This window comes from Streptomyces sp. NPDC048415 (assembly GCF_040651675.1).
Lineage (GTDB): Bacteria > Actinomycetota > Actinomycetes > Streptomycetales > Streptomycetaceae > Streptomyces.
The window spans coordinates 57,672-115,342 of sequence record NZ_JBEZKJ010000013.1; the positions used below are offsets into that span (position 1 = coordinate 57,672).

Consider the following 57,671-nt stretch of genomic DNA (forward strand, 5'->3'; position numbering starts at 1 on the left):
GGCTGCTCGCGCATCTGCAGTCGACGCTCAACGCCGGTCTGGCGGTGGGCGCGGGCCTCGGCGGGCTGGCCCTGCACGCCGGGACGCGGGCCGCGTACCTCTCGGTGTTCGCGGTGGACTCGGTGAGCTTCCTGCTGTGCGCGGCGCTGCTGCTGCGGCTGCCGTCGGTGGCGCCCGTCGCCGTGCGGCGCGGTCATGGGCTCGGCGTCCTGCGCGACCGCCCGTATGTGCTCGTCACGTTCCTCAACACCGTGCTGTTGCTGCGGATGCCGCTGCTCAGTCTCGGCATCCCGCTGTGGATCACCGAGCGCACCGAGGCGCCCGCCTGGCTGGTGTCCGCGCTGTTCGTGCTCAACACGGGAGCGGTGATGGTCTTCCAGGTTCGGATGGCCCGAGGCATCACGGGCCGGATGACCGCCACCCGCGCGATACGCCGCTCCGGGCTCGTCATGCTGGCGGCCTGCGCGGTCTTCGCCCTGTCGTCCGGTGCCTCGCCGTGGGTCGCGGCCGGAATCCTCTCGGCGGGCGCGGTGCTCCAGGTGGTCGCCGAGATGCAGCAGTCCGCGGGTTCCTGGCAACTGGCCTTCGACCTCGCTCCGGCCGACCGCATGGGCGAGTACCAGGGCTTCTTCGGCACCGGGGTCACGGTGGCCCGCACCATGGGCCCCCTGGTCCTGACGGCCCTGCTGGTGGGCTGGGGGACACCGGGATGGCTGCTGTTGGGGGGCCTGATGGTGGCGGCTTCGTACGGGATGGGGCCCGCGTCGAAGTGGGCTGCCGCACGCACCGTGACAGCCCGGAGTGAGGACCTGCTCAGCCCCGTACCGGTGAACTGACGACCACGGGCAGCGAGTCCACGAAGAGCGCCCCCGCCAGAAGCGCCCCGCTGCCGCGCGGGCTCCATGCGCGCGCGTGGAGGTCGTCGTCGAGGGCGGACAGGGCCTCGCGGCCCGCGTGTGTGAAGGTGCCGCCCGCTTCCAGCACCCCGCGGGCGCCCGCCTGGACATGGCGGAGACCGAGAGGACCGGCGGTGTACAGCAACTCGGTGTCCTGGAGGGTGGACATGACGGTGAGGAGGGCGTCGAGCCGGGCGTACGGTTCGGGCGTGCCGGCCGAGCGGACGGTGGCGAGCGCGTCCAACGCCCGGCGTACATGCGGGAAACCGGCGCGCGCCTCTCCGCGCGCCCCGGCCGCGCCGTACTTCGCCGAGACGGAGGACCCGCGGGAGGGCCGCCGCGGCGCCCGCCGGTCGGTGTGCGCCGCGATCCGCTTGGCGGTGGCGGTGACGTCGTCGCCGGTGGCGCGGGGGTTCAGGGCGGCGGCCGCGACCAGGAGCCCGAGGGCCCACAGGGCGCCGCGGTGGCCGCCGCCCGCCAGGGCGACCGAGTGCTCGGTGCACCGGCCGATCGCGCCCAGCTCGGCACGGAGTTCGGGTGTGGCCCGACCGGTGCGGCGGGCGGCCGCCGCCATGGCCGCGAGGCCGGGTGCCAGCGCCTTGGCCGACCAGCGCAGGGAGCAGTTGTCCCGGCGGGTCGTCCGGGCGTCGAGATCGCGCGGGTCGGGCAGTCCGGGTTTGGGGGCCAGCTCCAACTGCCCGGTCAGCGCGGCCACGGCGGCCCGCGCCAGCGTTTCGTCCTCGCGGCTGCTCATGGACGTACCTACGAAGACGCCGACGCGGACGGGGAGGCGCTGTCGCTGGGGGCGCCGCTCGGCGGCGTACCCGTCGGAGCGTCGCTCGGCGCGCCGCTCGGGGGCGTGCCACCGCCGCCGCTGCCCGCGCCGGTGTTCTCGGCGTCGGGGTCGATGCCGAGGGTGATGAAGCCCTTGTAGCCCTTGGACGGGTCCTTCTTGTGGACCGGTTCGAGGGTCAGCAGGCCGCTGGAGGCGCCGCCGCCGTCGTAGACCATGTCGTTGTCCAGGGTGGTGTAGCTGCCGGTGTGCTTCGAGTACGGCTCCAGCGTGAAGATCTCCTCGGCGATGTCGTCGGCGAAGAACAGCTGACCGGTGTAGTTGACCGTGCCGCCCTCGTAGGTGCCGTCCTCCTTCTCGCCGCCGGTGTGCACCTTGACGTGGATGTGGCAGGTGCGGGGCGTGTACCAGCCGGGGAAGATCGTCTCGAACTTGACGACCCCGTTGGCGTTGGCGACCTGGTATCCGCGCAGGTAGGTCTGGTCGTTGGCGGTGGAGCCGTCCTCGCTCTCGGCGGGCGCGGAGCCGCCGGGGTTGGCTGTGGTGTAGCCGGAGTAGTAGCCCCAGGCGTCGCAGTGCCAGATCTCCACCGCGGCACCGGAGACCGGGGCGCAGGAGTCGGTGGTGTCCTGAACGGTGATGCGCAGCGTCAGTGGAACGCCGCTCTTGCCCTCGGTGATGTCCTTGCGCACCAGGGCGCCGTCCAGGTAGTACGGCCCCTCGGTGACGCTGGACATCAGCACGCAGGTGCCGCTGCTCGCGCTCGCGGAGGCGGTGGCCTGCGTGTCGGTGGTCGTCGTTTCGTCGGCGAACGCCGCCTGGTACCCCGCGACCGCGAGGCCTCCGGCGGCGACCGTGCCTCCGGTCACCGCGATCGCGCGGCGCCGGGTGATCGACTTGTCTTTGTGGCTTCCCGTCATGCTGGGAAAATTAGGAACGTCAGCCCTCAAAGACGTGGGCGAGCACTGTCATTCACCTGTGGACTGTGGGAAGGCTGAAGTCGGCGTGCGGTGACGCGGATGCCGGGTAGAACCGCAAGCCGTGCGAGAGCCGAGGCAGATGGCGTTCGTACAGCTCCGCCAGGTCCTCCGTGCCGCCGCCCTCGACCCAGTGCCGTACCGGTGGGGAGTCCCTGGCCGCGTCCGCCGCCCGCGCCGGGAGTCCGTCCGTGCGCAGCCCGGCCCGATAGCCGAAGCCGAGGAGGCTGCCGAGGCCGGCCACGCCGAGGACGCCGCCGAGTTGCTGGACGGTGTCGAGCAGGCTGGTGCCCCTCCCGGTGGTGCCTTCGAGCAGGGAGCCCGTCACCAGGCTGGTCGCGGGTACGACGGCCAGGCCGACACCGCGTCCGGTGAGGGAGAGCCATAGCGCGGTGAATCCGTAGCCGCTGGAGAGCTCCGTGGTGGCTCCGAGGCAGACCCCTCCCGCGAGGAGGGCCATGCCGAGCGGGACGACGGTGCGGGCGCCGAGTCGCGGGACGAGGGCCTCGCCGCCTCCAGGCCGTCAGCAAATGCGCCAGGCCGTCAGCAGGGAAGGGTCCTTCCTCCACTTGAGGATCTTGTCGAAGCTGACCACCGCGCCGCCCCGCCCCGGCTGGTTGCCGATCTGGACGTGGTCGGCGAGTTCCTGGATCAGGCACAGGCCCCGGCCGTGCTCGGCGTCGCCGCGCGCCGGTCGCAGCGGGGTGCGGGCGCGCCCCGCCGGGAAACCGGGGCCGGAGTCGGTGACTTCGATGCGGCACTTCTCGCCATCGAGGTAGGCCGTCACCCGGTACGCCTCCGAGGAGGCGCCATGGGCGGCGTCCCCACCGTGCTCGACAGCGTTGGCGCAGGCCTCGCTGAGGGCGACGGAGAGGTCGTAGGAGATGTCCGGGTCGACGCCCGCGCTCTCCATCGTGCCGAGCAGCAGACGTCTGGCGAGCGGAACGCTCGCAGCCTCGCGCCGCAAGTGGAGTGACCACCAGATGCTCATGCTCCAGCCTCCTGGCCGCGGCTCGACATACCGTTACGTATTGCCGCAAGCACCCGTGCGCAATCGCCCACTTGCCGTGATGCCGCCCATACGGCGGACGCGCGTGCCACGGGCATCGGTGTATGCGCGGGTCGAGTTCGCCCGGAATGGTGATCTTCCGGTCATACGCCATCTGACGGACCTGCCGTAGGGGCCGGGTAAGCCCAGTGCGATGATGAGGCCGCCATGACTGCCGCCCACCAGCGTTCGGCGCGCTCCGGATGGGACCTCCGGATCCTCAGGGCCGCGGTGTTCGCCGCGGTCTGCGTCGTGCTGGCCGCGGCCGGTCATGGGCTCGCCTCCTGCGCCACGGTCCCCCTGTGGACCCTGGCCGCCGGCTTCCTCGCGGTCTTCGCCGTCGCCGTCGCGCCGGCGGGACGTGAGCGTTCGCTGCCGGGCATCGCCGCGGTCCTCGCAGTCGGCCAGACCACGCTGCACACTCTCTTCGGACTCGGCCAGTACGGCGGTCCGACGACCATGGGGTCCATGGGCTCGATGACGTCGGGCATGTCGATGTCCGACGCCTCGCTCGTCGAACGGGCCGCACGCCTGGTGTGCGGCACCACCGCGGCGGCGATCACTCCCGCACACGCGCAGCGGATCCTCGCCGACGCGCGGATCGACACGGGCATGACGTCGTCCTCCATGCACCACGCGGCGGATGCCGTATCCCCGAGCGCGGGCACCTCGATGTCGGTGCTGCCCTCCCTGCCGATGCTGCTCGCCCACGTCCTCGCGGCCGTGGCCGCCGGATGGGTGCTGCGCCGCGGCGACATGGCGCTGCTGCGTCTGATGCGACTGTCCGCGCAAGGGGTCGCCGAAGGGGCGCTCGTACGGTCCCTGCGCGCCGCGCTCGCACTTGTACGCGCCCTGCGCACGGGACTCCCGGGGGCGCCCGAGGCGGCGCGTGCTCTCCCCGCCGCGCTGCTCGCGCCTCCCGAACCGCGGACGACCGCGCTCCAGCACACCGTCATCCGGCGCGGGCCGCCTGTCTCCACCGCACTCGTCCTCGCTGCCTGACACGACGCGTCACTCCCCGAAGGGGCCGCCGTCGTGCGGCACGCGCGCGTGCCGTTGTGCGCACGCGGCCCCTCATCATCGGACTGACAGTGGAGTGTTCTCTGCCATGAAGGTTTCCCGTATCGCCGCCGTCGGCGCCGTCGCCGCCTCGGCCGTCCTCGGCCTGTCCGCCCCCGCCTTCGCGCACGTCACCGTGCAGCCCGACGGCCCGGCCGCCAAGGGCGATTACGCCACCGTGAACTTCAAGGTCCCCAACGAGCGCGACAACGCCTCGACGACCAAGCTCGAGGTCAACTTCCCGGCCGACCACCCGCTCGCCTCCGTCATGCCGCAGCCGATCGACGGCTGGAGCGTGAAGGTCACCAAGTCCAAGCTGGCCAAGCCGCTCACCATGCACGGCGAGAAGATCGACGAGGCCGTCACCAAGGTCACCTGGACGGCGAGCGGCAAGGGCATCGAGCCGGGCTTCTTCCAGAAGTTCCCGCTCTCCGTCGGCGCGCTGCCCGAGGACACCGACGAACTCGTCTTCAAGGCCATCCAGACGTACTCCAACAAGGAGGTCGTGCGCTGGATCGAGCCGCAGAAGGAGGGCGCGGCGGAGCCCGAGAACCCGGCTCCCGTCCTCGCGCTCTCCGCCGCGTCCGAGGAGGGCCACCACGGCTCTTCCAGCACCGAGGACGCCTCCGCCTCCAAGACGGCCGCCAAGAACACCACCGAGGCCGCGTCCTCCTCCGACAGCAGTGACACCACCGCGCGCGTGCTCGGCGTCGTGGGCATCGTCGTCGGCGCGGCGGGCGTGGCGTACGGCGTGCTGGCCGGACGTCGGCGCCCGAACGCCTGAGATACCGAGGCACAGCCCGCTTTCGGTGCGCACCGGGAGCACGTACGACCTGGCCGTTCAGACGTCGTACGACCCCGGTGCGCATCGGAGCGCTCACATCTGGGACATTTTTCTATGCGCAAGAAGACGTACGCCGTGGCCGCACTGTTCGCCGCGGCCGCTCTGACCCTCTCCGCCTGCGGCAGTGGCGACGACAGCAACAAGCCGATCGCCGACGTGTCCGCCGAGGCCGGCTCCGGCAAGGCCGCGACGGTCCTCGACCAGCCCTTCGAGAAGCCGGACCTCGTGCTCACCGACACGAACGGCAAGGAGTACGACCTGCGCGCGCAGACCAAGGGAAAGCCGACGCTCATCTACTTCGGCTACACCCACTGCCCCGACGTCTGCCCGCTGACGATGAACAACCTCGCCGTCGCCAAGAAGCAGCTGCCCAAGGCCCAGCAGGACAAGCTCCGCGTCGTGTTCGTCACCACCGACCCCGGCCGCGACACCCCCTCCGCGCTCGGCAAGTGGCTCAAGGGCATCGACTCCGACTTCGTCGGGCTGACCGGCGACTTCGCCACCATCCAGGCCGGCGCCCGCACCATGGGCATCTCCATCGAGCCGACGTCCAAGGACAAGAACGGCAAGCTCGTCTCCGTGCACGGCACCCAGGTCATCGCCTTCTCACCGAAGACCGACGGGGGCTATGTGCTCTACGGCGAGAACGCCACCGTCGACGACTACACCAAGGACCTTCCCAAGATCATCAATGGGGAGAATCCGTGAGGCGTCCCGGCCGTCGTTCAAGGCTCCTCACCGGATCCGCCGCGCTCATAGCCGCGGCACTGACGCTCGCGGGGTGCGGTTCGGATGGTTCCTCGGACGCCTCCGCCAAGCCCGAACTGAAGGTCACCGGCGCCTACATGCCCGCCCCCAGCATGGACACCATGGCAGCCGGCTTCTTCACCGTCACCAACTCCGGGGGCGCCGACACCCTCACCTCGGTCACCAGCGACCTCTCGCACGACCTCACGCTGCACTCGACCAAGGGCGGCTCGATGGAGGAGGAGAAGTCCTTCAAGGTGCCCGCGAAGGGCACGCTGGACTTCGCGAGCGGTGGCAACCACCTCATGTTCGAAAAGCTCACCCACAAGCCGAAGCAGGGCGAGAAGGTGTCCGTGGAACTGCACTTCGCCAAGTCCGGCACGATGACAATCGCCATGCCGGTGAAGTCCGCGACGTACACCCCGAAGACCGGGCACTGAGGGAGGGATCACCGTGACACAGACCATCGCCTCCCGCTTCCGGAGCTTCCGCATCCTCCTGCTGCTGTTCCTCGCCGTCTGCGGCGCGCTCCTGGCCGGCGCGGCGCCCGCCTCCGCGCACGCCGCGCTGACCGGGAGCGACCCGAAGCAGGGGTCGGTGGTCGACAAGGCGCCCGCCCAGGTCTCGCTCACCTTCTCCGAGGAGGTCGCGATGAACGACGGCTCGCTGCGCGTGCTCGACCCCAAGGGCAAGCGGGTCGACACCGGCAAGGCGACCAACCTGAGCGGCACCACGTACGGCGTGAAGCTGCGACCTGGGCTGCCTGACGGCACGTTCACCGTCACCTACCAGGTGGTGTCGGCGGACAGCCACCCCGTCTCGGGCGCCTTCACCTTCTCCATCGGTGCCCCCTCGCAGACCTCCGTCGCGGCGTCCGGCCAGGAGGTGGGCGGCGGGGTCGTCGGCGTGCTCTACGGCGCCGCGCGCTACGTGTCGTACGCCGGATTCATCCTCCTCGTCGGCGGCGCCGCCTTCGTGCTGGCCTGCTGGCAGCGCGGCGCCGGGGTCCGGCCGGTGCAGCGGCTCGTGATCGCCGGATGGCTCGCGCTGACCGGGGCCACGCTCGCACTGCTGCTCCTGCGCGGGTCGTACGTCGGCTCCGGCAAGATCGGCGACATCTTCGACCTGACCCTGCTCGGGCAGGTGCTGCAGACCAAGTCGGGCGCGGCCCTGGTCTCACGGCTGCTGTTGCTCGCCGCGGCGGCGCTGTTCATCGCGGTGCTCTTCGGGGCGTATGTGAAGCGGGACGAGGCCGACGCGTCCGGCAGCTCCGATGAGGCCGCGGCCGAGAAGAAGGACCTCACCTTCGGGCTCGCGATCGGTGGCGCCGTCGTCGCGGCGGGTCTGGCCGCGACGTGGGCGATGGCCGAGCATGCCTCGACCGGCATCCAGACGGGTGTCGCGATGCCCGTCGACGTACTGCACCTGCTGGCCGTCGCCGTCTGGCTCGGCGGCCTTGCGACACTGCTGGTCGCCCTGTTCCGGGCGCCGGTGGAGACACAGATCGAGACGGTGGCCGTACGCCGCTTCTCGCGCCTCGCGTTCGGCGCCGTCCTCACGCTGGTCGCGACGGGGATCTACCAGTCGTGGCGCCAGGTCGGCACCTGGTCGGCGCTCACCGACACGACGTACGGGCAGCTGCTGCTCGTCAAGGTCGGACTGGTGGCGGTCCTCGTCGGCATCGCGAGTATCTCGCGGCGTTGGACCGGGCAGCTGTTGGAAGCGGCCGGAGCCGTCGCGGCGACGGTGGTGGAGCAGCGCACGGCGAAAAAGACGACTGCGACGGTCGCACAGGAACGTACGGCCAAGAAGGCGACCGCGACGGTCGCGCAGCGACGCACGGCCAAGAAGACGCCCGCCGGCGTCTCCACCGACTCGCGGCGCGCCGCCCAGCTCGCCCGGCAGCGGGCCGCCGTGGCCACCGCGCGGGACAAGCGCGCCCGCGAAGCCGACCCCCACCGCTCGGGCCTGCGCCGCTCGGCGCTCACCGAGGCGGGCGTCGCCATCGTCCTGCTCGCGGTCACGACCGTGCTGACGACCACCGAACCGGGGCGTACGGAGGAAGCGGTCAAGCAGGCCACCGCGTCCGCCTCCCAACGGTCGGGACCGCTGTCCCTCAAGATCCCGTTCGACACGGGCGGCGAGGACGGCAAGGGCACCGTCGAGCTCACCCTCGACCCGGCCCGCGTCGGTGGCAACGAGATGCATGTGTTCGTGGAGCGGCCGAACGGCAAGGCCTTCGACGTCCCCGAGGTGAAGGTCGCCTTCACGCTCGCCGCGAAGGACATCGGCCCGCTGCCCGTGACCCCCGACCGCATCGCCACCGGACACTGGTCGGCGATCGGAGTGCAGATCCCCATGGCGGGCGACTGGAAGATCGCGGTGACCGTCCGCACCTCCGACATCGACCAGACGACCGTGAACAAGAACGCGAAGATCGGCTGAACCTCACCATGGCTGACCAGTCCACTCCGGAGGTCTCCTCCCAAGAGGTCTCTCCCAAGGGGGCGATTTTCGAAAATGCCCCTCTTGGGGAGGCCGTTTCTCAAGAGCCCTCTTCTGGAGGGGTCTTTTCACGGCGCCGACTGCTCGGCACCGCCGGTGCGACCGGTCTCGCGCTGGGCGCGGCCGGAGGCGCCGCCGGGTACGCCGCGGCGCCCTCCGCCCAGAAGGCCACCCCCCTGACCTCGCTCGGCACGGACGCGGTGATGTTTCACGGGAAACATCAGCCCGGCATCACCACCGCCCTCCAGGCCCGCGGGCACCTCGTCGCCTTCGACCTGGCCGCGGGCGCGGGCCGCAAGGAGGCCGCCGCCTTGCTGCGCCGCTGGTCGGCGACGGCCCAGCGGCTGATGGCGGGCGAGGCGGCCGCACAGGACGACACGGACGTCGCACGCGACGCCGGCCCGTCGTCCCTGACGGTCACCTTCGGCTTCGGACACAGCTTCTTCGCGCGTACGGGCCTGGAGAAGCAGCGCCCGGTCGCCCTTGACCCACTGCCCGACTTCTCCTCCGACCACCTCGACAAGACGCGCAGCAACGGCGACCTGTGGGTGCAGATCGGCGCGAACGACGCCCTGGTCGCCTTCCACGCCCTGCGCGCGATCCAGAAGGACGCGGGCAGCGCGGCCCGCGTGCGCTGGCAGATGACCGGCTTCAACCGCTCGCCCGGAGCCACCGCCCAGCCGATGACGGCGCGGAACCTGATGGGCCAGATCGACGGCACCCGCAATCCGAAACCGTCCGAGTCCGACTTCGACCAGCGCATCTTCGTGCCGTCCTCGGGCGACCCGGCGTGGATGGCGAACGGCTCGTACGCCGTCGTACGCCGTATCCGCATGCTCCTCGACGACTGGGAGAAGCTCTCGGTCAAGGCACAGGAGGACGTGATCGGGCGGAAGAAGTCCACCGGGGCGCCGCTGAGCGGCGGCACCGAGACCACCGCGATGAACCTCGACAAGACCGGCGCCGACGGCAACTACGTGGTCCCCATCAACGCGCACGCCCGGATCACCCGGCCCGACCAGAACGGCGGCGCCGCGATGCTGCGCCGCCCATTCTCCTTCCACGACGGCATCGACAGCGACGGGGTGCCCGACGCGGGACTGCTCTTCGTCTGCTGGCAGGCCGATCCGCTGCGCGGGTTCGTCCCCGTCCAGCGCAAGCTCGACCGCGGCGACGCGCTCTCCACGTTCCTCCGCCACGAGGCGAGCGGGCTGTTCGCGGTGCCGGGCGGGGCGGCGGAGGGGGAGTACGTGGGGCAGCGGTTGCTGGAGGGCTGAGCCGGGCCCCGGGGCCCCCGGGGCCGTTCGTCGGCCAGGTTTGGTACGGCCCATTAGGGTGACGGTATGTCGGCGACGCGCTACACGTATCTGGGCCCCGAGGGAACCTTCACCGAGGCCGCTCTCCGCACGCTTCCGGAAGCCGCGACGCGGGAGCTGGTGCCGATGGTGTCCGTCCCGGCCGCGCTCGACGCGGTGCGCGGCAGCCAGGCCGCGGGCGCGCTCGTCCCGATCGAGAACTCGGTCGAGGGAGGCGTCACCGCCACCCTCGACGAACTCGCCAAGGGCGAGCCGCTGATGATCTACCGCGAGGTCGTGCTCCCCATCGCGTTCGCGCTGCTGGTCAGGCCCGGCACGACCCTCAAGGACGTCAAGACGGTCACCGGGCACCCGGTCGCGCAGCCCCAGGTGCGCAACTGGCTCGGCACACACCTTCCGGACGCCTTGTGGGAGTCGGCCGCGTCGAACGCGGACGGCGCCCGCCTGGTCCAGGAGGGCCGTTACGACGCTGCCTTCGCCGGCGAGTTCGCGGCGGCGACGTACGGGCTCGAACCGCTGGTGGCCGAGATCCACGACGCGGCGAACGCCGAGACCCGCTTCGTGCTGGTCGGCCGCCCGGCCAGGCCCGCGGCCCCGACCGGAGCCGACAAGACGTCCGTGGTCATCTGGCTCGGCGACGACCACCCCGGCGCGCTGCTCGAACTCCTCCAGGAATTCGCCGCACGCGGCGTCAACCTGATGCGGATCGAATCGCGGCCCACCGGCCAGGGCATCGGCAACTACTGCTTCTCGGTGGACGCCGAGGGCCACATCACCGACCGCCGCGTGGGCGAGGCGCTGATGGGCCTCAAGCGAATCTGCCCGCAGGTGCGGTTCCTCGGGTCCTATCCGCGGGCCGGCGTCGCCCTCGAAGACGTACGGCCGCTGCGGCCGGGTACGTCCGACGGCGCGTTCTCTGCGGCGTCGGACTGGCTGGCGCGCTGCCAGGACGGCCGCTTCTAACCGGTTCTGTCCGTAACCGCTGCTGCGCACCTTTCCTACCTGCTGATTTTCTTCATCCACAGGTGTTATCCACAGGTGTGCTTCTCGACCTGGGGACAAGTCGACAACGAAGCGCTACATCGTCGACAAATCGGCCTACCAGCCCCAAGTTCGTCCACAGCCCCCCACGTCACCCCTCGTCCACTCTTTTCCCTTGATCAATCCTTTGGAGCGAACCATTTCCACTCGAACGTGGGTGTAGAGAGGGTTTGACCCGGGAATTCTTCGTCCCACTTGCGGCTTTCGGAACGATCACTTCCGGAGTCCACAGATCTTCCGCACAGCCTGTGGATAACTCTTCGGGGGCGTGGATTCCTGTGGACAACGACTTCTCAAGTCCTGTGCCGCACAAGGAAGTCCAGTCAACCGGAGCGCCGCCATCTGCCCCGTTTCAGGGAGTACGACCCCTTTCATTGACGTCGCCATTGACGCCGATTGATGATCAAGAGATTCACATGGCATTTCGCTCATAACGTGACACACGTCACGCACGGGAATATCGAGTCGTAGGCCGGAACCGCTCACCGGTAGCCTTGAGGGGTGATTGACCTTCGCCTGCTCCGTGAGGACCCCGACCGTGTTCGCGCCTCCCAGCGCGCCCGTGGAGAGGACGTCGCGCTCGTCGACGCCCTCCTCTCCGCCGACGAGCGGCGCAGGTCGTCCGGCATCCGCTTCGATGAGCTGCGTTCCGAACAGAAGGCGCTCGGCAAGCTGATCCCCAAGGCCTCGGGTGACGAGAAGGCCGAGCTGCTGAAGAAGGCGGGCCGGCTCGCCGCCGACGTCAAGGCGGCCGACGCCGAGCAGCACGAGGCGGACGAGGAGACCAAGCGGATCCTGCTTCAGCTGGGCAACCTCATCCACCCCGACGTCCCCGTCGGCGGCGAGGAGGACTTCGTCGTCCTCGAGACGCACGGCACCATCCGCGACTTCGGCGCCGAGGGCTTCGAGCCCAAGGACCACCTGGAGCTCGGCGAGGCGCTCGGCGCGATCGACGTCGAACGGGGTGCCAAGGTGTCCGGCTCGCGCTTCTACTACCTGACGGGTGTCGGCGCGCTCCTCGAGCTCGCCCTCGTCAACGCGGCGATCGCGCAGGCCACCGAGGCCGGCTTCATCCCGATGCTGACCCCGGCGCTGGTCCGCCCGCGCGCCATGGAAGGCACCGGCTTCCTCGGCCAGGCCGCGGAGAACGTGTACCACCTGGAGAAGGACGACTACTACCTGGTCGGCACCTCCGAGGTCCCCCTCGCGGCGTACCACATGGACGAGATCCTCGACGCCGACAAGCTGCCGCTGCGCTACGCCGGCTTCTCGCCGTGCTTCCGCCGCGAGGCCGGCACCTACGGCAAGGACACCCGCGGGATCTTCCGCGTGCACCAGTTCGACAAGGTCGAGATGTTCTCGTACGTCGCTCCCGAGGACGCGGAGAACGAGCACAAGCGGCTCCTGGAATGGGAGAAGCAGTGGCTCACCGGCCTCGATCTGCCCTTCCAGGTCATCGACGTGGCCTCCGGCGACCTCGGTGCCTCCGCGACCCGCAAGTTCGACTGCGAGGCGTGGATCCCGACCCAGGGCAAGTACCGCGAGCTGACCTCGGCCTCGAACTGCGACAGCTTCCAGGCCCGCCGCCTGTCCGTGCGCCTGCGCGACGGCAAGAAGGTCCAACCGCTCGCGACGTTGAACGGCACGCTGTGCGCCGTACCGCGCACGATCGTCGCGCTCCTGGAGAACCACCAGCTCGCCGACGGCTCCGTGCGGGTGCCGGAGGTGCTGCGTCCGTACCTGGGCGGCCGTGAGGTCCTGGAGCCGATCTCCGAGTGACCGGCACCGCTGGGTCGAGCGGGGCAACCGCTTCGACCGGGGCGTTCCCCTACAAGCTCGTCGCGACCGACCTCGACGGGACGCTGCTGCGTTCCGACGAGACGGTTTCGGATCGTACGCGTGAGGCGCTCGCCGCGATCACCGCGGCGGGCGCGGCACACATCGTCGTCACCGGACGCGCTGTGCCCTGGACCCGGCACATCCTCGACGACCTCGGCTATGACGGCCTCGCGGTGTGCGGTCAGGGCGCGCAGGTGTACGACGCGGGGGAGCACCGGCTGCTCACCTCGGTGACGCTGGACCGGCAACTGGCCGGTCTGGCGATCGCCAAGATCGAGGCGGAGGTCGGGCCGTTGCTGCTCGCCGCGAGCCGCGACGGGCTCGACGGCGAGGTACTGGTCGGCCCCGGCTACCGGGTACACGACGGCCCGCTCCCGGTCGTGCCCATCAAGGACGCGTCCGATCTCTGGTCGGCCCCCCTGAACAAGGTGTACGTCCAGCACCCGACGCTCTCCGACGACGAGCTGGCCGCGGTGGCCACGCAGGTCGCCGGCGGACTCGTGGGCGTCACGATGGCCGGCGCGGGGATCGTGGAACTCCTCCCCCTCGGTCTCTCCAAGGCGACGGGGCTCTCCCTGGCGGCCCGCCGCCTCGGCGTGCAGGCCGCGGACACGATCGCCTTCGGCGACATGCCGAACGACATCCCCATGTTCGCCTGGGCGGCGCGCGGGGTGGCCATGTCCAACGCCCACGACGACCTCAAGGCGATCGCGGACGAGGTGACGTCCTCGAACGAGGAGGACGGGATCGCGGTGGTGCTGGAGCGGTTGCTGAACCTCTGAGAGGGCGGCAATGGCGTGGTTCGTCTTGCGGAGGATGCGCGAATCGAACGCGCGCGGGGTTTTACCCCCGACCACGACTCGCCTTTGATGAAACACAGCGCAAGCCGGTGCCTTACCTCTCGGCCAATCCTCCGGGTGGGCGGCCCGCGCGAGACGCGCGCTCGAAGTGGCCGCCCCGGGCAGCCCCCCGTGCGGAGCGGGGTTCGACGGAGGGGTAACTACTCCGTAACCCGCCGCGGGCTGCCCTGTCGGGAGCTCGACGAACTGCTCCTGATGAACATCGTCGTGCTCCTCTCCCAGAAAGCGGCGCCGGCTCGATGCGGCGGCGTGGACACAACTACTGTGCGCCGACGCCGACTTGGGCGCCACCGAATAAAACCGGTGTCAGCGGCGACGCCATCTGCGCCGGCGCCCCTTGCTGAAGAACCATCCCGCGGGCGGCTCGTCGGAGCGCCAGGGCTGCGGATCGGGTCCCTCCTCGCGCCAGCGGGCGGCGAGCATACGTGCGCGGGCGGACGGCTCGGTCGTCTCCGCGGACCGTATGAAGTTCTCGTCCAGGACGAGGTCGTCCCAGACGTCCTCGGACTGCTCCCGTCCGTCACCGTGTGGTTTCTCGGCTGCCATCCCCGTTCCTCCTGGCTGTGCGTCCCCGTTTGCCCAGTGTGCCCGGACACAGGTGAAGCCACTGTCAAGAAAAGGGGCTCCACGCGCGCGTGCATGGCGACAACAACAGGCACGCGCGCGTGGAGCCCCCGCTCACTCCTCGCCGGCCAGCGTCAGCGACCTCAGCCGCTGCCCGGCGTACCAGGTGGCGAGAACGGTGACCGCGACCAGCAGCACCGTCGCGGTCGTCAGACCCACGTCCGAGGTGACGAGGTCCCCGCCGGTGACCTTGTGGCCCACGGCGAGCGCCCACTGCTGGACGCTGAGCGTGCGCGCGCCGGACACCAGCGACCCGAAGAGGGCTTCCCAGACGAGGGCGTAGACGAGTCCGAAGACCACCGCGTGCCGGGTCACGGTTCCCAGGAGCAGGAAGAGGGCGGCGTACGCGATCGAGGCGACCAGCGCGGCCACCGTGTAGGCGACGGCGACCTGCTGGCCGTTGCCGTTCAGGATCATGCCCGCGATGAACGTCGGCACCGCCGAGAACGCCATGGTGACGGCGATCGCGACGATCAGCTTGGTGAAGATGATCGTGGGCCGCTTGAGGGGCTTGGCGAGCAGATACACCACCGAGCCGTCGTCGATCTCGGGCCCGATCGCGCCCGTGCCGGCGATGACGCCGATGATCGGCACCATCGTGGCGAGCGCGAACCCGCCGAGCAGGTCCGAGGCCACCTGGTCGTCGGCCCCGGCGAAGCCGCGTACGGCCGCGGAGATCACGATGAGCAGGACGGGCAGGACGCAGAGGATGAGAGCCCGGCGGCGGCCGAGCAGGCCCCGATAGGTGAGCCGGGCGACTGTGGGGTCGTACATCTTCGGCCTCCTACGCCGCGACGAGATACGAGAAGACGGACTCGAGGGACTCGTCGGACGGCGAGACCGTGAGCAGCCGGATGCCGTGCTCGCGCGCGACGCGCGGCAGCAGGGCGGTGAACCGGCCGAAGTCGACCGCCTGGATGCGCAACGCGCCCTCGGCGAGGTCGACCTCGATGCCGGACGTCGACGGGTCGGCGATCAGCGCGGCGGCGAGTGCCCGGTCGTCGCTGGAGCGGACGAGATAGCGGTGCGGGCGGTCGGTCATCAGACGGCGGATGCGGCGGAAATCGCCGCTCGCCGCGTGCCGTCCGGCGACGATCACCTCGATATGGGCGGCGAGTTGTTCGACCTCTTCGAGGATGTGGGACGAGAACAGCACCGTGCGGCCTTCGTCCCCCATGCGCCGCAGCAGGTCCATGAGCTGCATGCGCTGGCGCGGGTCCATGCCGTTGAACGGCTCGTCGAGCAGCAGCAGCGACGGGTCGTGGACGAGGGCGGACGCCATCTTGACGCGCTGCCGCATGCCCTTGGAGTACGTCGAGATCTTGCGGTCCTGCGCGTACTCCATCTCGACGGTGGCGAGGGCCCTTTGGGCGGCCTTCGCGCCGAGGCCGTGCAACTCGGCGTTGGCGATGACGAATTCGAGGCCGGTGAGGAAGTCGTACATCGCCTCGCGCTCGGGGACGATGCCGATCTGCCGGTAGATCTGTTCGTTGCGCCAGGTCGGCTCGCCGTCAAGGGTGACGGTGCCCGTGGAGGGGGCCAGGAAGCCGCCCATCATGTTGATGAGGGTGGACTTTCCGGCGCCGTTCGGGCCGAGCAGGCCGGTGACTCCCGGGCCGATGGTCATCGTGATGTCGTTGACCGCCACCACGTTGCCGAACCAGCGTGAGACGTGGTCGATGTTGAGCGTGGTCACAGCCCGACCTTTCGGTAGCGGCGCATCAGGAGGCCGTAGCAGCCCGCGATGAGACCCAGGACGACGATGAGGTAGACGACGCCCTGCCCGGACGAGGGGCCTTCCCCTCCGGGGAAGGCGGAGGTGGCGCCCAGGAAGGCCGTCTGCACTCCGTCGATGAGCGTGATCGGCGAGAACAGGCCGAGCCATGGGACGGCTCCCGTGCTGGACTGCTCGAAGGCGATGGCCTGGACGGTGGACACGGCCCCGTAGGAGATGGTCAGGGCGGCGATGACGGCCGCGATGCCGAAGCCGCGGCGCGGGGTGACCGCCGAGATGACCAGGCCGATCCCGGCGAAGAGCAGCGACAGCAGTGCCACGGAGACCAGTCCCTGTGCGAATCCCTTGGTCTGGTCGGCGAAGTCGAGCTTGGCCAGCAGCGCCCCTACGTAGAGCACGATCAGCGGTGCGGCCGTGAGGACGAAGAGCGCCGAGGCGAGGGCGGCGTACTTGGCGCGTACGTAGTCGACGGTCTCGATGGGCCGGGAGAAGTACAGCGGTACGGTCTTGAAGCGCAGGTCGCGGGAGACCGACTGGGGGCCCTGTGAGGCGACGTACAGGCCGATGACGGCCTGCATGATGACGGCGTAACGGGTGTAGTCGACGGGCAGGTCCTTCGCCTTGGTGGCGACCGCGACGGCCACCATGATCAGCGCGGGGACGCACATCACCACGAAGAGCAGCATCGGCAGCACCTTGGACTTGACCGAGCGGCCCAGGCCGTAGGCACCGCGCAGGGACTGCGAGTACAGCGAGCGGCGGGCGTAGGCGCGGCCCAGGCGCGGGCCGTCGTAGTTGCGGTAGCCGATGTTGTGGATACGGGTCTGCTCACCGGGCTGGGTGAGGGGCTGCTCAACCGCCATGGCCGACCGCCTCCTTCCGCTGTTCGTCGCTGTCCTTGAAGACCTCCGCGATGTGGTGCCTGCGCTGTTCCATGCGGACCAGGCCGAGGCCGAGGTCGGCGACGATGTCGCGGATGACGTCGTACGTCTCCTCGCCCTCCGCGGTGAGCAGCAGGATGTGTCCGGCGCCCGGCAGGCCGCTGCCGTCGTGGGTCTCGATCCCGCGCGCGTGGAGCACGTCGCGGACCGCGCCGGTGCCGTCCGGGTGTTCGTCGGTGTCGGTGACCTCGATGGCGAGGGTCGTGGTGGTCTGGGTGAAGTCCGTGGTGGAGCTGGAGCGCAGCAGCTTTCCGCCGTCGATGACGACGACGTGGTCGCAGGTGCGCTCCAGTTCGCCCAGGAGGTGCGAGGTGACCAGGACCGAGATGCCGAAGTCGGTGTGGATGCGGCGGATCAGCCCGAGCATGTCGTCGCGCCCGACCGGGTCGAGGCCGTTGGTCGGCTCGTCGAGGAAGACCAGCTGCGGGTCGTGGACGAGGGCCTGCGCGAGCTTGACGCGCTGCTTCATGCCCGTCGAGTAGCCGCCGATGGGGCGGTAGCGCTCCTCGTACAGGCCGACGTGGCGCAGCGTGTCCGCGGTGCGCTCGCGGGCCGCGGTCGGCGGGAGCCCGGACATGCGCGCCATGTGGACGACGAACTCGGTGGCCGAGACGTCGGGTGGCAGGCAGTCGTGCTCGGGCATGTACCCGACCCGCTCGCGGATGGCGCCGCCCTCGGTGGCGACATCGAGGCCGAGCACTCGCGCGCGGCCCTCGGTGGCGGGGGACAGACCCAGCAGGATCTTGATCAGTGTGGACTTGCCGGCTCCGTTGGCTCCGACGAGTCCCGTCACACCGGGCCCGACGTCCACGGAGAGCCGGTCAAGCGCGGTCACCCTGGGGAACCGCTTGCTCAGGCTTTCGGTCGCGATCACAGTCACGCTTCGAAGGTAGTGGCGCACACCACAGCGGTCGTCAGACCACGGAGCTGGATCCGCGTCAGACTCCAGTCGTACGGGCCCGTAGGGGTCCCCCCTGAGGTCGAACAACCGGCGCCCGGTTATCCACATCGGATCGGTTGTCCACAGGCGTCATACCCGTCTATTGACGCAGCCTCTAACAACTGTCACATTCACCAGTGTCAAGTTACGGACACGTACCGCGGTCGGTGTGGACAGGGTGGGGCGGTGGCATGACGACGGCAGTGGCAGGCGAACTCTCCGCGGAACTGCGGGGGTTCAGGGAAGTACAGCGTCTCGCGTACGAGTGCGCGGAGGCGGTGGCGGCGCAGCTGAAGCCGGGCGTCACCGAGCGCGAGGCGGCGCGCATGCAGCGCGAGTGGTTGCGCGAGCGCGGGGTGCGGGACTGGTTCCATCTGCCCTTCGCCTGGTTCGGTGACCGCACGGCGTTCGTGAACTTCCGGGTTCCGCTGCAGTTCTTCCCCACCAACCGCCGACTGGAGCCGGGGATGCCGTTCATCCTCGACATGGCCCCGGTCCACAAGGGCTTCACCGCGGACATCGGTTACTCGGGCTCCCTGGGCCTGAACCCCGTGCAGGACAAGCTGCTCGCCGACCTGGAGGCGCACCGCGAGCTGATTCTGCGCGAGGTGCGCGAGCGGCGCCCGCTGCGGGAGATCTACGAGGACGTGGACCGGCTCATGGTCCGCCAGGGCTATGCGAACCGGCATCGCGCGTATCCCTTCGGCGTGATCGCGCACAAGGTGGGACGCGTGAGGGAACGGCGCTGGTCGCCGCATCTGTTCGGGTTCGGCACGCAGTCCCTGAAGGGGCTGGCGGGCGACGCGCTCCACGGGCACCGCGACGGGTGGTCGCCGCTGTGGTCGCCGTACAGGTTCTCCGACCATCCGCCCCGGCCGGGGCTGTGGGCGGTCGAACCGCATCTCGGCTTCCGGGGCACGGGCGCGAAGTTCGAGGAGATCCTGGTCGTCACCGACTCCAAGGATCCCGAGGCGAGCGCGTTCTGGCTGGACGACGATCTGCCGCACGTGCGGCGCTGGGCGGAGGAGAAGTGAGTCTCGAGGGCGCGCGTGAGCGCTGGGTGCGGACGGGCGGAGTCGAGCTGTGCGTCGCCGAGCTGGGCGACGCGTCGCAGCCCACGGTGGTGCTGGTGCACGGCTATCCGGACTCCAAGGAGGTGTGGTCCGAGGTCGCGACGCGCCTCGCCGACCGCTTCCATGTGGTCCTGTACGACGTACGGGGGCACGGCCGTTCGACGGCGCCGCAGCCGCTGCGCGGCGGGTTCACCCTGGAGAAGCTCACGGACGACTTCCTGGCGGTCCTGGACGCGGTCAGCCCCGACAAGCCGGTGCATCTCGTGGGGCACGACTGGGGTTCGGTGCAGTCGTGGGAGTTCGTCACGGTCCAGCGCACCGAGGGCCGGATCGCGTCCTTCACGTCGATGTCCGGCCCGTCTCTCGACCACTTCGGGCACTGGATCAAGCAGCGCGTGAAGCGGCCCACCCCGCGCAAGATCGGCCAACTCCTCGGCCAGGGCGCCAAGTCCTGGTACGTGTACCTGCTGCACACACCCGCCCTGCCGGAGCTGGCCTGGCGCGGCCCGCTCGGCAAGCAGTGGCCGAAGATCCTCCGACGGCTCGAGAAAGTACCCGCGGGCGACTACCCGACCCCGTCGCTGGCCTCGGACGCGGCGCACGGCGCGTGGCTGTACCGCGACAACGTACGGGCCAGGCTGGGCAGGCCGCGGGCGGATGCGTATGCGCACGCGCCCGTGCAGCTCGTCACGCCCCTGGGGGACGCGTTCCTGTCCGAGCGGCTCTACGACGGGCTGGAGGAATGGGCTCCGCAGCTGGTGCGCCGCACGCTCCCGGCCAAGCATTGGATCCCGCGCACGCGCCCCGATCAACTGGCCTCGTGGATCACGGAGTTCGTGACGGCCACCGAAGGCGGGCGGCCCACACCGGCGGCGAGCGGCACATACACGGACCGGTTCGGCGGGCAACTGGTGCTGGTCACCGGTGCGGGCAGCGGCATCGGGCGGGCCACCGCCTTCGCGTTCGCTGAGGCCGGCGCGCGCGTGGTGGCCGTCGACCGCGACGCGGAGAGCGCGGCCCGCACGGCGGAGCTGGCCCGGCTGATCGGCTCCCCCGCCGCCTGGGCCGAGACCGTCGACGTATCGGACGAGCAGGCCATGGAGAAGCTCGCCGAGAAGGTCGCCACCGAGTACGGCGTGGTGGATGTGCTGGTGAACAACGCCGGGATCGGACTCTCCGGGTCCTTCTTCGACACGACCGCGGAGGACTGGAAGAAGGTCCTCGATGTCAATCTGTGGGGTGTGATCCACGGCTGCCGGCTGTTCGGGAAGCAGATGGCCGAGCGCGGCCAGGGCGGTCACATCGTCAACACCGCGTCGGCGGCCGCGTACCAGCCCTCGAAGGCGCTGCCCGCCTACAGCACCTCCAAGGCGGCCGTCCTGATGCTCAGCGAATGCCTGCGCGCGGAGCTCGCCGGGCAGGGCATCGGCGTCTCGGCGATCTGCCCCGGCTTCGTCAACACGAACATCACCTCGACCGCACGCTTCGCCGGAGTCGACGCGAGCGAGGAGAAGCGGCGCCAGAAGAGGACGGCGCGGCTGTACGGGCTGCGCAACTACCCGCCGGAGAAGGTCGCCGACGCGATCCTGCGCGCGGTCGTCCGCAACCAGGCCGTCGTCCCCGTCACCCCGGAGGCACGCGGCGCCCACCTCATGGCCCGCTTCACACCGAAGGCGCTGCGCGCGATCGCACGAATGGAGCCACCGCTGTGAGCGAGCACCATGTGATCAGCCCGAGGAGGGTGTCCTTCGACTGGGAGAAGACCCCGCTCCACTGGATACCGGACGAGCCCACCGCCACCCATGTCATCAATGTGCTGCACCTGCTGCTTCCGGCGGGGGAGCGGTGGTTCGTGAAGGTGTTCAAGGAGGCGCTCGCACTGGTCGGGGACCCTGAACTCCTCAAGGAGGTCAAGGGGTTCATGGGTCAGGAGGCGACGCACAGCGTGCAGCACGCGTACGTCCTCGACCATCTGGCGGCGCAGCGGCTGGACACCGCGGACTTCACTAAGTACGTCGACTTCCTCTTCGAAAAGCTGCTGGGCGAGCAGCCGCCCCTGGGCGCACCGATACCGGAGCGGGAGTGGCTGCGCTTGAGGCTGTCGGTGATCGCGGCGATCGAGCAGTTCACGGCGGTGCTGGGCGACTGGGTGCTGGAGGCCGAGGGCCTGGACCTCGCCGCCGCCGACGAAATGATGCTCGACCTGCTGCGCTGGCACGGAGCGGAGGAGGTCGAGCACCGCGCGGTCGCCTTCGACATGTACCAGCACTGCGGCGGCGAGGGCCTGGGCCGGTACGCGCGACGGGTCGCGGGCATGGCGGTCACCGCACCGGTGATGCTGTACCTGTGGGCATGGGGCACGGCCTATCTCATACGCCACGACCCTCAACTCGGGGGCCGCCTCCGCTACTCACTCGCGGCCCACAACAGGGCCGTACGCAAGGGACTGTTGCCCACCTGGAAGCAGCTCGGCGCGGCCATACCGCGCTATCTGCGGCGGTCGTACCATCCGTCCCAGGAGGGCTCGCTGCGCAGCGCCGTCGAGTATCTCGCGCAGTCACCGGCGGCACGGTCGGCGGCGGGGGCGATCGGACGGGCGGCGATCGGATAGCGATGGCCGTGAGCCTCGGTGGGCGGCTTTGCTTCGTGGGCGATGTGGGAGGGGAGGACGGGAAGCATGAGCGAGGAGTCGGCCGGTGCCGCGTACCGGATCGAGGACCTGGCGCACCACAGCGGTGCCACGGTCCGGACGATCCGCGCCTATCAGGACCGCGGGCTGCTCCCCCGCCCCGAGCGGCGCGGCCGCGCCAATGTGTACGCGGACGCACACCTGGCCCGGCTGCGGCAGATCGCCGACCTGCTCGACCGTGGCTACACGCTCGCCTCCATCAAGGAACTCCTGGAGGCCTGGGACACGGGCCGGGGCCTCGGCGGTGTCCTCGGCCTGGTCGCGGAGGTCGACGGACCGTGGAGTGACGAGGAGGCCGCCCGGATCTCGCGGGCCGAGTTGGACGAGCGGTTCGGCGGCAGCCCGGACGACGACGCCGTGGCCGATGCCGTGGAGCTCGGCGTCCTGGAGCCTGTTCCCGGCGACGAGAGCTCCTTCCTGGTTCCGAGCCCTCAAGAGCTCGCTGTGGCAGCCGAGTTGTACGCGGCGGGGGTTCCGTTGTCCGCGATCGCCGGTCATTTGCGGGAGTTGAGAGGTCAGGTGGAGCACATCGCCTCTCGTTTCCTGGAGTTCACGACCGAGCACGTCTTCGCACGCTATCTGGGTGAGCATCCGCCCACCGACGCCGACGCGGCCGAGGCGGCCTCGCTCGTACGCCGGCTTCGACCGCTCGCCCAGCAGACGGTGGACGCCGAACTCGCGCGTGCCATGCGGCTGTTCGCCAACCGGTACCTGCGGCAACACCTCGGCGCGGCGCGACTGCCCGAACGGGAGGCCGAGGCGCGCAAGGTGGAGATCTTCGCCGGGACAATGCGAGCCGTGGAGCGGCTGGTTGGCACCGATCAGGCCGCCGCGTTCGTCAGCGCCGCGGCCGAACGCGAAGTCCAGGCCCGGACCTTGGACCGCCTCGCCTCAAAGTCGGTCAATCACACTACTGTTGGCGAAATACCGTAAATGACTTGGTGGTTGTCCACAGAATCGTCAATTCCCCTGTGGATAACTGGACTTGGTTGTGGATCAAACCTCCGAGCCAAAATCAAATGCGTGACTGGCGTCTCGCCCGCCACCCTGGGGACATGGACGAAAGACGCACCGTGAAGGTGTCGAAGTACCTCTCGAAGCATCTGCGGCACCAACCCGAACGCATCGGGCTGACCCTCGGCGAGGGCGGCTGGGTCGAGATCGACACGCTGATCGCCGCGGCGGCCGCGCACGGGTTCCGGTTCACGCGCGAGGAGCTCGGCCACGTCGTGGCCACGAACGACAAGCGGCGCTTCGCGATCGAAGGGACCCGAATCCGCGCCAGCCAGGGCCACTCCGTCGAGGTAGACCTCGGCCTGCCCCCGGCGACCCCGCCCGCGTACCTCTACCACGGGACCGTGGCCCGCAACCTGGACGCGATCAGCGCCGAGGGGCTGCGCCCCATGAACCGGCACGACGTACACCTCTCGGCTGACCGGGAGACCGCCACCCGTGTCGGCGCCCGGCGCGGTCGGCCGGTCGTGCTCTCCGTGGACGCCGCCGCCATGCACCGCGACGGCCATGTCTTCCGGGTCAGCGCGAACGGGGTGTGGCTGACGGAGACCGTACCGGCGAAGTACCTGCGGTTTCCCCGACCACACTGATCCACAGTGATCGGGTCACCGCGCTGCTCGGATGCACCCGCGCTGAACGGGGTGCACCGTGCTGATCGGGGTGCACCGCGCTGATCGGGGTGCACCGCGCTGATCGGTGCTGGGCAGGAGCACCGCGTGGCTCCGCTTACGCTCGATGCATGAGTCTGCGTCTGAGCACCGTGATCCTGCCGTACGTCCGCCGGCACGAGGGCGGGCGTTCCGCATGGGAGCGTGCGGAGCAGCTCGGCTTCCACACCGCGTTCACCTACGACCATCTGTCGTGGCGCAGCTTCCGCGACGGCCCGTGGTTCGGGGCCGTGCCGACGCTGACCGCCGCAGCCTCCGTCACCGATCGGCTGCGCCTCGACACGCTCGTGACCTCAGTCAAGCCTTGTTCACCTATCGCAGCCTGACCTGTGACTTCAGTGTTATCTGCTCGTGTCGCCATGCCCCGAGACGCCGATAGCGCCCCCGTTCACGGCGCTTCCCGCAGCCACCTGCTGGCCGGGTGGCGCCAACGTCAAACCGAGGACAGCCTCAGAGATAGCCGGAGCAGGTAGGTCTAGAGGCGGCAACGCCGCCCCGGCTACGCGCCGATGTCGGTTCAGCCGAGCTGGGCGAGCGCCTCGGTGGCGATGTTCTCGAAGACGGTCTGGTCGGCGGCGAAGTCGGAGTCGTTGATCGGCCAGTGGATCACGATCTCGGTGAAGCCGAGTTCGCGGTGGCGCCCGGCGAAGTCGACGAAGGCGTCCACGGACTCCAGCGGCCCGCCCCGGTCCGGCGTGAAGCCGGTCAGCAGGACCTTCTCCAGCTCCGCCATGTCCCGGCCGCTCTCCGCGCACGCTTTGCCGAGCTTCTCGACCTGGCCGCGCAGCGCCTCCACCGACTGCTCCGGGGTCCCCGTCTCGTACAGCTTCGGGTCGCCGGTCGTCACCCACGCCTGCCCGTACCGCGCGGCCAGCTTCAGCCCGCGTGGCCCGGTCGCCGCCACCGCGAACGGCAGCCGCGGCCGCTGGATACAGCCGGGGGTGTTTCGCGCCTCGTTCGCCGAGTAATACGTGCCTCGGTGCGAGATCGCGTCCTCGGTGAGGAGCTGGTCGAGCAGCGGCACGAACTCGGCGAAGCGGTCGGCCCGCTCCTTTGTCGTCCACGCCTCCTGGCCGAGCGCGGTGGCGTCGAAACCGTTGCCGCCCGCGCCGATTCCGAGCGTGACCCGACCGTCGGAGATGTCGTCGAGCGAGATCAGCTCCTTGGCGAGCGTCACGGGGTGCCTGAAATTAGGCGACGTAACGAGGGTGCCCAGGTGCAGACGGTCCGTGGCGGTGGCGGCAGCGGTGAGGGTGGGCAGGGCGCCGAACCAAGGGCCATCTCGGAAGCTGCGCCAAGACAAGTGGTCGTAGGTGTAGGCGGCGTGGAAGCCGAGCTCCTCGGCGCGCTGCCACTTGGCGCGCCCTCCATCGTGCCATCGGTCGACGGGAAGGATCACGGTGCTCAGGCGCAGACTCATGCCACCGAGCCTACGTCGGACTCAGGGGCGTCTCCCTGTGACTCCAGAGTGTGACGTCCTCACCCTTCGATCGGAGCTTCCCAAGCTGCGCGCGATTCAGTCTGGTGCGAGGTGGGCGGCACCTGACGGTGAGTGACCAGCACAAAACCCACATCCCAAACTCCGTTTCGAGAAGCCCTCTGCCCGAGACCCGCTACCGGCCGACTCCTCCGAGCTCCGGGCTGCGGCCGAGGCTGCTGACCAGCGCGGCGACCTGGGCTCGGGAACAGACCTCGAGCTTGCCGAACATCCTGGCCAGGTGGGACTCGATCGTCTTGGGGCTGAGGCGCAGGCAGCGGGCGATCTGCTGGTTGGTGCACCCCGCGCTCACCAGCTCGGCGATCTGCCGTTCGCGGGCGGTGAGCAGGGCGAGTGCCGTGTGCTCTGCCACCGACACGACGGGCTGCTGCGCCGGCTCAGGCCGAGGTGGGGGACATCGATCCCTGTCCCCCACCTGGGGAAGCGTCCGCTCACGAGCATCCCGCGGCACAGCGGCCGGCGCCCTGCGGAAGGCAGTCGTGCTGTTCATGTCCCGCAGTGCGGCGAGCGTCCGCTGCGGAGAGGACATCTCCCCGCGCCGGCCGACCGCCAGACCCTGCTCGTTCAACTTGAGCAGGATCGTCGCCAAGGCACGCTTCCCCGGCCCGTTCACGGCCGCGCGTGACCGATAGTCCAGCAGCAATCCGGGATCCAGGTCGGGATCGTCCCAGCGTCGCCCTAGGGCGTAGGCCCACGTCAACCGGTCCGCGACGGCGACTGCCGCTTGCGGGTCGGTCAGGCATTCCGCCACTTGGAATATTGATATCAAAGCCAGCGAGCCGAGGGTCCACCGGCGTGTCACCTGCATACCGAGCAGCGCCAGTTCGTCGGTCGAAAGTACGACCTGGAGCCGGTCCCGGACTAGCACCGGAAACGGTTTTGGTTTACCTTTGTACTTAACGTGAATGCCGCGGGTCACTTCCGCCGATGGGCATGGCCATCGGGTCGCCAAAGACACTCCATCTCCCCCGTTCCGCGACCGTAGACGGAGTAGCCAGCCGCGTATCCCGGCATCCTTTCAGACGTCAGTTCGACCTTCAACCCTATAGCCGCTTCACTCGACAACCCGACGACGAACCAGTCGCCACCCGGCTGTCAACCCCTCATCACTGGGGGTTTTCCCGCATCGCGTGGCTGGACGGCCGCGGGTTAACGTTCCCGGAATGCCAGGCCGGCAGAAACACCCGTACCAGGCGCCGGCGAACTGGGGGAGTCTCCTTGGAGGGGAAATGAGCAAAGCTTCGGTCGAACTTCTCGAAAGCGTCGGAGCCGGGGACATCAAGCATCCTGGGGGAACACTTCTTTCTCACCTGCTGCGGGTGGAAGGAAAGCTTACGGAATGGGGCGCCCGAGAGGTCGTCCGTGAAGCGGGTCTGACCCACGCGCTCTTCGCCCCGGACGGTTCTCCCGATCCCATGTACTCCATGCTCGACCTGTCCGAGCGACCCCGTGTCGCAAAGGTCATTGGCGAAGCCGCCGAAGGACTCGTGTACCTCTACGGCGCGATGGACCGTAAGTACACCTACCCGCACCTGGCCGATGAGAAGGACCACTGGCGCGACCGGTTCACCGGTGAGCTGCGCACACTGACCGAGCAGGAAATCCGGGACCTGATGGAAATCAGCGTGGCGAACGAATGCGATATCGCCAGCCACAACCCGGAGTTCCACGCGAAGTACGGGCCCGAGTTCCTCGAGCTCTTCACCCGTATGCGTGCGACCCTCAGCGAGGACGCCTGGGGCGAGGTCCAGCACGTCCTGGGATGATCCCCCCGGACAGACAGCGAGGCCGACCCGTGGACTGCCACGGGGCGGCCTCGCTGTCTGTCCGGGGTCAGGACAGCCGGAGGCGGTGCTCCCGCATCCAGGCGTCCGTCTCAAGCAGCGGGAGCAGCAGATGCCCGGTGCCCGCGTGCGTCATGGTGCGGCCCCCATGCCCGGCAAGGTCCGACACCCTGTCCCGGTCAAGGAGCTCGGCGAGCGGCGACGAGGGATCGTCGAGCAACGCCGTCACCGCCGCGCGCGTGCGGGCCTCCCATTCCTGGCCGTGCACCGCCGGGTAGGCGGACTTGGGGCGGTACAGCACCGCCTCCGGCAGCAGATCCGCCGCCGCCATCCGCAGCAGACTCTTCTCCCGGCCGTCGGCGGTCTTCATCGCCCAGGGCACGTTCCACACGTACTCGACGAGCCGGTGGTCGCAGAAAGGCACCCGGACCTCAAGCCCCACCGCCATGCTCATGCGGTCCTTGCGGTCGAGGAGCATCGCGAGCGGTCCCTGGAGACTGAGAAAGAGCACTTCCCGCATACGCGCCTCGAGGCCGTCCTCTCCCGCCAGCCGGGGAACTGCGGCGCGCAGCGTGGCATAGCGGTCGGCCTCCAATTCGGCGGGCCGGATTTCCTTGCGTATCGCGGGAGTCAGGCAGTCCGAAAGGCGTGGGGCGTCGCCCAGCCACGGAAAGGTGTCGCGCCACACTGTGATCGCGTCGTGGAACCAGGGATAGCCGCCGAAGACCTCGTCGGCCGCCTCTCCCGAGAGGGCGACCGTGGAATGTTCGCGCATCGCCGCGAACATCCCGTACATCGAGGTGTCGAACGGCCCGAGCCCCGGCAGGTCCCGCGCCCTGCGCGTGGGCAGCAGAGCCGCCTCCAACTGAGTAGCCTCCAAGACGACTTCACGGTGATCGGCACCGATGTGCGCCGCCGCGAGGGCCGCGTACGGGGCATCGCGCTCTGGCCGCAGCAGTGTTGGCCGGAAGTCCTCCTCCTCTCCCGCGAACCGGACGGAGTAGGTGGTGAGCGTCCCCTCGCCGGCCCGGTCCAGACCACGTGCGGCCAGTGCCGCCAGGGCGCTGGAGTCGAGTCCGCCGGAGAGCATGGCCGCCCGGGGCACGTCGGCGACCAGTTGCCGCTCGACGATGTCCTCCAGCAACTCGCGCACGTGCCCCACCGTGGCGCTGAGGTCATGTGGGTGCTCCCGGCTCACGAGACGCCAGTACGGGTACGAGTGACAGCCGCGCCGGTCGACGCGTACGACGTGTCCGGGCTTGACCTCGTGCAGGCCGCGCAACGGGGTCTCGCCCGGCAGCGCCAGTCGCGGGTTGAACAGGATCGGCAGCGCCTCGACGGTGAGGGTCGCCGCGAAGTCGGGATGGGCCAGCACGCCCTTCGGCTCGGAGGCGAACAGCACTCCGTGGGGACGGGTGGCGAAGTAGAGCGGCTTGACACCGAGCCGATCCCGGGCAAGCACCAGTTCCTCCCGCGCCGCGTCCCACACGGCGAACGCGAACATGCCGTTCAGCCGCTCGACGCAGCTGGCCCCCCATTCCTGATAGGCGCGCAGCAGCACCTCGGTGTCGGACCGGGTCGTGAACGCGTGGCCGAGACCGGAGAGCTGGAAGCGCAGCTCAGGGAAGTTGTAGATTTCCCCCGCGTACGCCAGGACCACGGGCGGCCCGCCGGGCCCGGCCGTGCCGGCCATCGGCTGCGCGCCGCCCGCGACGTCGATCACCGCGAGCCGGCGGTGCCCCAGGGCCGCGTACGGGCCCAGCCAGGTGCCGCGTGCGTCAGGGCCGCGGTCGGCCATGGTGTCGGTCATGGCGTCGAGCACGCGCTGGGCGTCGAACGCGTCGCGCCGGTGTCCGGCGAAGTCCAGCCATCCCACGAAACCGCACATCTGGGTCTCCCTTACTGATCGATAGGGCTCAGGTGACGGCCCACGTGCAGGACGGCTCGCTCGAAGGCGGCGAGATCTCCCGCGAAGACGCCGTCGGCACGCGGTCGGGCCAGGACGATGTCGGTGTAGCCGAGTTCCGCACATCGCCCGACGAGGTCGGCCAGCCGCTCGGCCGAGGCGTACGGATCTGGCACGATCCTGCTCAGGTTGACCACCCGGCGCGGCGGCCCGGAATCCGCGCCGGTCTCTCCGCCCGCCGCACGGCCGAGGTCCTCGGCTGCCTCCCGCAGGCGACGGATCTGGCGCCGCAGCGTCGCGAACGCCTCGTCCTCCGACTGCGTTCCGGGGCGCCTCGTGTCGCCGATGGTCACCCACAGGTCCGCGACGCGCGCCGCGAGGCGCATCCCCCGCGGGCCGGTCGCGGCCAGGGCTAGTGGGAGACGGGGACGCCGGACGCAGCCCGGCGCCATCCGCACGTCCTCGGCCCGGTAGAACCGGCCGCGGAACGTGGTCGTCTCCCGGCGCAGCAGCAGATCGGCGAGGGTGACGAACTCCTCGTAACGCTGCCCGCGTTGTCCGGGCGACAGTGCGGCATCACCGAGCGCGGCGGCATCCGGCCCGGACGCCCCGGCCCCCACACCGAGCACGAACCGCCCGCCGCTCATGCGGTCCAGCGCCATGGCCTGCTTGGCCACGAGGACGGGATGGCGGAAATTGGGGGTCGTCACGAGCGTGCCGAGCGTCATGGTCGTGGTGTGGCAGGCGGCGACCGCCAGCGTGGTCATCGCGTCATACCACGGCGCGTCCGCCGGAAGCCGCCAGGACAGATGGTCAAGCGTCCACGCGTGGGCGAAGCCGAGCTGCTCGGCCTCGCGCCAGACGCGTGCGGCGGACCCGCCCGCGTGCTCCGGAAGGACGAGGACGCCGAGAGCTGTCACACCTTCTCCAGGTCGCCGGTGACACCACCGGCCTCGCGCTCACGCAGCGCCCATCGGGCGGTCGCCACCGTGCCTAGGCCCGCGAGGACGTAGACCACCGCGAGCACGAGCCAGCCGAGCCGGCCGCCCTCGACGAGCATCACGGTCATCGCCCCGGGCGCGAGCATCATCGCGGCCGCCTGGCCGGTGTTGAACATGCCCTGATACTCACCGTGGGCATCCTGCGGAGCGAGCCCCACGGACAGTCCGAAACCACTGCCGACGAAGAGCAGCTCGCCGACCACATGCATGACCGCGGCCAGGAACAGCACCACCAGCACATACGTCCCGGAGCCGTGATACGTGGCGGCGAAGACCCCGCACGACACCGCGAGGAACAGTCCGGACCACAGGCCGAGCCGCCCGGCTCCCGCGATGGTCGCGCCGGCCCGGCTCACCCGGTTCTGGAAGAGGACGATCACCACGGCGTTGAACCCCATCAGCAGGCCCATCACCCACAGGGGGGCCCGGGTGTGCGCCGAGATCCACAGCGGTACGCCGGAGTCGAGCATGCCCCAGTTCAGTGCCAGCAGGCCGTTGAGTAGCGTGGCGGCCAGGAACGGCCGGTCGCGCAGCACGAGCGCCCCACGCCTGACCTTGCGGTCGGCCAGCGAGCGGACGTGCCGGACGCGCAACAGCAGTGCTGCGGCGAGCAGATTGGCCACGCCGTACAGGACGATCAGGCTCAGATAGCCGACGCGGCTTTCGGCGGACAGCACGAGCCCGCCGAGCAGGGCACCGACCACGATCCCGGCCTGGGTCATCACCCGGGCCGTGGAGATGCTGTTCAGGCGCTCGTCCCCCGGTGGGGTGAGTCCGGAGATCACCGCGACCCGGATTGCGGGCGTCGACCGCTCGGCGGCGATCATGACGCAGGTGACCGCCACGATCGCCCAGAAGTCGCGCACCACCGCGTACGAAAGGATCGCGAGGCCCTGCACGAGGGTGAGCACGATCAGCGTCTCACGGGTACCGACGCGGTCGGCGACGTAGCCGAGCGGCGCGCCGAGCACCAGTCCCGCCACACCGGCCAGCGTGATGCCGACGCCGAACTGGGTGTTGGTCAGGCCGACAGACTTGATGAAGAACATGGCCCAGCAGGTGAACCAGGCACCCCGGCCCAGCGAGAGCACGAGCGCGGCCGCGTGGATCGGACCGACCGGGTGGCGCCACCACGCGAGGGTCGTCCACTCGGGTCGCCTCCATGACCGGATCATCCGGTGCTCCCGGCCGGGGCGAGGAACTCGTCGAGGTCGACGGTGCGTGAGCCGTGCACTCCCGACGTGGCGGCGCGGATGCCGAGCCGGGCCGGGCGGGTCGAGTCGTGGAAGTAGACGGCCACGATCCGGTCGGCCTGGTCGACGCTCAACATCGGGGTGGCGACGAGGAAGTCCCGCACCGCCGGGGTGTCCCGGACCGCACGCACGTACACGCGGCGGTCGCGGTAGTGGTCCTGGGGGTGGATGATCGTCGGGTGCAGGCGACGCTTGAACTGGAAGACGCCCTTGCCCGGGAAGGGGTCGCCGCCGGCGAGGTCGACGCACCGCACACCGTGGCGTGCGGCCCACTCCACGGTCAGGTAGTAGACCGCCTTGGCGGCCCCGCTGCGGTAGTGCGTCTCGTCGCCGTCCAGCACGCCGAAGAGCCGCATCCGGAGCGCACGGCCCCGCTCCTCGAACCGGCAGACCACCCCGGCCACCCGTTTCCCGCCCTCGTTGACGAACAGCAGCATGCCGTGCCGGAAGAGAGCGTCCCGGGTGGTCGCCCAGTCGGCGCTGCGGGTCTCCTCCCCGTGCCGGATCTCCATGGTCGGCAGGTGCATGCACTCGTAGAAGAACCGCAGGTCGTCGACGCCGGTCGCCGTCTCGTACGTCCACTCGTGCCGGCGGCGCAGCTGCGCGAACTGCCTGCGTTCGTTGGGGGACACCGAGGCGAGCATCGTCGCCGGGTCGCCCACGACGTCGATCAGGGCGTGGACGCGGAACGGGAGGATGAGCGAACGGTCACGGGGCAGCGTACGGGCCCGGCGGCTGGAACAGCCCACGACCAGGAGGTCGGCGTCCACGGCACCCGCGCCGCGGCGGATCCCCCGCCAGGTGAGCGGCGAGACGTCGGCCGACTCCGGTCCGAGGAGGCCGCCCGCTCGCTCGTCGGACGGGACCGGCAGCTGCGCCCGGAGGTACGGCAGCACATAAGTGAGCCCCTCGGGGAAGCCCTGGTAGGCCAGGGTGAACCAGTCACCGGCCGACCGCGTCACCGTGTGCGGATATCGTCGGCCGGGAGCGCTCGCCCAGCAGCCGCGGGCGGCGGCCCAGGGGCCGGTGCCCGCGTTCCATCGGAAGCGCACCGCGGTCGCGGCGCGAGGCAGGGCCTTCACGCCACCGCGCCTCGGCCGGCGGACGCGGCGTCGAAAAGGGCCTTCCGCACGTCCGCCGCACCGGTGACGTCCCGCACCGCCGCTCCGGAGAGCGGGACGAAGTCGTCGGCGCCGTAGGAGCCCGAGCCGTGGACCACGACCTCGTCCGCCTGGATGAGGCCGCGGTCGATGCCGTTCAGCACCCCCGTCATCACCATCACCAGGGACCATTCGCGCAGGCTGCGCGGGTCGGCGGGCAACGTGGTGCCGGCCCTGGCGAGCAGGGCGCGGATCTCGCCGTAGCGGCCCAGGCATTCGTGGAGCGAGACGACCACGCCACCTCCGCCGTTGCCGCGGATGAGCTCGTTCATGGCCGCGGAAGTGGCGGGGGCCCGCGTGTAGAAGGTGGTCTCGAGGTCTTCCCCAGTGCCGAAGGTGGTACGGGGATAGTGCGGGTCTGCGTCCTGGTGGTGAAGGCCCGTGGCCGGATCGAACCGGTAGGCGGGTGCCGGGGTGCCGTACAGGCTCTGCACCATGTCGGGCGTGGCCAGGTGCTGGACGAGGAAGTACTGCGGGGGCCGGGCCCGCGCGGGCGCCAGCGTGGTGCCGAGGTGGTGGCCGAGGAGCCCGAAGGCACTGGACACGGCGTGCGCGTGGACGCGTACCGTCACGGGGTCCGCGGGCAGCGCCGCATCCTCGGCGAAGGCCCGGACGGCGTCCGCTGAGCGGTAGTTGTCCAAGTCCAGGGTGTGCCAGAGGCGGAAGCCGTACCGCGCGAACAGCTCCGCCACGGACTCCTCCAGTGCCCGCAAGACGACGGTCTTCACGTGCTCGGGGTGTTCCCGGTCCAGTACGCACATGGGGTTGCGGGCGGCGAGCTCCGGATCGCCGGCCAGTTCGGACCACCAGAGCTTCGGGCGGGCCGCGTCCGGGACCACGGTGACGATCCGCAGGCGTTCCGGGTCCGCGAGGCCGGTGCGGTAGGCCCGCAGCACCGCGTCGCGCAACGCCGTCGCCTTGTTGGCGGACGACGGCGTCAGGATCATCACCCCTTCCCCGGTTCGGTCGATGTGCGCGACGGCGCGGGCCACGATGACGTGTGAGGCGAGGCTCTTGACCGTGCGGGTGCCGGGGTTGCCCATGAGGTCGAGCAGATGCAGCCGGACGGCGCCGACGGTGCCGAGTCCCGCGAAGCGGAAGTCGGTGGCAGCGAAGAACGTGCCTAGCCGCTCGGACGGTTCGGGCAGGGCGAACGCCGGCGCGAAGTCCGCCGTGGTCGGCCGGCTGGCGGCGACGGCAGCCAGGGCCCGGCGAAGGCCGTTGCCGTGCTCGTCGAGGACGTTGACCGAGGTCGTCGGGACCTCGGCGATGCTGTGGATCATCGGGCTCCTTTGAACCAGGGCGCGGTGGCCGTGCTGCGGCGTCAGAACCAGGTGACGGGAAGTCGGTGGAGACCGAAGGTGCGCTCCTCGTAGCGGAACGGAAGGTCCTCGGGGTCTCCTAGGACCCGCAGGTCCGGAAGGCGTTCGAAGAGCCGCTGGTACGCGATCTCCAGCTCGGCCCGAGCCAGGTTGTGTCCCAGGCACTGGTGGACGCCGTAGCCGAAGGCCAGATGGTTGCGGCGGCCGCGGCGGACATCGAACATGGCCGGTTCGGCGAACGCCCGCTCGTCGTGGTTGGCGGAGGCGCCCAGGACGAAGACGCCCTCACCGGCGCGTACGGTCTGCTCGCCGACGCGGATGTCCTCGGTCGCGACCCGGGCGAGTGCCACCCAGTCGACGATCGAGTGGTAGCGGAGCAGCTCTTCGACCGCCGACGGCCACAGCACGGGATCGGCTCGCAGAGCGGCGAGCTGTTCCGGGTTGCTCAGCAGGGTGTACACACCGAGCGGGATCATGTTGGCCGTGGTCTGATGGCCGGACACCAGCAGCAGGAAAGCCATGCCGGCCAGCTCTTCGTGGGTCAGTCCGCCGGACCTATGCCGCTCCCGGACGAGGCGGCCGAGCAGATGGTCGCCGGGGTCCCGCGCGGCCCGGTGCGCCAGCTCGTCCACGTAGCCGCGGATCTCCTTGAACGCGGCCTCGGCCTCCTCTGGGTGGGTGAGGCCCTTCGTCATGGTGTGGGTGCGTTCCTGGAAGAAGTCCCGGTCCTCATAGGGGACGCCCAGGAGGCGGCACATTACCAACGTGGCGACGGGCATCCCGAAGTCCGCGACGAGATCGGCCTCGTGGCGGCCCGACAGCTCGTCCAGGACCTCGTCCACGACGGAGTGGATGGCGGGGCGCATGGCGCGGACCCGCCGCGTGCCGAACTCCGAGGCCAGCATGCGCCGGTAGTGGTTGTGTTCCGGGGGGTCCATGTCGATGAAGTCCCCGGGGAGCGTGCCGCGCGGCGACCCGGCGGCGTCCGTGAACGGGTGTCCCGGCCGCTGCGGGGAGGAGCTCATCGCAGGGTGGGTGAGCAGCTGCTGCGCCTCGGCGTGCCGGGTCACCAGCCACACAGGCCGGTCGCGGAACGTCGCCCGTACGAGAGGGGCCCGGTCCCGCAGTTCCTCGTACTCCGGCGGCGGTGCATGGGGGCAGCGCCGGGGCATAGGGAAGTGCGGCCGCGGCTCTTGGTCGACGTCCGCTTCGGGCGCCCGTGTGCGTGACTCGTGCACCTGTGTCATGACGGGCCGTCCGGTGTGCCGTGGCCTGGCAGCTCGCGCATGCGGACCAGCGGGGAGAAGAGCAGGGGGAGCGTGGAGAGCGCGAGCCCCACGGCGCCGACCCACACCGCCGCCCGCACTCCGAACAGTTCGCCCATGGCGCCGCCGAGCACTCCGCCGAGTGGCATGGTGCCCCAGACAAGGAAGCGCATGGTGGCGTTCATCCGGCCCAGCATGTCCGGTGGCGTGGTGGCCTGGCGGAAGCTGATCTGGCTGACGTTGTAGATCACCACCCCGACCGAGACGAGGAAGGAGCCCACAACGAAGAAGACGACTCCGGCACCTGCGGTGGTCAACGGGATCAGCAGCGAGAAGGGCTGGAAGAGCAGGGGGGCGAGCCAGATGATCCGGGCCGAGCCGACCCGCTTCGCCAGCGGTCCGACCAGGGCTCCGCCGCCGAGGCCGCCGACGGCGCCGGCGGCCAGCAGGGCTCCGTAGGCCCCGGGTGACAGCCCGATGTCCTGGACGAGGAAGAGCGCCTGGACGGCGAGGAGCGCCGAGAACGCCAGGTTCGCCAGGGCCGAGCGGAGCGCAATCAGCCGGAGGATGCGGTCGGCGAACACCAGACGCAGCCCCGCTCGGATGCCCTGCACCAGGCTCGGCCGGTCGGCGGTGGAGGGCACCGGTTCCTGTGCGCGGATCCGGCTCAGCAGGAGCGCGGAGCCCAGGAAGCCGATCGCGTTGGCGATGACCGCGACGGGTGCCGTGAGCAGGGCGACCAGCCAGCCGCCGACGCTCGGCCCCACCACCTGGGCGGCGGACCGGCTGGTCTCCAGCTTGCCGTTGGCGTCGACGAGTCGCTCGCGGCCGATCAGGGCGGGCAGATAGCTCTGGCTGGCGATCTCGAAGAACACGGTGGCGATACCGGCACCGAGCGCCACGGCGTAGAGCTGGACGAGGGTGAGCACGTCAAGCCAGGCGGCGACGGGGACGGAGAGCAGGAGCGCCGCCCGTACGAGATCGGCCGTGATGAGCACGGGCCTGCGGCGCATTCGGTCCACCCACACGCCCGCAGGCAGGCCGATCAGCACGAATGCCGCGGTCTGCGCGGCGCTCAGCAGACCGACCTCGAAGGCGCCGGCCTGCATCGTCAGGATGGCGACCAGAGGCAGCGCGACGACCCCGATCTGCGAGCCGGCGACGCTGATCGACTCGGCGCCGAACAGCAGCATGAACTGCCGGTCCCTCAGCAGGCTGCGCCGCACGGCGGTCTCGGCCGTCATATCGGCTCACCGACGGGTTCCGCCGACAGGGTGAGGGTCCGCACCTGGTCACCGACCCGGGTACGGAGCGTGGCGTACTGCCTGCCGTAGCAGTCCCTGGTGAACTGGATCGTCCGCTCCACCGTCCATCCGGCGAACCGGAACTCGCCGGCGCCCACGTGGACGAGGCGGAACGCGGGTTCCCCGGAGAAGAACAGCGTCAGCTGCCCCTCGTGCACGTCGACGGTGGCCGTCCGGGTGCGCGGCGAGGTGAGGAAGGCTCCGTCGGGCTCGTCGAAGGTGGTGAACGAGTCGGGGATGGCGAAGGTGCAGCGGTGGTCCCTCAGCTCCGCCGGGGTGACGGGCATGTCCGGCAATGACAGGAGCGTATGGTCGAGCACCTTCAGCTCCCGGAACGCGTCGGGGAACAAGTGAAGGAGTTCCCGCGTGGGTTCGCAGTCGATGACGAGGTGGACACGGGTGATGTCGTCGTCGTTCCGCACCAGATGCGGGCGCGTGAAGTCGGCGTACCAGAATTCCCCGGGCTGCCAGCAGTGGGTGGTGTCCTCGATAGTGAGCACGGCTCCGGGTGTGGTGATCAGCGGTACGTGCAGGCGCACGATCCCCCAGGGCAGGCCGTACTTGGTGTCGTTGTGCAGGGGGCTGGCCGCGCCGGGGCCCAGCGACTGGAGCCTGACGCAGCGCAGGGGTGCCGGCAGGTGCTTCAGCAGCAGGGCCATGTGCGGGGCCTTGGCGAGCAGCGGAGTGTCGGCGAAGTCGTCGAGCGCGGGGCCACCCGGGTCGGACCGGTCGGGGTCGCCGCCGACACTGCGCAGGGGGAGCTTGCGCCAGTCCACGTCGACACCGGGGCGAAGACCTTCACCGGAGATGATCTGCGGCCCCAGCCATGTGCTGTTCCGCAGGGCGTCGAGGTCGGCGAGCAGACCTTCCGTGTCGAAGTGCAGGCTGAGCTTGGCCGTCGCGGGCAGCTCGGCCAGGACGTGGGCCTGTGGCCACGGCTCGAGTTCACTCATGGGTGTCGTCTCTCCACGCGTTCAGGGTGATCGGAAGCCGCTCCGGGTAGCGCAGGGTGGCACGGACCCCGCGGTACTCCGGCCCGGCCTGGCACACGGTCCCGGGCAGGTCCAGGAGGCTGGCGAGCAGGCCGCGCAGCACGATCCTCGCGAGCAGGGTGCCAGTGCACGCGTGGGGGCCGCGGCCGAAGGCCAGGTGCGGGTTGGGGCGCCGGTCGGGCACCACCACGTCCGGGTCGGGGAATTGTGCGGGGTCCCGGTTGGCGGAGCCGATGAGGGCCAGGACCGTCTGCCCGCGGGCGATCCGTACACCGCCGAGGTCGAGGTCCTCCACGCATGCCCGGCTCGTGCCCTGGATCGGGCTGTCGTACCTGATGAGCTCGTCGATGCAGCTGTCGAGCAGCCTGCGGTCGCGGCGCAGCTGCTCGATCAGCCGCGGCCGGTCGAGGAGAGCGAGCAGGGCGTTGGCGGCGGCCGACACGGTCGTACTGAATCCGGCCAGGAACAGCACGCGTCCGGTGCTCCAGACGAAACCTTCCGGCACGCCCAAGTTCTTTCTCTCACGCAGTGCGTGACCGAGCATTCCGGGGGTCGATTCGTCGATCACCCAGGATTCCACCAGAGCATCGATCTCACGGCGCGCGGCGATGGCCGGCGGGAGCGCCTCCGGAACGAATCCGGCATCCATTCCGCGCTCCACCGCGTCGGTCAGCGCGACGAAGGAGTCGGTCTCCGGCGTGTCCACACCGAGGAATCGGCAGATGGCCAGGAGGACGACCGGGCGGGCGACTTCCGCCACGAAGTCGAATGGCACATCGGAAGAAAATTTCCGGAGAATGGCGGCCGACTCGTCCGCCACGAAGGCCTCGACGCCGGCGAGGTCCTGGCTGTGCAGTGCGTTCATGAAGAGATGCCGCACCGGCCCGTGCTCGGGCGGATCGAGCACCTGCAGGCTCGGGTGGTCCATCTCGGGCAGGTCGTAGCCCGCCCGGCGCCAGTCGCTTGCGAACGCGGTCGTGTCACGGAGGATCCGCGAACACTCCTGGTACCGCGTGAACACCCACGACTCGATGCGGTCGTGCCAGAAGACCGGCTGGGTCTCACGGAGCTCCGCGTAGAAGGCGTACGGATTCTCTATCAGTCCGGGTGACAACGGATCGTATTCCAGCATCCCGCGTTCTCCTCTGTCGCCTTCTCCTCAGTGAAATCGGCAACGGGGCCGACTCGGCGAGTCGGCCCCGCAATTTATTCCGCTATGTAATTACCAGCAGTACTTCATGATGTCCCCCCCCAACTCGCGGTCGGTTTTCAAGGCTCGATCATCAAATCAATATCTCGAACATTGCGTCAACGAAGTCGGCGGCAGGGCAATCCCCCTCTTGCCGCGGCGTGATACTCCGTGGTAATGCCCAACGGTGCACGGACACAACAATGCTGGACGGGCTGGATTCCTCCAGCCCGTCCAGCATTGTTCGGACCCGCCGGACTCAAGCAGCCGGGGCGCCGCCGTCCTGCTCCGACTCCACCTGGGCGTTCCACTCCCCCTTGGAGGACTGCCAGCCCTCCTCGTCATGGCCCAGACGCCAGTAGCCGGACAGGGACAGCTGCTCCCGCGGGATACCGCGCTCCACCCGGAGCAGTCGGCGCAGCTCCTTCACGAAGCCCGCTTCACCATGCACGAAGGCGTGCACGCGGCCGTCTGGGAAGTCGAGCGCGCGCACTGCCTCGATCAGAGCCGCGCCGATGGGGCGCTCTCCCCGGTGCAGCCAGACGACCTCCGCGTCACCGGCGAACTTCTGCTCCTCCTCGGGCCCCGCCACCTCCAGAAAGACCTTGGTGTGGGTGCCCGCGGGCAGCGCCTCGACGGCGGCGGCGACGGCCGGCAGGGCGCTCTCGTCGCCGGCGAGCAGATGCCAGTCGGCGCCGGCGTCGGGGGCGTAGCCGCCACCCGGGCCGCCGAAGCGCAGGATGTCGCCCTCCTGGGCCCGCATCGCCCAGGGCCCGGCGACACCCTCGTCCCCGTGCAGTACGAAGTCGATGGTCAGCTCGCGGCTTTCGACGTCCCAGGAACGGACGGTGTACGTGCGGGACACCGGCCACTGCTCACGGGGCAGCTCGGCGCGGATCTGGTCCAGGTCGAACGGCTCGGGGTAGGTCGCGCCGGGTGCCGGGAACAGCAGCTTCACGTAGTGGTCGGTGAACTCGCCCGCGGCGAAGCGGTACAGGCCCTCACCGCCGAGGACCACGCGCTGCATGTGCGGGGTGAGGCGCCAACTGCGCACCACCCGGCCGACGTGGACGTGCCGGGCCCTGCGCTGCGGTCGTTCTGCCATGACGATCTCCCCCGTGGAACGGCTACCAAGAACTTACAATCGCGCAAAAAGTAACACCCTTGCGGCTGCCCGCGAGGGGATACCGGGCAGCGGAACGCGGCGTCACCGTTTTCCGGCACCGGGTTCTCTCGGCGCCCTCCCGCTCAGCCAGAGCGAGAGGGTGTTGGGTAGTAGATCCGCAGTGTCGGTTGCAGACAGCGGATCTGGAGCGGCGCCCGCCGACCTGGGGGAGACGAGGGGACGCCGTACCGCCCGGGCTGTCTTTCCGCACATCGGGCGGGTCTGGGGTGCAGGGAGGCCCGCAGGCCGGCTGGGGCGAGCGAGAGCAGCGCCGTGTCCAGCTCGGTGGCCGAGGCCCCGGCACAGCTGCCCTGAGACCGACGGGGGGTAACGGTGCAGGTGAGGACGGTAACCACTCAAGTGTGCGGACCGACGCACGGCCGTGCGCGCATATGCGGGAGAATGAGCGGGTGACCTCAGCGACTCGACGGCCCGAGACCCCGGCCTCCACCGTTCCGCCCCGGCTGATCGCCACGGATCTCGACGGCACCCTGCTGCGCGACGACAAGTCGGTGTCCGAGCGCACGATCGCCGCCCTCGCCGCCGCCGAGCAGGCGGGCATCGAAGTGTTCTTCGTCACCGGCCGCCCCGCCCGCTGGATGGACGTCGTCAGCGACCACGTCCACGGGCACGGCCTGGCGATCTGCGGCAACGGCGCCGCCGTGGTCGACCTGCACGGCGGCCCGGGCGCCCACCGCTTCGTCAAGATCCGCGAGTTGGCGCCCGACATCGCGCTCGACGCCATCCAGTTGCTGCGTTCGGCCGCGCCCGGCACCGTGTGCGCCGTGGAGCGGACGTACGGGCTCCATCTCGAACCGGCATACCCGTCGCTGCACATGGAGCCCCCCGAGATCGTCGCGCCCGCAGAGAAGCTCCTCGCCGAGGACGCCCTGGACGCCGATCAGCCGGTGCTCAAGATCCTCGCCTACCACCCCGACATCGATCCCGACGCCTTTCTCACCCTGGCCCGCCTGGCCATCGGCGACCGCGCCAACGTCACCCGTTCCAGCCCGAGCGCTCTGCTGGAGATCAGCGGTCCCGGTGTCTCCAAGGCCAGCACCCTCGCGCTGTGCTGCGCCGAGCGCGGGATCTCCCACGAGGAGGTCATCGCCTTCGGTGACATGCCGAACGACGTCGAGATGCTCACCTGGGCCGGCCAGTCGTACGCGATGGGCAACGCCCACCCCGATGTGATCGCCGCGGCTTCCGGGCGGACGGTCGCCAACAACGACGACGGGGTGGCGGTCGTGATCGAGCGGATACTCGCGGAACGGCTGTAGCCGATCGCTGCGCGCCGCCACCGCCACCGCCACCGCTGCCGGTGACCGCGCCGCCGGCGCGGCTACACCTCGACCCGGTGTTCGGCCGGCCACGGGAGAGGGTCGACGGCCGAGCCCATGTCCGGAGGAGGTCGGCGACCACTGATGGCCCAGGGACGCTGGGCCGAATGGAGGCCGGGCGCAAGTCGATGCCCCAGCAGGGCTGGGCGCGACGTCATGTCTCAGCAGGGCCGGGCACAAGGCCATGCCTCAGCAGGGCCGGGCACAAGGCCATGCCTCAGCAGGGCCGGGCACAAGGCCATGCCTCAGCAGGGCCGCGCACACGAGAGATGCCGAACAGGAGCCGCCGGCCACAAGGGGATTCAGTACGGCGCCTGCCACACCACCGTCGTACCGCCGCCGTTCACGCCGATCCCCGGCCCGTGCCAACTGGCGCCGCCCAGAGACTCGGCGCGCCGCTCGAGGTTCCTCAGGCCACTGCGCCGGCCACTCTCGGGGATACCGACGCCGTTGTCCGCGACGGTCAGCCGTACGCCCTGGCGGCCGTCCGGAAGGAGCACGGTCGCGTCAACGGCGATGTCGATGCGGGATGCCTCGGAGTGCCGGAAGGCGTTGGACAGCGCCTCACGCAGGGCGGCGATGAGGTTCTTGCCGGTGAGTTCGCCGACCATCGTGTCCACGGGGCCGACGAAGAGGTGGCCGGGCTTGAAGCCGAGGGGTACGGCGGCCATCTTGATCTCGCGCAGCACGCGGGTGCGCAGCCCGGACGGCACCTCACTGGGGCCCGGCTGGAGCGCGAAGATGGCGGTGCGGATCTCCTGAATGGTGACGTCGAGGGCATCAACCGCCTTGCCGACGCCGGCCCGTACCTCGGGCACGACCGACCGCCGTTGCGCGCCCTCCAGCATCATGCCGGTGGCGAACAGCCGTTGGATGACGAGGTCGTGCAGGTCACGGGCGATCCGGTCACGGTCCTCGTACACCGCGAGCCGCTCCCTGTCGCGCTGGGCCTCGGCCACCATCAGTGCCAGCGCGGCCTGGGAGGCGAACTGCGCGGCGAGGGTCCGCTCGGTCTCCGTGAACGGTCGGCCGCCGCGGGCCCGCGGTGTGACGAGGGCCCCGAGCACCCGGCCGTCGCTCTGCAGCGGCAGCATCATGACCGGCCCGTAGTCGCGGGCGAGATCACTGAGCATGCGGGGATCGACAGCCGCGTCCTCGACGAACACCGGGGCGCCTTCGAGGATTTCGGCGACGAGTTCGCTCTCCGGCGGCATGACCACGCCGAGCGCCTCCGACGAGCGCTCGGAGGCGACGGCGACGATCTCCAGGCCGCCCTCTTCCGCGGGCAGCAGCACGATCCCCGCCGCGGAGCCGGAGAGCCGTCGGGCCTGTTCGGCGACGACCTGGAGGGCGTCCTCGGCGTCGCCGCCCGCCAGCAGCGCGGTGGTGACGGCCACCGAGCCGTCGATCCAGCGCTCGCGCTGCTTGGCGGCCTCGTACAGGCGGGCGTTTCCGACGGCTATACCGGCCTCCGTGGCCAGCACGCGGACCATGGTGAGGTCGTAGTCGTCGAAGGAGCCGCCCCGCTTCTCGGTCAGATACAGGTTGCCGAAGATCTCGCCCTGGACCCGGATGGGCACCCCGAGGAAGCTCCGCATCGGCGGATGGTGCTCAGGGAGGCCGCAGGAGCGCGGGTCGTCGGCCAGGTTCGCGAGCCGCATCGGCTCCGGGTCGTGGATGAGCGCACCAGAAGGCCCTTGTACCCGCCGGGCAGCCGCCCGATCAATGGGGCGATTCCCTCGTCGACCCCCTGGAAGACGAAGTCCGCGAGGCCGTCCCCGTCCTCCGCCACGACCCCGATGGCCGCATACCGCGCATCCGTCAGTTCGGCCGCCGTCTCACAGATCCGGTCCAGCGTGGCGTGCAGCTCCAGCCCCGACCCGACCGTCCGCATCGCCTCCAGCAACTGCGGCACCCGCGCGGTCAGCTCCGCGGACAGACCGTGCAGCGCCCGCGTCCGGGCCGCCCGAGCCGCCTCACCCGTGCTGCCGACCGAGTCGGGCGAGGCGTGAGCTGCTGACATGCCTTGAGCGTAGTCAGTCCCATTTGCAAGGGAAAGTCGGGATGAGGGGTGACGGGTCTGGGCGGTGGGAGCCCGCGCCGTTCAGGGCAGCTGGGGCAACGCGGGCGGCGGAAGGCGGCACCGGCCGGCGCGGGGCACTGCGCGACGGGCGGTAGAGCAGCGGGGCACGCCGTAGAACTGCGCGGCACGGCGCAGTACCGCGGAGCGCGGAGGCCGCGGCAGACCGGGGTATTGCGGAGCGGCGCGGCGGCGCAGCCCAGGACACCGCAGAACAGCGAGGCCGCAGCTCCGGGCACCGCAGAACATCCGGGCGGCACAGGCCGAGATACCGCACAGCAGCCGACGCCACAGCCCCGGGCACCGCACAACAACCCGGCGACACGAGCCGAGATACCGCACAGCAGCCGACGCCACAGCCCCGGGCACCGCACAACAACCCGGCGACACGAGCCGAGAAACCGCACAGCAGCCGACGCCACAGCCCCGGGCACCGCACAACAACCCGGCTACACAGGCTGCGGTACCGCGCTGAGCGCGCCGACCGCCGTGGCCGACGACCCCGCACAGGCGCGAGGCCGCGAGAATGGGACCGTGGTCAGCTGGCCGCGGCGCCGGCCAGCAGATCCCCCGCAGCCTCCCGCTCCACCATCTCCCGCAGGGGCCCCTCGCAGGCCGCCAGCTCCGCGTAGGGACCGCGCTGGACCGCGCGGCCCTCCGCCAGCACGATCACCTCGTCCACCGCGTCGAGCCCGGCCAGCCGGTGGGTGATCAGCAGGGTCGTACGGCCCTCGGTCGCGGCCAGCAGATCCGCGGTGAGCGCGTCGGCCGTCGGCAGGTCGAGGTGTTCCGCGGGCTCGTCGAGGACGAGGACGGGGAAGTCGGCGAGCAGCGCCCTGGCCAGCGCGAGCCGCTGCCGCTGGCCGCCGGACAGCCGTGCCCCGTGCTCGCCGATCAGCGTGTCGAGCCCGTCGGGCAGCCCGTCCGCCCAGTCGAGGAGCCGCGCCCGCGCGAGCGCGTCGCGCAGCGCGGCCTCGCCGGCGTCCTTCCGGGCCAGCAACAGGTTCTCGCGCACCGTGCTGTCGAAGAGGTGCGCGTCCTGGGCGCACAACCCGACCAGACGGCGTACGGCGTCCCCGTCCATCGCGTACGCGTCCATCCCGCCCAGTGTGTACGTCCCCGCGTCCGCGTCCAGGAACCGCAGCAGCACCTGCGCGAGCGTGGTCTTGCCGGACCCGGAGGGGCCGATGACAGCGATCCTGCGCCCCCGTTCGAGGGTCAGGTCGAGCCCGGCGACCGCGTCCCGGTCCTGTCCGCCGTGGCGGGCCGTCAGCCCCCTGACGGCCAGGGGGAACGCGGACGTGGGCGGCTGCGCCGGGCGCTCGGGTTCATGTACGGGATCGGCGGCGTCCAGCACCTCGTACACGCGCTCCGCGCTCTTGCGCACCCGCTGCCGGTACTGGATGGCGAGCGGCATCCCCATGACGGCCTCGAACGCGGCCAGCGGCGTGAGGACGACGACGGCCATCGCCACGCCGCCGAGGCGCCCGGCGGCGACCGCCTGGGCGCCCACGAGGGCGGTGGCCGCGACGGTCAGCCCGGACGCGAGCGCCGTGAGCCCGTCGCCGAGCGCGGTCGCGGTGGCGGCCCGGGAGGCGATGCGGGTGAGCACACCGTCGGCCCGCCGCGCCTGTGCACTGCGGGCGGGCAGCGCCCCCGCGACGGTCAACTCGGCCGTGCCGGTGAGCAGATCGGCCACCCGTGTCGCCAGGACTCCGCGCGCGGGAGCCAGCCGCCGCTCGGCCCGGTGCGCCACGGCGCCGGTCAGCAGCGGGACGCCGACCCCGGCCGCCAGCAGCCCGACCGCGAGGGCTGCACCGGCCGCCGGCAGCAGCCAGGCGGTGAAACCGACGGAGGCGGCGGACACGAGCACCGCAGCTCCCGCGGGCAGCAGCCACCGCAGCCAGTAGTCCTGCAACGCGTCCACGTCGGCGACGAGCCGGGAAAGCAGATCGCCGCGCCGGGTCGTCCGCAGTCCCGCCGGCGCGAGGCGCTCGAGGCGCCGGTACACGGCGACCCGGGTGTCGGCCAGCATCCGCAGCACCGCGTCGTGCGACACGAGCCGCTCCGCGTACCGGAACACGGCCCGCCCGATCCCGAACGCCCTCGTCGCCGTCACGGCCACCATCAGATACAGCACCGGCGGCTGCTGGGACGCCCGCGAGATGAGCCATCCGGAGGTCGCCATCAGCCCTACGGCGCTCCCGAGCGCGAGAGCGGCGAGAAGCAGCGCGAGCGCCAGCGGCCCAAGCCGGGGAGCGGCCATGGCACGGACCCGGGCGAGCACACCACCACGCTGCCGCGCGGCCGGGTGGTCCTCCCCGCCGACCGCAGGCACGCCTTCCGGCTCGTTCGCTCGAAGCGGTGAAACACGGCCGGGTCCATCGAAGCCGGCCGTCTCAAGGGACACCCCGCCTCCCTCAGCACCGGACACCCCGTCCGGCACCCTCACTTCCCCAGAAGCGGACGCCCCGACGGACACCCCGCCTTCCACAGAACCGGACACCCCGACCGGCACCCCAGGCTCCAGTCGCACCACTCGGTCCGCCACTCCCAACAAGGCCGGACGGTGCACCACCAGCAGCACCGTCCGCCCCACGGCGAGCCGCCGCACCGCCTCTACGACCTCCGCCTCCGTCGCCCCGTCCAAAGAAGCCGTCGGCTCGTCGAGGAGCAGCACCGGCCGGTCGGCGAGGAACGCCCGGGCGAGGGCGAGGCGTTGGCGCTGTCCGGCCGACAGGCCAGCCCCGTCCTCGCCGAGAAGGGTGTCGGCCCCGTCGGGCAGCGCGTCGACGAAGCCGATCGCGCCCGCGTCGGCAAGAGCCCGCCGCAGCGCCGCGTCGTCCGCGTCGGGCCGTGCCAGCCGTACGTTCTCGGCGATGGACCCGGCGTACAGATGAGGCCGCTGCGGAACCCAGGCGACTCGTGAGCGCCACTCCGCCAGGTCGGCCTCGGCGAGATCGACTTCCCCGACCCGCACCCGGCCCTCGGCGGGCCCCACGAAGCCCAGCAGGACGTTCAGCAGCGTCGACTTGCCCACACCGCTCGGCCCGACGAGCGCCACCGTCTCACCGGGTTCGACCGCGAAGGAGACGTCCGACACCGCGTCCCCGGAACGCCCGGGATACCGCACGGTCACACCCTCGAAGCCGATCTCCCCCGCGGGCACGCGCAGAGAGCCTGCGGCTGGCGCCGAGGTCTCCAGCACCGAGAAGATCTCCTCGGCCGCCGCGAGCCCCTCGGCCGCCGCGTGGTACTGAGCGCCCACCTGCCGCAGCGGCAGATACGCCTCGGGTGCGAGAACAAGGACGACCAGCCCCACGTACAGGTCCATCTCGCCGTGAACGAGTCGCATCCCGACCGTCACCGCGACCAGCGCGACGGAGATGGTGGCGAGCAGCTCCAGCGCGAAGGACGAGAGAAAGGCGATCCGCAGCGTCCGCATGGTGGCCTGCCGGTACTCGCCGGTGATCTTCCTGATCGACTCGGCCTGAGCCCTGGCCCGGCCGAAGACCTTGAGCGTGGGCAACCCCGCGACAACGTCCAGGAAGTGCCCGGAGAGACGAGACAGCATCCGCCACTGACGGTCCATCTGGGTCCGCGTGGCCCAGCCGATCAGCACCATGAAAAGAGGGATCAGCGGCAGCGTGCCGACGATGATCGCCGCCGACACCCAGTCCTCGGTGACGATCCGCGCGAGCACGGCCACCGGAACCACCACCGCGAGCCCCAACTGCGGCAGATAGCGCGAGAAGTAGTCGTCGAGCGCGTCGACTCCCCGCGTCGCAAGGGCGACCAGCGAGCCGGTCCGCTGCCCGCTCAACCACCCGGGGCCGAGCCCTGTGGCCCGCTCCAGCAGCCGCCCCCGCAACTCCGACTTGACCGCAGCGCTCGCCCGGTGCGCGGCGAGTTCGGTGAGCCACGCCACCACCGCCCGCCCGATCGCGACCGCCGCCAACAGCACCAAGGGTGTTCGGAGTTCCGTGACCGTAAGATCACGCTGGAAGGCGCCGACCACCACTTCGGCGATGAGCATCGCTTGGGCGATGACCAGCCCCGCTCCGGCGACGCCCAACCCCACGACCGCCAGGAGGAAGAGGCGAGTGGCACGGGCGTACCGGAGCAGACGCGGATCAATTGGTTTCACGTGAAACACACCCTTGGCTCATCAGGCATGTTTCACGTGAAACATGCCATGAGGTCGGACTCAGTGCGCAACATCCGCAGCGATGTGCTGCGTACCGATCCGCTTACGGAACACCCAGTAGGTCCAGCTCTGGTAGAGCAGAACGATCGGCGTAGCGATCCCCGCGCACCAAGTCATGATCTTGAGCGTGTAGGGGCTCGACGACGCGTTGCTGACCGTCAGGCTCCAGTCATCATTGAGCGAGGACGGCATGACGTTCGGGAAAAGCGTCAGGAAGAGCATCGCGACCGCCGCCACGATGGTGAGCCCCGACAGCATGAACGCCCAGCCCTCGCGGCCGACGTTGACCGCCACCAGCGCCGCGACGAGCGCGACCACTGCCACGACCAGCGCGACCAGCGACTTGCCATCACCGCTCTCGGCCTGAGTCCAGAGCAGGAAGATCAGCGCCAGCACAGCCGTCGCCAGCCCGAGGCGCAGCGCCAGCTTCCGCGCCCGCTCCCGGATCCCACCGACCGTCTTGAGCCCGACGAACACCGTCCCGTGGAACGTGAACAGCGTCAGCGTGACCAGTCCGCCGAGGAGGGCGTACGGGTTGAGCAGGTCCCAGAAGTCGCCGACGTAATCGAAGTGCTCGTCGATCTTCACTCCGCGCACGATGTTGCCGAAAGCCACACCCCACAGGAACGCCGGGATCAGCGAGGTCCAGAAAATCGCGGTCTCCCAGTTGCGCTGCCAGTGCTCCTCGGGCCGCTTCGCGCGGTACTCGAAGCCGACACCGCGCACGATCAGGCAGACCAGAATGATCAGTAGCGGCAGATAGAAGCCGGAGAAGAGCGTGGCGTACCACTCGGGGAAGGCGGCGAAGGTCGCGCCGGCCGCCGTGAGCAGCCACACTTCGTTGCCGTCCCAGACCGGACCGATCGTGTTGATCAGCACCCGCTTCTCGGTGCGGTCGCGGGCCAGCAGCTTGGTCAGGATGCCGACCCCGAAGTCGAAGCCCTCCAGGAAGAAGTAACCGATCCAGAGGACCGCGATGAGTACGAACCAGACGTCGTGAAGTTCCATGACTCTGCAGCTCCCTGGGCCTAGTAGGAGAAGGCCATCGGCTTGTCGGCGTCACGGGAGTCGCCGCCGATCTTGGTGGGCGGGTTGAGGTCGGCCTCGGTGAGCTCGGGCGGGCCGGCCTTGACGTACTTCACGAGCAGCTTGACCTCGATGACGGCGAGGATCGCGTAGAGCGCCGTGAAGACGAGCATCGAGGTGAGGACCTCGCCCTGCGAGACGCCGGGGGAGACGGCGTGCCGGGTCTGCAGCACGCCGTAGACGACCCACGGCTGACGTCCCATCTCGGTGAAGATCCAGCCCCAGGAGTTGGCGATCAGCGGGAATCCAAGAGTCAGGATCGCGATGCGCCAGTACCACTTGGTGAGCGTCGGGCCGAGTGCCTTCTTCTTGAAGAGGACCAGATGCGGCACCTCGTCGTCGCCGACCCTCAGGTGCTGCGGCAGCATGAACTTCTTGCGAGTCAGCCAGAGTCCGGCGAGGCCGATGGCGAAGGATGCCATGCCGAAGCCGATCATCCAGCGGAACGCCCAGAAGGTGACGGGGATGATGGGGCGATAGTCGCCGGGACCGTACTTCGCCTGCTCGGCCTTGTTGGTGTCGTTGATGCCGGGGACGTACGAGCTGAAGTCGTCGTCGGCGAGGAAGGACAGTATCCCGGGAACGGACAGCTCAACGCTGTTGTGTCCCTTGCTGACGTCCCCGTACGCGAAGACCGAGAACGGCGCCGAGTTCTGACCGTCCCAGAGCGCCTCGGCGGCGGCCATCTTCATCGGCTGCTGCTTGAACATGACCTTGCCGAGGGTGTCACCGCTGACCGCGGTGAGCAGGCCGGCAATGGTGACGGTGACAAGACCCAGCCGCAGCGAGGTCTTCATCACGCCGACATGCTTCTTGCGGACCAGGTGGAAGGCGGCGATGCCGACCATGAAGGCGCCGCCGGTCAGGAAGGATGCGGCGAGTGTGTGGAATGCCTGAGCGAGCGCGGTGTTCTGGGTCAGCACATGCCAGAAGTCGGTGAGTTCGGCGCGGCCCTTGGCCTTGTTGATCCGGTAACCGACGGGGTGCTGCATCCACGAGTTGGCCGCCAGGATGAAGTACGCCGACAGGATCGTGCCGATGGAGACCATCCACATACAGGCGAGGTGGAGCTTCTTCGGAAGCTTGTCCCAGCCGAAGATCCACAGCCCGATGAACGTGGACTCGAAGAAGAAGGCGATCAGAGCCTCGAAGGCCAGCGGGGCACCGAAGATGTCACCGACGAAGCGCGAGTAGTCGGACCAGTTCATGCCGAACTGGAACTCCTGGACGATGCCGGTGACGACACCCATCGCGATGTTGATCAGGAAGAGCTTGCCCCAGAACTTGGTGGCCCTGAGGTACTTCTCCTTTTCCGTGCGCACCCAGGCCGTCTGCAGGCCGGCGGTGAGCGCGGCGAGCGAGATCGTCAGAGGGACGAAGAGGAAATGGTAGACGGTGGTGATGCCGAACTGCCATCGCGCCAGAGTCTCCGGCGCCAAAGCCAATTCCACGTCGTCAGTCTCCTTACATCGCCATGGTCACAGCGGCAGTTTGCCCCGTTTGTCAGGCACATCGCGGGAGCAACCGGACACGCTTGTGAACGCGTTCACATTCACAAGCAATTATGACGCATGCCCGTTCGAGTGCTGACAGGAGGGGGTCCCTAAGCGTGGATCCCTCACCCCGGGGCGCAAACAGGCAGGCCAGACCCCTTGGCAAGGCCTTCAACATATTGTTGAATCCGCAGCATGCAGATACGGATCTCCTGGCCCGCGGGGCATCTCACCGCGACCCTCGACGACACCCCGACCACCCTGGCACTGGCCAAAGCGCTGCCGCTCGTCTCCACCGCCCACACCTGGGGCGAGGAGGTCTACTTCGACACCGGTGTCCGTGTTGCCCGCGAGGCGGCCGCCCAACAGGTCGTCGAGCCCGGCACGGTGGCCTTCTGGACCGACGGCGACGCCCTCGCGCTCCCCTACGGGCCCACCCCGATCTCGCGAGGCGACGAGTGCCGCCTCGCGAGCCCGTGCAATGTCCTCGGCCGCCTCGACGGCGATCCGCGCGCGCTCGCCACCGTGCGCGACGGCGACCCCGTACGCGTGGAACCCGTGGACGACTAGAGCTCCTTGCGGAACCCCTCCGTCACCTTCAGGAAGATGTCGTTCGCCTCGTTCTCACCGATCGTCACGCGAACGCCCTCGCCGGCGAAGGGCCGCACGACGACCCCAGCCTGCTCGCAGGCGGCGGCGAAGTCGAGCGTGCGCTCCCCCAGGCGCAGCCACACGAAGTTGGCCTGCGTCTCGGGCACCGTCCAGCCCTGACCGCGCAGCGCCTCGACCACGCGCTGACGCTCGCACACCAGCGAGCCGACCCGTCCGAGCAGTTCGTCCTCGGCGCGCAGCGAGGCGACCGCCGCGTCCTGGGCCAGCTGGCTCACACCGAAGGGCACCGCCGTCTTGCGCAGCGCCGCCGCCACCGGCTCATGGGCGATCGCGAAGCCGACCCGGAGCCCGGCGAGCCCGTACGCCTTGGAGAAGGTGCGCAGCACACAGACATTGGGCCGCTCGCGGTAGATCGCGACACCGTCGGGCACCTCGACGTCGCGGATGAACTCGCGGTACGCCTCGTCCAGGACGACCAGCACATCGCTGGGCACCCGGTCGAGGAACCGGTCCAGCTGGGCCCGGCGCACGACGGTGCCCGTCGGGTTGTTGGGGTTGCAGACGAAGATCAGCCGGGTGCGGTCGGTGATCGCGTCGGCCATCGCGTCCAGATCATGCACATCACCGGGTGTCAGCGGCACCTTCACCGAGGTGGCCCCGCTGACCTGCGTGATGATCGGATACGCCTCAAAGGACCGCCAGGCGTAGATCACCTCGTCCCCGGGGCCGCTCGTGGCCTGCAGCAGCTGCTGCGCGACGCCGACCGAGCCGGTGCCCGTCGCCAGGTGTGCGAGGGGAACGCCGAAGCGGTCCGACAGCTCGCTCATGAGCGCGGTGCACGCCATGTCCGGGTAGCGGTTGAAGGCCCCGGTCGCGGCGGCGACGCTCTCGAGCACACCGGGCAGCGGCGGATACGGGTTCTCGTTGGAGGACAGCTTGTACGCCACGGGGCCACCGGACGCCGCCGGCTTGCCGGGCTTATAGGTGGGGATACCCTCCAGCTCGGCACGCAGCTTGGGGCTCGTCTCGCTCACCGCAGTCCTCCTCGCGACCACCAGCGGCTCATGACCACCACCGGCTACCAATGCTTCTCACCTTATGAGGATTCGGCGCCGCTGCGAATGGGCTGTGGACAACCGAACAGCAAGCCGACCCCGATCCGGCGATCACCCTCGGACAGCCGGCTTGGCGATCAACCTCGTACGACCCTGTGGTCATCCATGTACGAAGGCGTACGAAAGGGGGGGCGCGCCGTCCGACGCGGCGCGCGCCGGTGGCTCACGCCGTGGCGCGCATCCCTCGTGAAGGTGAGTTGAGACCTCTTCGAAACATGGTCCACTTGGCAGGCCCATGCGCGCCGACAAGTCACGTACTGCGATTGTATCGTTCAACTACCTTTGTTTCAAAGGCAGTTGACCACTTTCGACCATGCAGAAACGTGCCTGTCAACGCGTGCATATGCGTCCGCACTACCCCACCGCATGAGCCCTACTATCGGCTCGCCATGACAGCAGCAGGGAAGCACCAGGTGAGCCGGGCGGAGACCTCCCGCCGAGGCGGTCGACCAGGCCGGGCGGGTATCAGAGACGTGGCTGCGGCCGCAGGGGTCTCCATCACGACTGTGTCCGACGCCCTCAACGGCAAGGGCCGGCTCCCGGACGCCACCCGACGCCACGTCCGCGAGGTCGCCGACCGGCTGGGTTATCGCCCGTCGGCCGCGGCCCGAACCCTCCGTACCGGCAAGTCAGGGCTCATCGGCCTGACCGTGACGACGTACGGGGATGAACCTTTCACCTTCACGGAGTTCGCGTACTTCGCGGAGATGGCCAGAGCCGCCACCTCGGCCGCGCTCGCCCGGGGCTACGCCCTGGTCATCCTCCCCGCGACCTCGCGCCACGATGTGTGGTCGAACGTCGCCCTGGACGGAACCGTGGTCATCGACCCGTCCGACCAGGACCCGGTCGTCAGCGAGCTGGTCCGGCAGGGATTACCGGTCGTCTCCGACGGCCGCCCGGCCGGCTCGCTCCCGGTCACCGCCTGGGTGGACAACGACCACGAGGCCGCCGTCCTGGGCATCCTCGACCACCTGGCCGACGCCGGCGCCCGCCGGATCGGCCTCCTCACCGGCACCAGCACGGACACGTACACCCACCTCTCCACCACCGCATACCTGCGCTGGTGCGAGCGCGTGGGCCAGGATCCGGTGTACGAGGCCTACCCGGCGCACGATCCGTGCGCGGGAGCCGTCGCCGCCGACCGGCTGCTGGCCCGGCCCGACCGCCCCGACGCCGTCTACGGTCTCTTCGACCCGAACGGCACCGACCTGCTCGCCGCGGCCCGCCGCTACGGCCTGCGCGTGCCGGACGACCTGCTGCTGGTCTGCTGCAGTGAGTCCACCGTCTACGCCAACACCGAGCCGCCCGTCACCACGCTCTCCCTCAAACCGCGCCGGATCGGCACGGCCGTGGTCCAGCTCCTCATCGACGCCATCGAAGGGGTCGAATCGGACCAACCGGTCGAGCAGGTGATACCGACGGAGCTGATCGTGCGGACGTCCTCCGAGCGCCGTCCGCCCCGTACGACCGTCAGTGCGCCCCGATCGCCCGATGTGGGTTGACGCCCGGTGAACAGCAAGGGCGGGAAAAGCCCCTCCCAATTCGGGCGAAAGCCGCGGTGATCTGGTCTCCTGCTCCGATTCACCACCCCTGGGTCATCACATGGCGCGATCCGCATTCCTATGATGGGCGGACGACACCGCGGGCCGCTGCGACCAGGCAGTCCGATCCGGTGCAGATGCGGCGCGATGGTGGTGGAGGGGTCGATGACTCAGGGGGCCGGCCAGGGACCCGAGGCGGTGCGGACGGCGACGTTGCGCGACTTCCGGGTGCCCGCGTACGTCCACGAGACCGGTCCGTACGCGCAGAGCACGCCTCCCGGCGAGGGCGCCGGACCCGCCGAGGAGCCGGCGGAGTACGCGTCCGCGGACTATCCGCAGGAGTACACGCCGACGCAGCGCGATCTGCCCGTCATCAACCGGGGTGACACCCTGCAGGTTGCTGTTGACCCCGCCGCCGTGGCCGACCCGGGGCCCGCCCCCGACGGGCCGGGGGCGCTGTATGTCGTCGGCGACGTGCACGGATACCTCGACGAGCTGGTCGCCGCCCTCCAGGAGAAGGGCCTCATCGACGCCGCGGCCAACTGGTCCGCCGGGACCTCCCGCCTGTGGTTCCTCGGTGACTTCACCGACCGCGGCCCCGACGGCATCGGCGTGATCGACCTGGTGATGCGGCTGTCGGCCGAGGCGGCCGCGGCCGGCGGCTACTGCAAGGCGCTCATGGGCAATCACGAGCTGCTCCTGCTCGGCGCCAAGCGGTTCGGCGACACCCCCGTCAACTCCGGCGCAGGCACCGCCACCTTCCAGGCCGCCTGGCTCCTCAACGGCGGCCAGAAGACCGATATGGACCGTCTCCAGGACCACCATCTGCAGTGGATGGCCCGTCTCGACGCCATGGAACAGGTCGACGGACACCTCCTGGTGCACTCCGACACCACCGCCTATCTCGACTACGGCGACTCCATCGAAGCGGTCAATGACACCGTCCGCGAAACCCTCACGCGCAATGACGCGGACGAGTGCTGGGACCTCTTCCGCAAGTTCACCAAGCGCTTCGCCTTCCGCGACGACGGGGGCGCCGAGGCGGTCCGAGAACTGCTCAGCGCATACGGCGGCACCCGCATCGTCCATGGTCACAGCCCCATTCCGTATCTGTTGGGCGAGGTCGGCTCGGAGGACGGCGAGGACAGCTCGGGTCCCGTGGTCGAAAGACCCCATCTCTACGCCGACGGGCTGGCCATCGCGATGGACGGCGGTGTGACCATGGCCGGAAAACTGCTGGTCCAGCAACTTCCCCTGGATAGCTGAGCGTTCAACGGGCAGGCGTCCCCTCGTGAAGGACTGCGCTGGCCAGGCGCCAATTTCTGGAAACCCCCTGTCACGGCGTGCCGTCACCGCTCTACCATCGGCTTATCCGTAGCAGGCTCCCCTCCGTTTCTGCCCAACGGTTCGTCAGCGTGCGAGCCACCAGCCCTACGGAGCATCGGGGGATGCAGATGAACAGCGTTCCGCAGCACCTGCTGAGCGAGGACCGCCAGGAATACGAGCGGATCCTCGATGAGGTGCTGCGCTCCGCACCACACCGCCCGGAACTCGCCGCTGTCGGCCAGCGGCTCAACCCCGAACAACTGCGCACCATGGCGCTCAACGCCACCGCTCTCATCACGGCGGCCGCGGCGACCGAGTACCAGCACTATGTGACGGTCCGCGAGGAACTGCGCCAGCCGGCGCCGTCCACCTCCGTCGTGAGCGAGGAGGTCGGCTCCGCGGAGCCGGGCGCGACCGCGATGGGGCTCGCCGCCACCGTGGGAGAGGTCACGGAGACCGCAGGCGCCGGCGCCATCGCCGTCGTCGCGGTGCTCGCGCCCGTCCTCGCCGGCACAGCTGCGGCGATCTTCCTGCTCGTGGGGTACATCCTGAAGATGCTCGACCCCGAGCCGGCGTTCGCCAAGACCCTCTTGACCACCGGGTGGGTCTTCGGCGCGGTCACGGCGGCCGCGATCCTGGTCGCCGCGGTGGGACTGCTGCTGACCGCGCTGCGCAACAGTTCGTCCTCGCTCGCGGCAGGAGCCCACGGCGAGCTGAGCGAACAGGTGGACCGAGCCAGGGAAGTCTGGCGCGAGGCCCTGCTGGAGCGCGGCATCCTGCCGTTCCTCCGGGAGGCCCTCGCCGATCCGGGCTCCGCGGCACTGGGCCGTCCGGCACCGACACCGGCACCGACCGGCCGCATCCCACAACTCGGCTACAACCGGCCGGGGTTCAGCAGCCCCGACGGCGGCCCTGCGGCCGGCCCGCGCCCGAGCTTCAGCAGTCCGGACTTCACGAGCCCGGACTTCGGGGGTCCGGAGCACCAGCCTGAGTGACACCCGGTCGGCCGACGGCCGGGGCCGGGGCCGGGGCCAGAGGAGGACACCGGGCCCGCGCCTCACCGGCGCGGGCTCCGACAGGCCCAGTCCGACGCCGTCGCCGCGGCCGCCCCGCTGTCGCCAGGCCTTCGGGTACGCCCCTACGGCGGTGGCCGGTTCAGATGATGCCCAGCCGCCGCGCCGCGCTCATCCAGGCCGGGAACTCGGACAGCAGCCGGTCGTACAGCTCGGCGTCCGGGAGGCCCCTGATGTCGTCGACGGCGAAGAAGCCCACGTTGTCCACGCGTCGGCCCGCCAGCGTGTCGAACCGTTCCAACACGCCGTAGTTGGACCGTCCCAGGCCCACGAACTGCCAGAAGATCGGCTCCTCCACCGCTTCCCGCAGCTCCTTCTCGATCTCCTTGTTGCGGTAGACGCCGCCGTCGGAGAAGAAGAGCACGAGTGTGGGATCGGGGGCCGGGTGCTCACGGACGTACGTCCGCACCTCGGCGATCACCTTCTGCTCCTCGTTCTGAATACCGACCGTACGCATGTCCACCTGCCCCGGCAGCAGGCCCTTGCGCGGCTTCTTGCTCCGCCGGAACAGGCTCAGCTCCCCTACCCGGACATGGAGCTCCAGCCACTCGGGCAGGTCCCCCACGCCGAGATCCGGCAGCCGGGCCGCTTGGGAGGCGAACGCCCACGCCTGCATCACTCCGTCGTCGTCCAACTGCGCGGCCACCGCGGCCATCCGCTCCACCACATCGGCGACGACACCCTTCGCATACAGGAAGGACATCGACCCGGATGCGTCGAGGACCAGGAGGACGCGCGCCCTGACCCCCGCCGCCCCGTGCTTGCGCAGACTGACCGCCACCTGCTCCTTGCGCAGAGACAGACGCTTGCGCATGTCCACGGGTAGTTGCTCCTCACCCTTGGTCAGGCGAGAGGCGGATACCGAGGGCGGTACGTCGATCACGGCCACCGGTGGCGCCGTCGGCGCCGGTGTGGAGACACCGGGCTCCTCGTCCACGCTGATCCCGAAGTCGGTGGCCAGTCCCGCGAGCCCGGACGCGTAGCCCTGCCCGACCGCGCGGAACTTCCACTGGTCGCCCCGCAGATACAGCTCACCTCCAATGAACGCCGTCTCGGTCGTTGCCTCCATCTCGAAGCGCGCCAGCTCCCGCCCGGTCTCGGTGTCGAGCAGCCCCAGCGTCAGTCCGGACAGCTCGCCGAAGGTTCCTCCGTCGGCCGAGGCGCACAGGACGACCCGCTCGATGTCCGGCTCCAAGGCGCGCAGATCCACCCCAAGGGTGTCCGTCGTACCGCCGGCGTCCCGCCGCTTGCCGAGATGACGTACCGCACCGGAGGCATGCTGCGGCTGGTTGTAGAAGACGAAGTCCCCGTCGTCGCGAACCCGCCCACCCGCACCGAGCAGCAGCGCCGAGGCATCAGCGTCCGGAGCGGCGGCGCCCCCGGCCCAGCCGAGCACGATCTGTACGGACTCAGCGGCGACAGGAAGGTTGGCGCCCTTGCTCATGGATGTCGCTGTCATACGCCCAGTCTGCCGAGTGAACCGGGCCCCGGAGCCGCCCGAGACGCACCTGTGCGCATCGGACGACTCCGGGCATCACACACCGCGTGTGGTGCGCCTCAGTCCGCCAACGGCAGATAGACCCGGTTGCCCGCGGCCGCGAACTCCTTGGACTTCTGAGCCATGCCCTCCTCGATCTCCACCTGTGAACCACCGTGCTCCCGCCGGATGTCCTGCGAGATCTTCATCGAGCAGAACTTGGGTCCGCACATGGAGCAGAAGTGCGCCGTCTTGGCGGGCTCGGCCGGCAGCGTCTCGTCGTGGAACTCCCGTGCTGTGTCCGGGTCGAGGGCCAGATTGAACTGGTCCTCCCACCGGAACTCGAAGCGGGCGTCGGACAGCGCGTCATCCCATTCCTGCGCACCTGGGTGCCCCTTGGCGAGGTCGGCTGCGTGGGCGGCGATCTTGTAGGTGATGACGCCGGTCTTGACGTCGTCACGGTTGGGCAGGCCCAAGTGCTCCTTGGGCGTGACATAGCAGAGCATGGCCGTGCCCCACCAGGCGATCATCGCGGCACCGATGCCGGAGGTGATGTGGTCGTACGCCGGCGCGACGTCCGTCGTCAGCGGGCCGAGCGTATAGAACGGAGCTTCATCACAGATCTCCTGCTGAAGGTCGATGTTCTCCTTGATCTTGTGCATCGGGACATGTCCCGGGCCCTCGATCATGGTCTGTACGTTGAAACGCTTGGCGATCGTGTTGAGTTCCCCGAGCGTCCTCAACTCCGCGAATTGTGCGGCGTCGTTGGCGTCCGCGATGGAGCCGGGCCGCAGCCCGTCGCCGAGCGAGTAGGTGACGTCGTAGGCCGCGAGGATCTCGCAGAGTTCCTCGAAGTTCTCGTACAGGAACGAT

The 57,671-nt window shown here is 69.9% G+C and carries 48 protein-coding genes, 1 tRNA gene and 2 pseudogenes (2 of these 51 cut by a window edge); 22 read left to right on the plus strand and 29 right to left on the minus strand.

Going from position 1 to position 57,671, the window contains the following annotated elements; all coding sequences use genetic code 11:
- Positions 1-836, plus strand: the 3' portion of a protein-coding gene (locus AB0D27_RS12190) for an MFS transporter (RefSeq protein WP_362505937.1). 439 nt of this gene lie to the left of the window's left edge; 836 of the gene's 1,275 nt are visible here — the last part of the coding sequence; its start codon lies off the left edge, out of view; the stop codon is at positions 834-836.
- On the opposite strand, the gene AB0D27_RS12195 is transcribed toward AB0D27_RS12190, so the two are convergent.
- The 4 genes from AB0D27_RS12195 to AB0D27_RS12210 all read right to left on the minus strand — a co-directional run bounded on the left by AB0D27_RS12195 (position 814) and on the right by AB0D27_RS12210 (position 3,657).
- Complete coding sequence (locus AB0D27_RS12195) at positions 814-1,650, minus strand: triphosphoribosyl-dephospho-CoA synthase (protein ID WP_362505940.1); 837 nt, start codon at positions 1,648-1,650, stop codon at positions 814-816. The genes AB0D27_RS12190 and AB0D27_RS12195 overlap by 23 nt on opposite strands.
- Before the next feature lie 8 nt (positions 1,651-1,658).
- Positions 1,659-2,609 (minus strand): intradiol ring-cleavage dioxygenase, encoded by a 951-nt coding sequence (locus AB0D27_RS12200; protein WP_362505942.1) that lies wholly within the window; start codon positions 2,607-2,609, stop codon positions 1,659-1,661.
- Between the two features lie 52 nt (positions 2,610-2,661).
- Positions 2,662-3,126 carry a hypothetical protein gene (locus tag AB0D27_RS12205; RefSeq protein WP_362505945.1) on the minus strand — a complete coding sequence of 155 codons (465 nt, stop codon included), beginning with the start codon at positions 3,124-3,126 and terminating at the stop codon, positions 2,662-2,664.
- Positions 3,127-3,189: 63 nt separating this feature from the next.
- Positions 3,190-3,657 (minus strand): ATP-binding protein, encoded by a 468-nt coding sequence (locus tag AB0D27_RS12210; protein ID WP_362505948.1) that lies wholly within the window; start codon positions 3,655-3,657, stop codon positions 3,190-3,192.
- A gap of 225 nt (positions 3,658-3,882) precedes the next feature.
- On the opposite strand from AB0D27_RS12210, the gene AB0D27_RS12215 reads away from it, so the two are divergent.
- From AB0D27_RS12215 to AB0D27_RS12255, 9 genes are all read left to right on the plus strand, one after another.
- Entirely contained in the window at positions 3,883-4,716 is an 834-nt protein-coding gene (locus AB0D27_RS12215; protein ID WP_362505951.1) for a hypothetical protein, read from the plus strand.
- Positions 4,717-4,822: 106 nt separating this feature from the next.
- The gene (locus AB0D27_RS12220; RefSeq protein WP_362505953.1) at positions 4,823-5,557 is read left to right on the plus strand and encodes a YcnI family protein; all 735 of its coding nucleotides are present in this window, start codon (positions 4,823-4,825) and stop codon (positions 5,555-5,557) included.
- A gap of 114 nt (positions 5,558-5,671) precedes the next feature.
- A complete protein-coding gene (locus AB0D27_RS12225) occupies positions 5,672-6,325 on the plus strand; it encodes an SCO family protein (protein ID WP_362505956.1) in 654 nt (217 codons plus the stop codon).
- Positions 6,322-6,804: a copper chaperone PCu(A)C gene (locus AB0D27_RS12230; RefSeq protein ID WP_362505959.1), complete on the plus strand. Its 483-nt coding sequence runs from the start codon at positions 6,322-6,324 to the stop codon at positions 6,802-6,804. Before AB0D27_RS12225 ends, AB0D27_RS12230 begins: the two co-directional genes overlap by 4 nt.
- 13 nt (positions 6,805-6,817) lie before the next feature.
- Positions 6,818-8,809 carry a copper resistance protein CopC gene (locus AB0D27_RS12235; protein ID WP_362505962.1) on the plus strand — a complete coding sequence of 664 codons (1,992 nt, stop codon included), beginning with the start codon at positions 6,818-6,820 and terminating at the stop codon, positions 8,807-8,809.
- 8 nt (positions 8,810-8,817) lie between these two features.
- A complete protein-coding gene (gene efeB, locus AB0D27_RS12240; protein ID WP_362505964.1) occupies positions 8,818-10,146 on the plus strand; it encodes an iron uptake transporter deferrochelatase/peroxidase subunit in 1,329 nt (442 codons plus the stop codon).
- A gap of 66 nt (positions 10,147-10,212) precedes the next feature.
- Complete coding sequence (gene pheA, locus AB0D27_RS12245; RefSeq protein WP_362505966.1) at positions 10,213-11,148, plus strand: prephenate dehydratase; 936 nt, start codon at positions 10,213-10,215, stop codon at positions 11,146-11,148.
- A gap of 579 nt (positions 11,149-11,727) precedes the next feature.
- Positions 11,728-13,005, plus strand: coding sequence for a serine--tRNA ligase (gene serS, locus AB0D27_RS12250; RefSeq protein WP_362505968.1), 1,278 nt, complete (start codon positions 11,728-11,730; stop codon positions 13,003-13,005).
- Positions 13,002-13,847, plus strand: a complete 846-nt coding sequence (locus AB0D27_RS12255; RefSeq protein WP_362505971.1) for an HAD family hydrolase — start codon at positions 13,002-13,004, stop codon at positions 13,845-13,847. The genes serS and AB0D27_RS12255 overlap by 4 nt, the downstream gene beginning before the upstream one ends.
- A 28-nt stretch (positions 13,848-13,875) precedes the next feature.
- On the opposite strand, the gene AB0D27_RS12260 is transcribed toward AB0D27_RS12255, so the two are convergent.
- The 6 genes from AB0D27_RS12260 to AB0D27_RS12285 all read right to left on the minus strand — a co-directional run bounded on the left by AB0D27_RS12260 (position 13,876) and on the right by AB0D27_RS12285 (position 18,105).
- Positions 13,876-13,980 (minus strand) — tRNA-OTHER (locus AB0D27_RS12260).
- Between the two features lie 251 nt (positions 13,981-14,231).
- Positions 14,232-14,471, minus strand: a complete 240-nt coding sequence (locus tag AB0D27_RS12265; RefSeq protein WP_362505974.1) for a hypothetical protein — start codon at positions 14,469-14,471, stop codon at positions 14,232-14,234.
- Between the two features lie 132 nt (positions 14,472-14,603).
- Positions 14,604-15,323, minus strand: coding sequence for an ABC transporter permease subunit (locus AB0D27_RS12270; RefSeq protein ID WP_362505977.1), 720 nt, complete (start codon positions 15,321-15,323; stop codon positions 14,604-14,606).
- A gap of 10 nt (positions 15,324-15,333) precedes the next feature.
- Complete coding sequence (locus AB0D27_RS12275) at positions 15,334-16,245, minus strand: ABC transporter ATP-binding protein (protein WP_362505980.1); 912 nt, start codon at positions 16,243-16,245, stop codon at positions 15,334-15,336.
- A complete protein-coding gene (locus AB0D27_RS12280; protein ID WP_362505983.1) occupies positions 16,242-17,147 on the minus strand; it encodes an ABC transporter permease subunit in 906 nt (301 codons plus the stop codon). Before AB0D27_RS12280 ends, AB0D27_RS12275 begins: the two co-directional genes overlap by 4 nt.
- Positions 17,137-18,105, minus strand: coding sequence for an ABC transporter ATP-binding protein (locus tag AB0D27_RS12285; protein ID WP_362505986.1), 969 nt, complete (start codon positions 18,103-18,105; stop codon positions 17,137-17,139). The genes AB0D27_RS12280 and AB0D27_RS12285 overlap by 11 nt, the downstream gene beginning before the upstream one ends.
- A 251-nt stretch (positions 18,106-18,356) precedes the next feature.
- Between AB0D27_RS12285 and AB0D27_RS12290 the strand changes: the two genes are divergently transcribed.
- The 6 genes and pseudogenes from AB0D27_RS12290 to AB0D27_RS12315 all read left to right on the plus strand — a co-directional run.
- Entirely contained in the window at positions 18,357-19,199 is an 843-nt protein-coding gene (locus AB0D27_RS12290; RefSeq protein ID WP_362505989.1) for a M24 family metallopeptidase, read from the plus strand.
- A complete protein-coding gene (locus tag AB0D27_RS12295; protein WP_362505992.1) occupies positions 19,196-20,950 on the plus strand; it encodes an SDR family oxidoreductase in 1,755 nt (584 codons plus the stop codon). Before AB0D27_RS12290 ends, AB0D27_RS12295 begins: the two co-directional genes overlap by 4 nt.
- Complete coding sequence (locus tag AB0D27_RS12300) at positions 20,947-21,849, plus strand: metal-dependent hydrolase (protein WP_362505995.1); 903 nt, start codon at positions 20,947-20,949, stop codon at positions 21,847-21,849. Before AB0D27_RS12295 ends, AB0D27_RS12300 begins: the two co-directional genes overlap by 4 nt.
- Before the next feature lie 66 nt (positions 21,850-21,915).
- Entirely contained in the window at positions 21,916-22,860 is a 945-nt protein-coding gene (locus AB0D27_RS12305; protein WP_362505997.1) for a MerR family transcriptional regulator, read from the plus strand.
- A gap of 122 nt (positions 22,861-22,982) precedes the next feature.
- Entirely contained in the window at positions 22,983-23,531 is a 549-nt protein-coding gene (locus tag AB0D27_RS12310) for an RNA 2'-phosphotransferase (protein WP_362506000.1), read from the plus strand.
- A gap of 149 nt (positions 23,532-23,680) precedes the next feature.
- Positions 23,681-23,905, plus strand: a pseudogene (locus AB0D27_RS12315) (LLM class flavin-dependent oxidoreductase); the annotation flags it as partial.
- Positions 23,906-24,126: 221 nt separating this feature from the next.
- On the opposite strand, the gene AB0D27_RS12320 reads toward AB0D27_RS12315, so the two are convergent.
- Both AB0D27_RS12320 and AB0D27_RS12325 read right to left on the minus strand, forming a co-directional pair.
- Positions 24,127-25,029, minus strand: a complete 903-nt coding sequence (locus AB0D27_RS12320) for an LLM class flavin-dependent oxidoreductase (RefSeq protein WP_362506003.1) — start codon at positions 25,027-25,029, stop codon at positions 24,127-24,129.
- A gap of 193 nt (positions 25,030-25,222) precedes the next feature.
- Positions 25,223-25,975: a LuxR C-terminal-related transcriptional regulator gene (locus AB0D27_RS12325; protein ID WP_362506006.1), complete on the minus strand. Its 753-nt coding sequence runs from the start codon at positions 25,973-25,975 to the stop codon at positions 25,223-25,225.
- A 295-nt stretch (positions 25,976-26,270) separates the two neighbouring features.
- On the opposite strand from AB0D27_RS12325, the gene AB0D27_RS12330 reads away from it, so the two are divergent.
- The gene (locus AB0D27_RS12330; RefSeq protein ID WP_362506009.1) at positions 26,271-26,873 is read left to right on the plus strand and encodes a DUF6817 domain-containing protein; all 603 of its coding nucleotides are present in this window, start codon (positions 26,271-26,273) and stop codon (positions 26,871-26,873) included.
- A 67-nt stretch (positions 26,874-26,940) separates the two neighbouring features.
- Here the strand turns inward: AB0D27_RS12330 and asnB are convergent, their stop codons facing one another.
- The 10 genes from asnB to AB0D27_RS12380 all read right to left on the minus strand — a co-directional run bounded on the left by asnB (position 26,941) and on the right by AB0D27_RS12380 (position 39,388).
- Complete coding sequence (asnB, locus tag AB0D27_RS12335; protein WP_362506012.1) at positions 26,941-28,779, minus strand: asparagine synthase (glutamine-hydrolyzing); 1,839 nt, start codon at positions 28,777-28,779, stop codon at positions 26,941-26,943.
- Between the two features lie 11 nt (positions 28,780-28,790).
- Complete coding sequence (locus AB0D27_RS12340; protein WP_362506015.1) at positions 28,791-29,717, minus strand: LLM class flavin-dependent oxidoreductase; 927 nt, start codon at positions 29,715-29,717, stop codon at positions 28,791-28,793.
- Positions 29,714-30,973, minus strand: a complete 1,260-nt coding sequence (locus AB0D27_RS12345; RefSeq protein WP_362506018.1) for an MFS transporter — start codon at positions 30,971-30,973, stop codon at positions 29,714-29,716. The genes AB0D27_RS12340 and AB0D27_RS12345 overlap by 4 nt, the downstream gene beginning before the upstream one ends.
- The gene (locus AB0D27_RS12350; protein ID WP_362506021.1) at positions 30,970-32,133 is read right to left on the minus strand and encodes a GNAT family N-acetyltransferase; all 1,164 of its coding nucleotides are present in this window, start codon (positions 32,131-32,133) and stop codon (positions 30,970-30,972) included. The genes AB0D27_RS12345 and AB0D27_RS12350 overlap by 4 nt, the downstream gene beginning before the upstream one ends.
- Positions 32,130-33,494 (minus strand): DUF6002 family protein, encoded by a 1,365-nt coding sequence (locus AB0D27_RS12355; protein WP_362506024.1) that lies wholly within the window; start codon positions 33,492-33,494, stop codon positions 32,130-32,132. Before AB0D27_RS12355 ends, AB0D27_RS12350 begins: the two co-directional genes overlap by 4 nt.
- A 41-nt stretch (positions 33,495-33,535) precedes the next feature.
- Positions 33,536-34,780, minus strand: coding sequence for a cytochrome P450 (locus AB0D27_RS12360; protein ID WP_362506027.1), 1,245 nt, complete (start codon positions 34,778-34,780; stop codon positions 33,536-33,538).
- Positions 34,777-36,042 (minus strand): MFS transporter, encoded by a 1,266-nt coding sequence (locus tag AB0D27_RS12365; RefSeq protein WP_362506030.1) that lies wholly within the window; start codon positions 36,040-36,042, stop codon positions 34,777-34,779. The genes AB0D27_RS12360 and AB0D27_RS12365 overlap by 4 nt, the downstream gene beginning before the upstream one ends.
- A complete protein-coding gene (locus tag AB0D27_RS12370) occupies positions 36,039-37,055 on the minus strand; it encodes an aspartyl/asparaginyl beta-hydroxylase domain-containing protein (protein ID WP_362506033.1) in 1,017 nt (338 codons plus the stop codon). Before AB0D27_RS12370 ends, AB0D27_RS12365 begins: the two co-directional genes overlap by 4 nt.
- Positions 37,048-38,226, minus strand: coding sequence for a cytochrome P450 (locus AB0D27_RS12375; protein ID WP_362506036.1), 1,179 nt, complete (start codon positions 38,224-38,226; stop codon positions 37,048-37,050). The genes AB0D27_RS12370 and AB0D27_RS12375 overlap by 8 nt, the downstream gene beginning before the upstream one ends.
- A gap of 316 nt (positions 38,227-38,542) precedes the next feature.
- Positions 38,543-39,388 carry a siderophore-interacting protein gene (locus tag AB0D27_RS12380; RefSeq protein ID WP_362506039.1) on the minus strand — a complete coding sequence of 282 codons (846 nt, stop codon included), beginning with the start codon at positions 39,386-39,388 and terminating at the stop codon, positions 38,543-38,545.
- Between the two features lie 452 nt (positions 39,389-39,840).
- Here AB0D27_RS12380 and AB0D27_RS12385 point away from each other — a divergent pair, with 452 nt between their 5' ends.
- A complete protein-coding gene (locus AB0D27_RS12385; RefSeq protein ID WP_362506042.1) occupies positions 39,841-40,728 on the plus strand; it encodes a Cof-type HAD-IIB family hydrolase in 888 nt (295 codons plus the stop codon).
- A gap of 362 nt (positions 40,729-41,090) precedes the next feature.
- On the opposite strand, the pseudogene AB0D27_RS12390 reads toward AB0D27_RS12385, so the two are convergent.
- The 4 genes and pseudogenes from AB0D27_RS12390 to AB0D27_RS12405 all read right to left on the minus strand — a co-directional run bounded on the left by AB0D27_RS12390 (position 41,091) and on the right by AB0D27_RS12405 (position 49,612).
- A pseudogene (locus AB0D27_RS12390) lies at positions 41,091-42,811 on the minus strand (GAF domain-containing protein).
- 595 nt (positions 42,812-43,406) lie between these two features.
- On the minus strand, positions 43,407-47,015 hold the full coding sequence (gene cydD, locus AB0D27_RS12395) for a thiol reductant ABC exporter subunit CydD (RefSeq protein WP_362506045.1): 3,609 nt from the start codon (positions 47,013-47,015) through the stop codon (positions 43,407-43,409).
- A 60-nt stretch (positions 47,016-47,075) separates the two neighbouring features.
- Positions 47,076-48,083: a cytochrome d ubiquinol oxidase subunit II gene (gene cydB / locus AB0D27_RS12400; protein ID WP_362506048.1), complete on the minus strand. Its 1,008-nt coding sequence runs from the start codon at positions 48,081-48,083 to the stop codon at positions 47,076-47,078.
- A 20-nt stretch (positions 48,084-48,103) separates the two neighbouring features.
- The gene (locus AB0D27_RS12405; RefSeq protein ID WP_362506051.1) at positions 48,104-49,612 is read right to left on the minus strand and encodes a cytochrome ubiquinol oxidase subunit I; all 1,509 of its coding nucleotides are present in this window, start codon (positions 49,610-49,612) and stop codon (positions 48,104-48,106) included.
- 237 nt (positions 49,613-49,849) lie between these two features.
- On the opposite strand from AB0D27_RS12405, the gene AB0D27_RS12410 reads away from it, so the two are divergent.
- On the plus strand, positions 49,850-50,224 hold the full coding sequence (locus tag AB0D27_RS12410) for a cyclophilin-like fold protein (RefSeq protein WP_362506054.1): 375 nt from the start codon (positions 49,850-49,852) through the stop codon (positions 50,222-50,224).
- On the opposite strand, the gene hisC is transcribed toward AB0D27_RS12410, so the two are convergent.
- Positions 50,221-51,300 carry a histidinol-phosphate transaminase gene (hisC, locus tag AB0D27_RS12415; RefSeq protein ID WP_362506057.1) on the minus strand — a complete coding sequence of 360 codons (1,080 nt, stop codon included), beginning with the start codon at positions 51,298-51,300 and terminating at the stop codon, positions 50,221-50,223. The genes AB0D27_RS12410 and hisC overlap by 4 nt on opposite strands.
- A gap of 470 nt (positions 51,301-51,770) precedes the next feature.
- Here hisC and AB0D27_RS12420 point away from each other — a divergent pair, with 470 nt between their 5' ends.
- The 3 genes from AB0D27_RS12420 to AB0D27_RS12430 all read left to right on the plus strand — a co-directional run bounded on the left by AB0D27_RS12420 (position 51,771) and on the right by AB0D27_RS12430 (position 55,243).
- Positions 51,771-52,883 (plus strand): LacI family DNA-binding transcriptional regulator, encoded by a 1,113-nt coding sequence (locus tag AB0D27_RS12420; RefSeq protein WP_362506060.1) that lies wholly within the window; start codon positions 51,771-51,773, stop codon positions 52,881-52,883.
- Positions 52,884-53,087: 204 nt separating this feature from the next.
- On the plus strand, positions 53,088-54,188 hold the full coding sequence (locus AB0D27_RS12425; protein WP_362506062.1) for a metallophosphoesterase: 1,101 nt from the start codon (positions 53,088-53,090) through the stop codon (positions 54,186-54,188).
- A 182-nt stretch (positions 54,189-54,370) separates the two neighbouring features.
- A complete protein-coding gene (locus tag AB0D27_RS12430; protein WP_362506065.1) occupies positions 54,371-55,243 on the plus strand; it encodes a hypothetical protein in 873 nt (290 codons plus the stop codon).
- Positions 55,244-55,403: 160 nt separating this feature from the next.
- Here the strand turns inward: AB0D27_RS12430 and AB0D27_RS12435 are convergent, their stop codons facing one another.
- Positions 55,404-56,780, minus strand: coding sequence for a VWA domain-containing protein (locus tag AB0D27_RS12435; protein ID WP_362506068.1), 1,377 nt, complete (start codon positions 56,778-56,780; stop codon positions 55,404-55,406).
- 98 nt (positions 56,781-56,878) lie between these two features.
- A protein-coding gene (gene thiC / locus AB0D27_RS12440) for a phosphomethylpyrimidine synthase ThiC (RefSeq protein ID WP_362506071.1) crosses the window boundary here: on the minus strand, positions 56,879-57,671 show its end. 1,010 nt of this gene lie beyond the right edge of the window; the window shows 793 of its 1,803 coding nt (coding positions 1,011-1,803); the start codon falls outside the window, past its right edge; it ends in the stop codon at positions 56,879-56,881.

Excerpts from the sequence above, each read along its gene's own strand:
- AB0D27_RS12195 (WP_362505940.1), bottom strand. The coding sequence starts at position 1,650 with ATGAGCAGCCGCGAGGACGAAACGCTGGCGCGGGCCGCCGTGGCCGCG.
- AB0D27_RS12200 (WP_362505942.1), bottom strand. The coding sequence starts at position 2,609 with ATGACGGGAAGCCACAAAGACAAGTCGATCACCCGGCGCCGCGCGATC.
- AB0D27_RS12205 (WP_362505945.1), bottom strand. The coding sequence starts at position 3,126 with ATGGCCCTCCTCGCGGGAGGGGTCTGCCTCGGAGCCACCACGGAGCTC.
- AB0D27_RS12210 (WP_362505948.1), bottom strand. The coding sequence starts at position 3,657 with ATGAGCATCTGGTGGTCACTCCACTTGCGGCGCGAGGCTGCGAGCGTT.
- AB0D27_RS12215 (WP_362505951.1), top strand. The coding sequence starts at position 3,883 with ATGACTGCCGCCCACCAGCGTTCGGCGCGCTCCGGATGGGACCTCCGG.
- AB0D27_RS12220 (WP_362505953.1), top strand. The coding sequence starts at position 4,823 with ATGAAGGTTTCCCGTATCGCCGCCGTCGGCGCCGTCGCCGCCTCGGCC.
- AB0D27_RS12225 (WP_362505956.1), top strand. The coding sequence starts at position 5,672 with ATGCGCAAGAAGACGTACGCCGTGGCCGCACTGTTCGCCGCGGCCGCT.
- efeB (WP_362505964.1), top strand. The coding sequence starts at position 8,818 with ATGGCTGACCAGTCCACTCCGGAGGTCTCCTCCCAAGAGGTCTCTCCC.
- pheA (WP_362505966.1), top strand. The coding sequence starts at position 10,213 with ATGTCGGCGACGCGCTACACGTATCTGGGCCCCGAGGGAACCTTCACC.
- AB0D27_RS12265 (WP_362505974.1), bottom strand. The coding sequence starts at position 14,471 with ATGGCAGCCGAGAAACCACACGGTGACGGACGGGAGCAGTCCGAGGAC.
- AB0D27_RS12270 (WP_362505977.1), bottom strand. The coding sequence starts at position 15,323 with ATGTACGACCCCACAGTCGCCCGGCTCACCTATCGGGGCCTGCTCGGC.
- AB0D27_RS12280 (WP_362505983.1), bottom strand. The coding sequence starts at position 17,147 with ATGGCGGTTGAGCAGCCCCTCACCCAGCCCGGTGAGCAGACCCGTATC.
- AB0D27_RS12290 (WP_362505989.1), top strand. The coding sequence starts at position 18,357 with ATGACGACGGCAGTGGCAGGCGAACTCTCCGCGGAACTGCGGGGGTTC.
- AB0D27_RS12305 (WP_362505997.1), top strand. The coding sequence starts at position 21,916 with ATGAGCGAGGAGTCGGCCGGTGCCGCGTACCGGATCGAGGACCTGGCG.
- AB0D27_RS12310 (WP_362506000.1), top strand. The coding sequence starts at position 22,983 with ATGGACGAAAGACGCACCGTGAAGGTGTCGAAGTACCTCTCGAAGCAT.
- AB0D27_RS12320 (WP_362506003.1), bottom strand. The coding sequence starts at position 25,029 with ATGAGTCTGCGCCTGAGCACCGTGATCCTTCCCGTCGACCGATGGCAC.
- AB0D27_RS12330 (WP_362506009.1), top strand. The coding sequence starts at position 26,271 with ATGCCAGGCCGGCAGAAACACCCGTACCAGGCGCCGGCGAACTGGGGG.
- asnB (WP_362506012.1), bottom strand. The coding sequence starts at position 28,779 with ATGTGCGGTTTCGTGGGATGGCTGGACTTCGCCGGACACCGGCGCGAC.
- AB0D27_RS12345 (WP_362506018.1), bottom strand. The coding sequence starts at position 30,973 with ATGATCCGGTCATGGAGGCGACCCGAGTGGACGACCCTCGCGTGGTGG.
- AB0D27_RS12355 (WP_362506024.1), bottom strand. The coding sequence starts at position 33,494 with ATGATCCACAGCATCGCCGAGGTCCCGACGACCTCGGTCAACGTCCTC.
- AB0D27_RS12360 (WP_362506027.1), bottom strand. The coding sequence starts at position 34,780 with ATGACACAGGTGCACGAGTCACGCACACGGGCGCCCGAAGCGGACGTC.
- AB0D27_RS12365 (WP_362506030.1), bottom strand. The coding sequence starts at position 36,042 with ATGACGGCCGAGACCGCCGTGCGGCGCAGCCTGCTGAGGGACCGGCAG.
- AB0D27_RS12370 (WP_362506033.1), bottom strand. The coding sequence starts at position 37,055 with ATGAGTGAACTCGAGCCGTGGCCACAGGCCCACGTCCTGGCCGAGCTG.
- AB0D27_RS12375 (WP_362506036.1), bottom strand. The coding sequence starts at position 38,226 with ATGCTGGAATACGATCCGTTGTCACCCGGACTGATAGAGAATCCGTAC.
- AB0D27_RS12380 (WP_362506039.1), bottom strand. The coding sequence starts at position 39,388 with ATGGCAGAACGACCGCAGCGCAGGGCCCGGCACGTCCACGTCGGCCGG.
- AB0D27_RS12385 (WP_362506042.1), top strand. The coding sequence starts at position 39,841 with ATGCGGGAGAATGAGCGGGTGACCTCAGCGACTCGACGGCCCGAGACC.
- cydB (WP_362506048.1), bottom strand. The coding sequence starts at position 48,083 with ATGGAACTTCACGACGTCTGGTTCGTACTCATCGCGGTCCTCTGGATC.
- AB0D27_RS12410 (WP_362506054.1), top strand. The coding sequence starts at position 49,850 with ATGCAGATACGGATCTCCTGGCCCGCGGGGCATCTCACCGCGACCCTC.
- AB0D27_RS12420 (WP_362506060.1), top strand. The coding sequence starts at position 51,771 with ATGACAGCAGCAGGGAAGCACCAGGTGAGCCGGGCGGAGACCTCCCGC.
- AB0D27_RS12425 (WP_362506062.1), top strand. The coding sequence starts at position 53,088 with ATGACTCAGGGGGCCGGCCAGGGACCCGAGGCGGTGCGGACGGCGACG.
- AB0D27_RS12430 (WP_362506065.1), top strand. The coding sequence starts at position 54,371 with ATGCAGATGAACAGCGTTCCGCAGCACCTGCTGAGCGAGGACCGCCAG.
- AB0D27_RS12435 (WP_362506068.1), bottom strand. The coding sequence starts at position 56,780 with ATGACAGCGACATCCATGAGCAAGGGCGCCAACCTTCCTGTCGCCGCT.